At 59.5% G+C, this 57552-nt stretch carries 52 protein-coding genes, 1 tRNA gene and 1 pseudogene (1 of these 54 only partly in view); 29 read left to right on the top strand and 25 right to left on the bottom strand.

Annotation, left to right across the window (positions count from 1 at the left end):
- On the top strand, nt 1–172 hold a 172-nt coding region (locus tag BI292_RS11950; RefSeq protein ID WP_157831253.1), incomplete at its 5' end, for a helicase HerA-like domain-containing protein.
- Between the two features lie 105 nt (nt 173–277).
- Here BI292_RS11950 and BI292_RS11960 read toward each other — a convergent pair.
- Nucleotides 278–733 (bottom strand): DUF721 domain-containing protein, encoded by a 456-nt coding sequence (locus tag BI292_RS11960; RefSeq protein WP_092278773.1) that lies wholly within the window; start codon nt 731–733, stop codon nt 278–280.
- 307 nt (nt 734–1040) lie between these two features.
- On the opposite strand from BI292_RS11960, the gene secA reads away from it, so the two are divergent.
- From secA to BI292_RS11980, 4 genes are all read left to right on the top strand, one after another.
- The gene (gene secA / locus BI292_RS11965; protein ID WP_092278775.1) at nt 1041–3776 is read left to right on the top strand and encodes a preprotein translocase subunit SecA; all 2736 of its coding nucleotides are present in this window, start codon (nt 1041–1043) and stop codon (nt 3774–3776) included.
- A 120-nt stretch (nt 3777–3896) separates the two neighbouring features.
- Entirely contained in the window at nt 3897–5114 is a 1218-nt protein-coding gene (gene argJ, locus BI292_RS11970) for a bifunctional glutamate N-acetyltransferase/amino-acid acetyltransferase ArgJ (RefSeq protein ID WP_101208001.1), read from the top strand.
- 142 nt (nt 5115–5256) lie between these two features.
- A complete protein-coding gene (locus BI292_RS11975) occupies nt 5257–5889 on the top strand; it encodes a glutathione S-transferase family protein (protein WP_101208002.1) in 633 nt (210 codons plus the stop codon).
- Nucleotides 5886–6836, top strand: a complete 951-nt coding sequence (locus BI292_RS11980; RefSeq protein ID WP_101208003.1) for a Nudix family hydrolase — start codon at nt 5886–5888, stop codon at nt 6834–6836. The genes BI292_RS11975 and BI292_RS11980 overlap by 4 nt, the downstream gene beginning before the upstream one ends.
- 122 nt (nt 6837–6958) lie before the next feature.
- On the opposite strand, the gene BI292_RS11985 is transcribed toward BI292_RS11980, so the two are convergent.
- From BI292_RS11985 to BI292_RS11995, 3 genes are read right to left on the bottom strand one after another with little or no spacing between them, the layout of a single operon-like run.
- A complete protein-coding gene (locus tag BI292_RS11985) occupies nt 6959–7540 on the bottom strand; it encodes a cob(I)yrinic acid a,c-diamide adenosyltransferase (protein WP_101208004.1) in 582 nt (193 codons plus the stop codon).
- Between the two features lie 2 nt (nt 7541–7542).
- Nucleotides 7543–9579, bottom strand: coding sequence for a PAS domain-containing sensor histidine kinase (locus BI292_RS11990; RefSeq protein ID WP_092278785.1), 2037 nt, complete (start codon nt 9577–9579; stop codon nt 7543–7545).
- A 45-nt stretch (nt 9580–9624) separates the two neighbouring features.
- Nucleotides 9625–10542, bottom strand: coding sequence for a putative 2-dehydropantoate 2-reductase (locus tag BI292_RS11995; RefSeq protein ID WP_101208005.1), 918 nt, complete (start codon nt 10540–10542; stop codon nt 9625–9627).
- 150 nt (nt 10543–10692) lie between these two features.
- On the opposite strand from BI292_RS11995, the gene BI292_RS12000 reads away from it, so the two are divergent.
- Nucleotides 10693–11178, top strand: a complete 486-nt coding sequence (locus BI292_RS12000; protein ID WP_008029244.1) for a YajQ family cyclic di-GMP-binding protein — start codon at nt 10693–10695, stop codon at nt 11176–11178.
- A 139-nt stretch (nt 11179–11317) separates the two neighbouring features.
- Nucleotides 11318–12160 (top strand): mechanosensitive ion channel family protein, encoded by an 843-nt coding sequence (locus BI292_RS12005; protein WP_092278789.1) that lies wholly within the window; start codon nt 11318–11320, stop codon nt 12158–12160.
- Between the two features lie 257 nt (nt 12161–12417).
- Here the strand turns inward: BI292_RS12005 and BI292_RS12010 are convergent, their stop codons facing one another.
- Entirely contained in the window at nt 12418–13755 is a 1338-nt protein-coding gene (locus BI292_RS12010) for an OprD family porin (RefSeq protein WP_101208006.1), read from the bottom strand.
- Between the two features lie 870 nt (nt 13756–14625).
- Between BI292_RS12010 and BI292_RS12015 the strand changes: the two genes are divergently transcribed.
- Complete coding sequence (locus tag BI292_RS12015) at nt 14626–15063, top strand: HIT domain-containing protein (protein WP_101208025.1); 438 nt, start codon at nt 14626–14628, stop codon at nt 15061–15063.
- 3 nt (nt 15064–15066) lie between these two features.
- Entirely contained in the window at nt 15067–15273 is a 207-nt protein-coding gene (locus BI292_RS12020; RefSeq protein ID WP_092278793.1) for a SlyX family protein, read from the top strand.
- 112 nt (nt 15274–15385) lie between these two features.
- Here the strand turns inward: BI292_RS12020 and BI292_RS29345 are convergent, their stop codons facing one another.
- Nucleotides 15386–15988 (bottom strand): cold-shock protein, encoded by a 603-nt coding sequence (locus BI292_RS29345; protein ID WP_092278795.1) that lies wholly within the window; start codon nt 15986–15988, stop codon nt 15386–15388.
- Between the two features lie 310 nt (nt 15989–16298).
- Here BI292_RS29345 and BI292_RS12030 point away from each other — a divergent pair, with 310 nt between their 5' ends.
- The 19 genes from BI292_RS12030 to nadA all read left to right on the top strand — a co-directional run bounded on the left by BI292_RS12030 (nt 16299) and on the right by nadA (nt 31472).
- Nucleotides 16299–16769, top strand: coding sequence for a Dps family protein (locus BI292_RS12030; protein ID WP_092278797.1), 471 nt, complete (start codon nt 16299–16301; stop codon nt 16767–16769).
- A gap of 268 nt (nt 16770–17037) precedes the next feature.
- Nucleotides 17038–17352: a ribbon-helix-helix domain-containing protein gene (locus BI292_RS12035; RefSeq protein WP_092278799.1), complete on the top strand. Its 315-nt coding sequence runs from the start codon at nt 17038–17040 to the stop codon at nt 17350–17352.
- Nucleotides 17353–17502: 150 nt separating this feature from the next.
- A complete protein-coding gene (locus tag BI292_RS12040; protein WP_010457489.1) occupies nt 17503–17724 on the top strand; it encodes an FmdB family zinc ribbon protein in 222 nt (73 codons plus the stop codon).
- Nucleotides 17725–17830: 106 nt separating this feature from the next.
- A complete protein-coding gene (gene aspS, locus BI292_RS12045; protein WP_101208007.1) occupies nt 17831–19606 on the top strand; it encodes an aspartate--tRNA ligase in 1776 nt (591 codons plus the stop codon).
- Nucleotides 19607–19739: 133 nt separating this feature from the next.
- Complete coding sequence (locus BI292_RS12050; protein WP_092278803.1) at nt 19740–20486, top strand: YebC/PmpR family DNA-binding transcriptional regulator; 747 nt, start codon at nt 19740–19742, stop codon at nt 20484–20486.
- 156 nt (nt 20487–20642) lie between these two features.
- Nucleotides 20643–21167 carry a crossover junction endodeoxyribonuclease RuvC gene (gene ruvC, locus BI292_RS12055; RefSeq protein WP_054044997.1) on the top strand — a complete coding sequence of 175 codons (525 nt, stop codon included), beginning with the start codon at nt 20643–20645 and terminating at the stop codon, nt 21165–21167.
- Nucleotides 21168–21281: 114 nt separating this feature from the next.
- Nucleotides 21282–21899, top strand: coding sequence for a Holliday junction branch migration protein RuvA (gene ruvA, locus BI292_RS12060; RefSeq protein WP_092278805.1), 618 nt, complete (start codon nt 21282–21284; stop codon nt 21897–21899).
- Nucleotides 21900–22961 (top strand): Holliday junction branch migration DNA helicase RuvB, encoded by a 1062-nt coding sequence (gene ruvB, locus BI292_RS12065; protein WP_054044994.1) that lies wholly within the window; start codon nt 21900–21902, stop codon nt 22959–22961.
- A 138-nt stretch (nt 22962–23099) separates the two neighbouring features.
- Complete coding sequence (gene ybgC / locus BI292_RS12070) at nt 23100–23567, top strand: tol-pal system-associated acyl-CoA thioesterase (protein WP_092278807.1); 468 nt, start codon at nt 23100–23102, stop codon at nt 23565–23567.
- Nucleotides 23557–24252 carry a protein TolQ gene (gene tolQ, locus BI292_RS12075; RefSeq protein ID WP_092278810.1) on the top strand — a complete coding sequence of 232 codons (696 nt, stop codon included), beginning with the start codon at nt 23557–23559 and terminating at the stop codon, nt 24250–24252. Before ybgC ends, tolQ begins: the two co-directional genes overlap by 11 nt.
- Before the next feature lie 23 nt (nt 24253–24275).
- Nucleotides 24276–24728, top strand: a complete 453-nt coding sequence (tolR, locus tag BI292_RS12080; RefSeq protein ID WP_163914819.1) for a protein TolR — start codon at nt 24276–24278, stop codon at nt 24726–24728.
- Entirely contained in the window at nt 24728–25807 is a 1080-nt protein-coding gene (gene tolA, locus BI292_RS12085; RefSeq protein WP_092278812.1) for a cell envelope integrity protein TolA, read from the top strand. Before tolR ends, tolA begins: the two co-directional genes overlap by 1 nt.
- A 17-nt stretch (nt 25808–25824) precedes the next feature.
- Entirely contained in the window at nt 25825–27105 is a 1281-nt protein-coding gene (gene tolB, locus BI292_RS12090; RefSeq protein ID WP_178076574.1) for a Tol-Pal system beta propeller repeat protein TolB, read from the top strand.
- A gap of 55 nt (nt 27106–27160) precedes the next feature.
- The gene (pal, locus tag BI292_RS12095) at nt 27161–27658 is read left to right on the top strand and encodes a peptidoglycan-associated lipoprotein Pal (RefSeq protein WP_003178634.1); all 498 of its coding nucleotides are present in this window, start codon (nt 27161–27163) and stop codon (nt 27656–27658) included.
- 6 nt (nt 27659–27664) lie between these two features.
- Nucleotides 27665–28507 (top strand): tol-pal system protein YbgF, encoded by an 843-nt coding sequence (ybgF, locus tag BI292_RS12100; protein WP_092278816.1) that lies wholly within the window; start codon nt 27665–27667, stop codon nt 28505–28507.
- A gap of 166 nt (nt 28508–28673) precedes the next feature.
- Nucleotides 28674–29321, top strand: a complete 648-nt coding sequence (gene queE, locus BI292_RS12105; RefSeq protein WP_092278818.1) for a 7-carboxy-7-deazaguanine synthase QueE — start codon at nt 28674–28676, stop codon at nt 29319–29321.
- A gap of 1 nt (nt 29322) precedes the next feature.
- A complete protein-coding gene (gene queC, locus BI292_RS12110) occupies nt 29323–30015 on the top strand; it encodes a 7-cyano-7-deazaguanine synthase QueC (RefSeq protein WP_092278820.1) in 693 nt (230 codons plus the stop codon).
- A 63-nt stretch (nt 30016–30078) separates the two neighbouring features.
- Nucleotides 30079–30154, top strand: a tRNA-Lys gene (locus tag BI292_RS12115).
- 259 nt (nt 30155–30413) lie between these two features.
- Nucleotides 30414–31472: a quinolinate synthase NadA gene (gene nadA, locus BI292_RS12120; RefSeq protein ID WP_092278822.1), complete on the top strand. Its 1059-nt coding sequence runs from the start codon at nt 30414–30416 to the stop codon at nt 31470–31472.
- A 137-nt stretch (nt 31473–31609) separates the two neighbouring features.
- Here the strand turns inward: nadA and BI292_RS12125 are convergent, their stop codons facing one another.
- The 12 genes from BI292_RS12125 to arcD (BI292_RS12180) all read right to left on the bottom strand — a co-directional run bounded on the left by BI292_RS12125 (nt 31610) and on the right by arcD (BI292_RS12180) (nt 46829).
- Entirely contained in the window at nt 31610–32098 is a 489-nt protein-coding gene (locus BI292_RS12125) for an RDD family protein (RefSeq protein ID WP_092278824.1), read from the bottom strand.
- Nucleotides 32099–32194: 96 nt separating this feature from the next.
- Complete coding sequence (locus BI292_RS12130; RefSeq protein ID WP_003175786.1) at nt 32195–32407, bottom strand: cold-shock protein; 213 nt, start codon at nt 32405–32407, stop codon at nt 32195–32197.
- A gap of 393 nt (nt 32408–32800) precedes the next feature.
- On the bottom strand, nt 32801–33925 hold the full coding sequence (gene gcvT / locus BI292_RS12135) for a glycine cleavage system aminomethyltransferase GcvT (protein WP_101208008.1): 1125 nt from the start codon (nt 33923–33925) through the stop codon (nt 32801–32803).
- A 42-nt stretch (nt 33926–33967) separates the two neighbouring features.
- Nucleotides 33968–35344 carry an L-serine ammonia-lyase gene (locus tag BI292_RS12140; protein WP_101208009.1) on the bottom strand — a complete coding sequence of 459 codons (1377 nt, stop codon included), beginning with the start codon at nt 35342–35344 and terminating at the stop codon, nt 33968–33970.
- A gap of 181 nt (nt 35345–35525) precedes the next feature.
- Nucleotides 35526–38375, bottom strand: coding sequence for an aminomethyl-transferring glycine dehydrogenase (gcvP, locus tag BI292_RS12145; RefSeq protein WP_101208010.1), 2850 nt, complete (start codon nt 38373–38375; stop codon nt 35526–35528).
- Nucleotides 38376–38384: 9 nt separating this feature from the next.
- Complete coding sequence (gene gcvH / locus BI292_RS12150) at nt 38385–38768, bottom strand: glycine cleavage system protein GcvH (RefSeq protein WP_101208011.1); 384 nt, start codon at nt 38766–38768, stop codon at nt 38385–38387.
- 625 nt (nt 38769–39393) lie between these two features.
- Nucleotides 39394–40902 (bottom strand): sigma-54-dependent transcriptional regulator, encoded by a 1509-nt coding sequence (locus tag BI292_RS12155; protein WP_101208012.1) that lies wholly within the window; start codon nt 40900–40902, stop codon nt 39394–39396.
- Between the two features lie 690 nt (nt 40903–41592).
- A complete protein-coding gene (locus BI292_RS12160; protein WP_101208013.1) occupies nt 41593–41955 on the bottom strand; it encodes a DUF5064 family protein in 363 nt (120 codons plus the stop codon).
- A gap of 12 nt (nt 41956–41967) precedes the next feature.
- Nucleotides 41968–42897 carry a carbamate kinase gene (gene arcC, locus BI292_RS12165; RefSeq protein ID WP_101208014.1) on the bottom strand — a complete coding sequence of 310 codons (930 nt, stop codon included), beginning with the start codon at nt 42895–42897 and terminating at the stop codon, nt 41968–41970.
- A gap of 142 nt (nt 42898–43039) precedes the next feature.
- Nucleotides 43040–44050 (bottom strand): ornithine carbamoyltransferase, encoded by a 1011-nt coding sequence (locus BI292_RS12170; protein WP_101208015.1) that lies wholly within the window; start codon nt 44048–44050, stop codon nt 43040–43042.
- 69 nt (nt 44051–44119) lie between these two features.
- A complete protein-coding gene (gene arcA, locus BI292_RS12175) occupies nt 44120–45376 on the bottom strand; it encodes an arginine deiminase (RefSeq protein WP_092278843.1) in 1257 nt (418 codons plus the stop codon).
- A gap of 25 nt (nt 45377–45401) precedes the next feature.
- On the bottom strand, nt 45402–46829 hold the full coding sequence (gene arcD / locus BI292_RS12180) for an arginine-ornithine antiporter (RefSeq protein WP_092278845.1): 1428 nt from the start codon (nt 46827–46829) through the stop codon (nt 45402–45404).
- A gap of 452 nt (nt 46830–47281) precedes the next feature.
- Here arcD (BI292_RS12180) and arcD (BI292_RS12185) point away from each other — a divergent pair, with 452 nt between their 5' ends.
- Nucleotides 47282–48709, top strand: coding sequence for an arginine-ornithine antiporter (gene arcD, locus BI292_RS12185; RefSeq protein ID WP_092278847.1), 1428 nt, complete (start codon nt 47282–47284; stop codon nt 48707–48709).
- A gap of 126 nt (nt 48710–48835) precedes the next feature.
- Here the strand turns inward: arcD (BI292_RS12185) and BI292_RS12190 are convergent, their stop codons facing one another.
- The 7 genes and pseudogenes from BI292_RS12190 to BI292_RS12215 all read right to left on the bottom strand — a co-directional run.
- Nucleotides 48836–50167 (bottom strand): CoA transferase, encoded by a 1332-nt coding sequence (locus BI292_RS12190; RefSeq protein WP_101208016.1) that lies wholly within the window; start codon nt 50165–50167, stop codon nt 48836–48838.
- A 208-nt stretch (nt 50168–50375) separates the two neighbouring features.
- The gene (locus BI292_RS29480; RefSeq protein ID WP_371918729.1) at nt 50376–51131 is read right to left on the bottom strand and encodes a methyl-accepting chemotaxis protein; all 756 of its coding nucleotides are present in this window, start codon (nt 51129–51131) and stop codon (nt 50376–50378) included.
- A gap of 150 nt (nt 51132–51281) precedes the next feature.
- Nucleotides 51282–52514, bottom strand: a pseudogene (locus BI292_RS29485) (chemotaxis protein); the annotation flags it as partial.
- Nucleotides 52515–52828: 314 nt separating this feature from the next.
- Nucleotides 52829–53230, bottom strand: a complete 402-nt coding sequence (locus tag BI292_RS12200) for a YbaN family protein (protein WP_101208018.1) — start codon at nt 53228–53230, stop codon at nt 52829–52831.
- 122 nt (nt 53231–53352) lie between these two features.
- Entirely contained in the window at nt 53353–53955 is a 603-nt protein-coding gene (locus BI292_RS12205) for a biliverdin-producing heme oxygenase (RefSeq protein ID WP_101208019.1), read from the bottom strand.
- A gap of 181 nt (nt 53956–54136) precedes the next feature.
- Nucleotides 54137–56701, bottom strand: a complete 2565-nt coding sequence (locus BI292_RS12210) for a TonB-dependent receptor (RefSeq protein WP_101208020.1) — start codon at nt 56699–56701, stop codon at nt 54137–54139.
- A 122-nt stretch (nt 56702–56823) separates the two neighbouring features.
- Nucleotides 56824–57552, bottom strand: the 3' portion of a protein-coding gene (locus tag BI292_RS12215; protein WP_101208021.1) for a FecR domain-containing protein. Its footprint extends 237 nt past the window's final position; 729 of the gene's 966 nt are visible here — the last part of the coding sequence; the start codon falls outside the window, past its right edge; it ends in the stop codon at nt 56824–56826.

A 57552-nucleotide genomic window follows, 5' to 3' on the forward strand; every position in this document is an offset into this window, starting at 1 on the left:
GGATAAACCCGCTGCCGAGGAGCCGAGCTTCACCGACAAGGCCGGGGAGTTTCTGGGCACAGCGGCGGGGCAGGCGTTGAAATCGGCGATGCGCCAGGCGGCTAATCAGATTGGTCGACAGTTGGTGCGCGGGTTGATGGGGTCGTTGCTCGGTGGCAGCAAACGCCGTTGAATACCTGAATGGCCATAATCAATGTAGGAGCGAGGCTCGCCCGCGAAGCTTTTGGCGCCCTCAAGGACCTCTTCGCGGGCAAGCCTCGCTCCTACAGGATGTGTGTCAATCCTTGGGTTTGGCGTGCGCCGCCAGGCGCTCCAGCGCTGCCCGCAAATTCGGATCGCTGATCCCGTCGGCCGTCGCCTGAATGGTCGCACCCGCATCGCTGGATAAACTGATCGTGTGCCCGGCCGCGCCTTGCTGCACGGTCGGCGGCTGAACCTTGAATAGAATCCGCGTCAGGCTGGCGAACTCATCAAACAACTGCAATTGCCGTTGCAGGCGTTTTTGCTGGTAACGCAAGCGCGTCGCCCAGTGACCGTCGGTGACAATCAACAGCAAGCTGCCTTCGCGCCACGACGCCACATGGCAGTGCTCGCGTGCGGCAGGCTGCAACTGGCTTTCCACCAGACGTTGTAAATGACCCAGGCGTTGAGCGTGGCCGAAGATGGCTTTCAGCGGTTTGGCTTCGCGAAGCAGAACGGCGGGTGCTCTGGCCGTGAGGGGGCGAAATGCCATGATCAGACACCTGAAGTAACAGAGCGGCCATGGTAGCAGAAAGCATTCGATCAGCCTGACCCATTGCTTTGCGCGCGCTTTACCCATTAAATCAACAAGTAACTTCTGCCGTGAATGGCTTGAAGTTCAGCAAAAAGCCCTTATTTTAAGTGAGCCCCGTAACAGCGCAGTGCATGCATCGTGGAACAACGCCACTTTCCTCACCTTCGTTTCCGGGTAGAATGCTCGTTCGCATGCGGCCATGAGGGCTGCTCGGGCGACTCACGGGGCCGCCCTCCATCCCTTTAGTGTGGAAGATCCTGCCGATATGTTTGCGCCTTTGTTAAAGAAACTTTTTGGAAGCAAGAACGAGCGTGAAGTCAAACGCATGCTCAAGACGGTGCAACTCGTCAATGCCTTCGAAGAGCAAATGGTGGCCCTTTCGGACGATCAGTTGCGTGCCAAGACAGACGAGTTCAAGGCCCGCATCGCCAAAGGGGAAACCCTCGACAAGCTGTTGCCAGAAGCCTTTGCGGTCGCCCGTGAAGCCGGTAAACGTGTCATGGGTATGCGTCACTTTGACGTCCAGTTGATCGGCGGCATGACCTTGCATGAAGGCATGATCGCGGAAATGCGTACCGGTGAAGGCAAGACCCTGGTGGCAACGCTGGGTGTTTACCTCAACGCGCTGTCCGGCAAGGGCGTTCACGTAGTAACCGTGAACGACTACCTGGCTCGTCGTGACGCCAACTGGATGCGTCCGCTCTACGAATTCCTCGGTCTGTCGGTCGGTGTGGTCACGCCATTCCAGCCGCCGGAAGAGAAGCGCCTGGCTTACGCCGCGGACATCACCTACGGCACCAACAACGAATTCGGTTTCGACTACCTGCGCGACAACATGGCGTTCAGCATGGAAGAAAAATTCCAGCGCGAACTCAATTTTGCCGTGATCGACGAAGTCGACTCGATTCTCATCGACGAAGCCCGTACACCGCTGATCATCTCCGGTCAGGCTGAAGACAGCTCCAAGATGTACGTCGAGATCAACAAACTGATCCCGCAACTGGAACTGCACGTCGAAGAAGTTGAAGGCGAAGTCACCAAGGCTGGCCACTACACCGTTGACGAGAAGACCCGTCAGGTCGAACTCAACGAAGCCGGTCACCAGTTCATCGAAGACATGCTCACCCGCGTCGGCATGCTTGCCGAGGGCGAGAGCCTGTACTCGGCGCACAACCTGGGCCTGCTGACTCACGTGTATGCCGGTCTGCGTGCGCACAAACTGTTCCATCGCAACATCGAATACATCGTGCAGGACGGTCAGGTTGTCCTGGTCGACGAACACACCGGCCGTACCATGCCGGGTCGTCGTCTGTCCGAGGGCCTGCACCAGGCCATCGAAGCCAAGGAAAACCTGAATATTCAGGCCGAAAGCCAGACCCTGGCGTCGACCACGTTCCAGAACTACTTCCGTCTGTACAACAAGCTGTCCGGCATGACCGGTACTGCCGACACCGAAGCGTTCGAATTCCACCAGATCTACGGTCTGTCGGTAATGGTTATCCCGCCGAACAAGCCGCTGGCGCGTAAAGACTACAACGACCTGGTGTTCCTCACCGCCGACGAGAAGTACGCGGCGATTGTTGCCGACATCAAGGAGTGCATGACCCAGGGCCGTCCGGTGCTGGTGGGTACTGCAACCATCGAAACTTCGGAACACATGTCGCGCCTGCTTGAGAAAGAAGGCATCGAACACAAGGTTCTGAACGCCAAGTTCCACGAAAAAGAAGCCGAAATCATTGCCCAGGCCGGTCGCCCAGGCGCATTGACCATCGCCACCAACATGGCTGGTCGCGGTACCGACATTCTGTTGGGCGGTAACTGGGAAGTGGAAGTGGCTTCGCTCGAAGACCCGACCCCTGAGCAGATTGCCCAGATCAAGGCCGATTGGCAGAAGCGTCACCAGCAAGTGCTGGAATCCGGCGGTCTGCAGGTAATCGCTTCCGAGCGTCACGAATCGCGCCGTATCGACAACCAGTTGCGTGGTCGTGCCGGTCGTCAGGGTGACGCGGGTTCCAGCCGCTTCTACCTGTCGCTGGAAGACAGCCTGATGCGCATCTTCGCCTCTGATCGGGTGAAGAACTTCATGAAGGCCCTGGGCATGCAGTCCGGCGAAGCGATCGAGCACCGCATGGTGACCAACGCCATCGAAAAGGCTCAGCGCAAGGTTGAAGGGCGCAACTTCGACATTCGTAAACAATTGCTCGAGTTCGATGACGTCAACAACGAACAACGTAAAGTGATTTATCACATGCGTAACAGTTTGTTGGCCGCTGACAACATTGGCGAAACCATCGCCGATTTCCGTCAGGACGTGCTCAACGCAACGGTCAGCGCGCACATTCCACCGCAATCGCTGCCAGAGCAGTGGGACGTGGCCGGTCTGGAAGCCGCGTTGCAGAGCGACTTCGGCGTGGCGTTGCCGATCCAGCAATGGCTCGACGAAGACGATCACCTGTACGAAGAAACCCTGCGCGAGAAGCTCATGACCGAGCTGCTGGCGGCGTACAACGAGAAAGAAGAAGCGGCAAGCGCCGAAGCGCTGCGCACCTTCGAGAAGCAAATCGTCCTGCGCGTTCTTGATGATTTGTGGAAAGACCACCTGTCGACCATGGATCACCTGCGTCACGGCATCCACTTGCGTGGTTATGCGCAGAAGAACCCGAAGCAAGAGTACAAGCGCGAGTCGTACACGCTGTTCTCCGAGCTGCTGGATTCGATCAAGCGCGACTCGATCCGTGTGTTGTCGCACGTTCAGGTGCGCCGCGAAGATCCGGAAGCCGAAGAGCAACGTCTGCGTGAAGAAGCCGAGGCACTGGCGGCGCGCATGCAATTCCAGCACGACGAACCGCCGGGTCTCGAGCAACCGGAACTGCTCGGTGAAGAGGTCGATGTCGCCCTCGCCACCGCGCCGGTGCGCAACGATCAGAAGCTGGGCCGTAACGAACTGTGCTACTGCGGTTCGGGCAAGAAATTCAAGCATTGCCACGGGCAGATCCAGTAAAACCCGTTTCAATCGCTGAATACCCCGCGCCGCGACCGGCATCAGCCGTCGCGGCGTTTTGCCATTTGAACGCCGACGCTGCGGCGCCGGTGCTGACATCATTTATTAAGGAGCGCATTCATGGCTGTTGGTCTTGGTCCTTTGCCAACGTTGCACCCGGTTGCCGGTTTTGAACTCGGTATTGCCTCGGCCGGCATCAAGCGCCCTGGGCGCAAGGATGTCGTGGTCATGCGCTGCGCCGAAGGTTCGACCGTTGCGGGCGTGTTCACCCTGAACGCGTTTTGCGCCGCGCCAGTGATTCTGGCCAAACAACGCGTGCAAGGCCCGGTGCGTTACCTGCTGACCAACACCGGCAATGCCAACGCTGGCACCGGCGAACCTGGCCTCGCCGCCGCCGCACGCACTTGCGCGAAACTGGCTGAACTGACTGGCGTCGACGCCAGCCTGGTGCTGCCGTATTCCACCGGCGTGATCGGCGAGCCACTGCCGGTCGAGAAAATCGAAGGCGCACTGCAAGCCGCGCTTGATGATCTGTCGGTAAACAATTGGGCAGCCGCCGCCACCGGCATCATGACCACCGACACCTTGCCGAAAGGCGCCAGCCGCCAGTTCGAACATGACGGCGTGACCATCACCGTCACCGGCATCAGCAAGGGCGCGGGGATGATCCGCCCGAACATGGCAACCATGCTCGGCTACATCGCCACTGACGCCAAAGTCTCCCGTGATGTGCTGCAAAACCTGATGCTGGACGGCGCCAACAAGTCGTTCAACCGCATCACCATCGACGGCGACACCTCGACCAACGACTGCTGCATGCTGATCGCCACCGGTCAGGCTGCGCTGCCGGAAATCACTGCGGCCAGCGGCGAACTGTTCGCCAAGCTCAAACAAGCGGTGTTCGAAGTGTGCATGGACGTGGCCCAGGCCATCGTGCGTGACGGCGAAGGCGCGACCAAGTTTGTCACCGTCGAAGTCAATGGCGGCGGCAATCACCAGGAATGTCTCGACGTCGGTTACACCGTGGCGCACTCGCCGCTGATCAAAACCGCGCTGTTCGCCTCTGACCCGAACTGGGGGCGCATCCTCGCCGCCGTCGGCCGTGCCGGTGTGCCGAACCTCGACGTGAGCAAGATCGATGTGTTCCTCGGTGACGTGTGCATTGCCAGCCGTGGCGCGCGCGCCGAGACCTACACCGAAGCCCAGGGCTCGGCGGTGATGCAGCAGGAAGAAATCACCATTCGGATCGAGCTGGGTCGCGGCGATTGCAGCGAAACCATCTGGACCACCGACCTGTCCCACGAATACGTGAAGATCAACGCCGAATACCGAACGTAAGACCGCGGCGCCTCATTCGCGGGCAAGCCTCGCTCCTACAGGTAGGACATCGCCCTTGTAGGAGCGAGGCTTGCCCGCGAAGAGGCCCGACCAGACGCCAAAGATTCCGGCCCTGAATTCCTCAACAAAAAAGGTCCCGAACATGAGCCTGCACCTGATCATCGGCGACAAACTTTATTCCTCCTGGTCCCTGCGCGGTGCCTTGGCGCTCGACCTGACCGGCGCTGCGTACACCGAAGAACTGATCAAACTCAATCAGCCCGACACCCGCGAACGTGTGCTCAAGCATTCGCCGACCGGCAAAGTGCCGCTGCTGAAAACCGCCCACGGCTTGATCGCCGATTCGCTGGCCATCGCCGAATACCTCGCTGAACAATTCCCCGAGGCCAACCTCTGGCCCAAAGACACCGCCGCGCGCGCCCAGGCCCGTTCGGCCTGTGCGCAAATGCACAGCGGATTTTTTGCGATGCGCAGCAATATGCCGTTCGACTTGAGTCGCGACCAGGCACTGCCATCGACGCCGCCAGAGGTTGCAGCGGAAATCCAGCGCATGCTGGCGCTGTGGGCAGAATGTCGCGCGGTGGCGAGTGAAACCGGGCCGTTCCTGTTTGGCCCTGCCTCGCTGGCCGATGCGTTTTTCGCGCCGATTGCCGTGCGTCTGCGCACTTACCGGGTGAAGTTGCCGGCGGCGGACGAGGCTTATGTTGAAACCATTTACCAATGGCCGTTTTTCAAGGCCTGGCAGAAAGCCGGTCTTGCGGAGGTAACGCAGTGAAACGAGTTCACGTCGCCGCCGCCGTCATCCGTGACAGCGCTGGCAAGATTTTGATTGCACGCCGTGCCGATACCCAGCATCAGGGCGGTTTGTGGGAATTCCCCGGTGGCAAAGTCGAGGCTGACGAGTCGGTCGAAACCGCTCTGGCCCGCGAGCTGCAGGAAGAGTTGGGCATTGTCGTCAGCGCCGCACGGCCGCTGATCAAGGTTCAACACGACTACCCGGACAAGCAGGTGTTGCTGGATGTCTGGGAAGTCTCGGCGTTTAGCGGTGAGCCGCATGGCGTTGAAGGCCAGCCGTTGGAGTGGGTCGCCCAGCGCGATTTGCTCAATTACGAATTTCCTGCGGCCAACCAGCCGATCGTCGCCGCCGCGCGGTTGCCGGCCGAGTACCTGATTACCCCGGAAGACCTGGAAACCCCGGCGCTGCTGCGCGGCATCCAGAAAGCCATTGCCAGCGGCATCAAGCTGATCCAACTGCGCGCGCCGAACGGCTACGACCCGAAATATCGCGATTTGGCGGTGGACGCGGCGGGGCTGTGTGCCGGCAAAGCGCAGTTGATGATCAAGGGACCGTTCGAATGGCTGGGCGATTTCCCGTCCGCCGGTTGGCACATCACCGCCGCGCAATTGCGCAAATATGCGCAGAAGGGCCGCCCGCTGCCGGCGTCGCGCTGGTTGGCGGCGTCCTGCCATGACGCAGAAGAACTGGCGCTGGCCGAGCAAATGGGCGTGGACTTCGTGACGTTGTCGCCGGTGCAACCGACCCAGACTCACCCGGATGCGCAGCCGTTGGGTTGGGAACAGGCTGCAAGCCTGATCGCCGGTTTCAGCAAACCGGTGTTCTTGTTGGGTGGCGTTGGCCCGGCGGACCGGCAGCAAGCCTGGAAAGCAGGGGCACAGGGTGTGGCGGGGATTCGCGCGTTCTGGCCCGATTCTTTGGTCTAGCGGCTGGCCTCTTCGCGGGCAAGCCTCGCTCCTACAGGATTTGTGTCGTTCACAACATCCGCGAACAGCATAAACCGTGTAGGAGCGAGGCTTGCCCGCGAAGGCGTCCTCGAAGGCGCCGACTACACCTGAGGCTTCGCCGCCGGTTGCCACAATATCTCGGCGATTCCCTGGCGCTTGGCAATCAGCCGTGCCGCCACAAACAGCAAATCCGACAAGCGATTGATATACGCCAGCCCAACCCCGGTCAGCGGCTCTACCGCATTCAAATGCTGACACCGGCGCTCGGCACTGCGCGCCAGGCTTCGGCACACATGCGCTTGCGCAATCAACGCCGAACCGCCCGGCAGAATGAAATTCTCCAGCGGCCCCAGCTCTTCGTTCCACAGATCAATCGCCGCTTCCAGGCGCTCGATTTCCGCGTCGTTCAACGCCTGGTAAACCGGCATCGCCAGTTCGCCACCGAGGTCGAACAAGCGATGCTGACACGGCGCCAACACCTCGATCACTTCATTCAAACCCGGATACACGGCGCTTTCCGCCGCCAACCCGGCCAGCAACACGCCGACCTGACTGTTCAACGTATCGACCTCGCCAATCGCCTCGATGCGCGGGTGATCCTTGGGCACGCGGCGGCCATCGCCCAGGCCGGTCTCGCCTTTGTCGCCGGTGCGGGTGTAAATCTTCGACAAGCGAAAGCCCATGGTTACCTCGGTAGCTGATTGAGTTCTTGAGAGACCAGCGGGGTGCCCGCCAACGGCAGGCGCAAAGTGAAACAAGTGCCCTGGCCGAGGGTCGATTGCACTTCCATCTGACCTTTGTGGTTGTTGGTGATGATGAAATACGAAACGGACAAACCGAGCCCGGTGCCCTGGCCGATTTCCTTGGTGGTGAAAAACGGCTCGAAGGTGCGTTTGCGCACGTTCTCGCTCATGCCGATGCCGTTGTCCTCGACCTGAATCTCGGCCCACGGCGGATTGAGTTTGGTCCGCAGAATGATCCGCCCCGGCTCGCTGTCGTCTTCACGCTGGTGAATCGCCTGCGCGGCGTTCTTCAACAGATTGAGCAGCACTTGTTCCAGTTCGTTGGCAGTGCCGGGCACCGGGCCGAGCGCGGGGTCGAACTGGCGAATGATCGCCTGGCCCTTGAAGTCAAAACCGATCGCCAGATCAAAGTCGTTACCGGCGATTTCCACGGCTTGGTCGATCAGCGCCGGCAAGTCGCACGGGGCCATTTGCCGCGTGCTGCGACGGCTGAAACTGAGCATGTGCGTGACGATCTTTGCCGCCCGCGCGCCGGCCTGCTGGATGCCATCGAGCAATTGCGGGACTTCCCGCGCTTGCAGGTATTGATTGACGGTTTCCAGCTCAATGCCGACCTGTTCCGCTTGTTCGAGGTTTTTCGGCAGCTCCGGCGACAGGCGTCGGCGGATGTTCTGCACGTTGTGCAGGATCGCGCCCAGCGGGTTGTTGATTTCGTGGGCCATGCCCGCGGCGAGGCCACCGACCGAAAGCATTTTTTCCGATTGCACCATCATTTCTTCCAGCGACAGGCGCTGGGTGATGTCATCGATGCGGATCACCACGCCACGCCCGGCGCCGCCCATCAGCGGATAGAACGTCAGCGCGTAATGCTTGGCTTCATCGTCCTTGATCCAGGTCACGCGCTCGATTTTCGCCACGGTGTGCTGTTCGACGGTTTGCTTGAGTTGCGGCAAAAACGGCTTGAGCGGTTCGAACGCGAGGAAGATCGGCTGGTTCAGCGCTTCGTCCAGACGCGTGCCGGACAGGGCGCTGGCCTCCTGATTCCACTGTGTGACGTAGAGCTGCTCATCGAGGGCGATCAGCGCCGAAGGCATCGAGTCGATGATGCTGTTGAGGTAGTTCTGGAAACCGGTGAGTTTCTTCTCGATCTTGCTCCGCACCTGCACTTCCAGTTCCAGTTTGCGGTTGGTGTGGCGGGTTTCTTCCGCCAGACCTTGTGCCTGATCGTAAGCCTCTTGCGACTCATCGCGGGCGCGCTTGAGCTGCTGCTCGCGCGCCTCGATCCGCGACAGCATGGTGTTGAACGCCTCGGCGAGGCTGCCGATTTCGTCGTGGTTGCCGCGAGAGGCGCGCAGCGCATAGTTCTCTTCGCGGGTGACTTGGCGCGAGAGCTCTTCGAGTTGATGAATCGGCCGGGTGATCAGGCGTTTGATCTGCCGCGCAATCACCAGCCACAGCAACACACTGAAGATCAGGATGCCGAGGCTCGCGGTCAGGGTGCCGGTGTAAAACGCCATCGGCAATTCGCTGCTGGCCACCAACAGCAAATGCCCCGGCTGAGTACCGGGGCGGGGCAGGGTGATGATCTGGTTGCTGCGAAACTCCGTGGATTGCCAGGCTTCGATGTGCCGATAGCGCTCCGGCAACTTCAGTTTGTCGCCGTGCTGCAACTGCGCGAGACGCTCGCCGTTACCGTCGTACAGTGCTGCGGCGCGCAACGGTGAATAACTGTTGAGTTCCTTGAGCAGGCGGTCGGCGCTTTGCGGCGACTGCAACGCTTCGGACACCAGACTCGGATTCGACACCAGCCGGCCGATGGTTTGCAGGGCCTGCGGCGCCATGCTTTCCTGGGAAATGTAATACGCGGCGCTGATAAACGTCAGGTTGGCGACCAGCAGCACGGTGATCAACAGCACCAGCAAAGCGGCCAGCAATTTCTGGCCGACGGGAAGGTTTTCGAGGCGCTGGCGCAATGGCATCAGGTTCGTCGCTGAAAGGGAACAAGTCGCCAGCGTAGCCGCTGCTCAGTCGCTGGGCAATCCAAGGCTGTGCAGATGCGTGACCAGGCGCTGCTGCAATTGATTGAGGTGCGGCAGGTTCAACTGATGCCGCGCCGCGACTTTGCACACATGGCCCAACAGATAGCTGATTTCAGTGCGGCGCTGATTGGCGACATCCTGATACATCGACGAGTAATTGGCGGCGGTGGCCTGGATCACCCGTTCCACTTCCTGCTGCAAGTCCTCGGCAGCAGCGGGCTGGCCGCAGCGCTCGAGCAGCTCGGTCAGCTCGACGCAGAGCGTGGCGACTTCGCAATGATGGTCCTGCAACCCACCGTTGCGGCAACCGTGCAGCACCGTCAGCGGATTGATCGCGCAATTGAGCGCAAGTTTGCGCCACAGCCGCGTGAGGATTTCGGTGCTCCATTCGTGGGGAATGCCGGCGGCGTTCAAATCGTCCAGCCAGATCGGCGCCACCGGATGCCCGGCATCGCCGAGCCAGGTGTAACCGTGGCCGGCGAACACCACGCGCCAATCGCCATCGCGAAACGCGCCTTCGGTGCTCGACGCGCTGATGCAGCGTGCTTGCGGCACGCGCGCCGCCACGGCGTCCTGACTGCCGAGGCCGTTCTGCAACAGGATCAGTTCGGCGCCCTCCGTCAGGCGCGACGCCAGTTGCGCCACGGCGTGCTCGGCGTCGTAGGCTTTGCAGGCGACCAGCAAGCGGCTGATCGGCGCGTCGCTGTCAGGTGTTTCAGCGGGCACGGCGTAAGTGTTCGCGCTGCCGTTCTCGACCAGGGTCAAGCCGCCCGCCGCGTGATATGCGTTTAAACGATTTTCGTCTCGCACAATCAAACGCACCGCAACCCCCGCGCGCGCCAGGCGGGTGGCCCATAACGTGCCGAGGCTGCCGGCGCCGAGAACATGCCAGGTGGTCGACATCAGCTTTTTGCTCGGTTTGAGGCACGCATGAGAGGCTCGCAGTATCGGTTGGAAAAGACCCGTTATAATGAGCCCGATTTTAACCGCAAGCCAAGCGCGCTCCATCGTGATCGAGCGCGCCTTTTTTTACCGGATTATTGGAGAAATTACATGCCGTCGTTCGACGTGGTATCCGAACTGGACAAACACGAAGTCACCAACGCGGTCGAGAACGCCGTCAAGGAACTCGATCGTCGTTATGACCTGAAAGGCAAGGGCACTTTCGAGTTCAAGGAAAAGGAGCTGACCGTCAACCTGACCGCTGAAGCCGATTTCCAGCTCGAAGCGATGATCGAAATCCTCAAGCTGGCGCTGGTCAAGCGCAAGATCGACGTGCAGTGCCTTGAGGTCAAGGATGCTTATGCGTCGGGCAAGTTGATGAAGCAGGAAGCCGTGCTCAAGGAAGGCATCGACAAGGAGCTGGCGAAGAAAATCGTCGCTCACGTCAAGGACGCCAAGCTCAAGGTCCAGGCCGCCATTCAGGGCGAGCAAGTGCGGATCACCGGCAAGAAGCGCGACGATTTGCAGGAAGCCATCGCGGCCCTGCGCGCCAAGACGTTCGACATGCCGCTGCAGTTCAACAACTTCCGCGACTGACCCTCGCAACACACAATCCTGTGGCAGTGAGCCTGCTCGCGATGAGGTCGTGGCATTCGACACCTGTGTTGAATGACTCAGCGCCATCGCGCGCAGGCTCGCTGCCATAGCAGGATTGTGCTGACCCCGGAGAAAGTAGATGGATTTGAATACTGAAGTGGACCATTTGGTAAAGGCCTCGCAGGCCTGGATCCCGATGATCATGGAATACGGCAGCCGTGTGCTGCTGGCGGTGATCACCCTGGCCATCGGCTGGTGGCTGATCAACAAAGTCACGCAAAAACTCGGCGGCCTGCTGGCCCTGCGTAACGCCGACCTGGCGCTGCAAGGTTTCATCAGCAGCCTGGCCAACATCATTCTCAAAGTGCTGCTGATTGTCAGCGTCGCATCGATGATCGGCGTCGAGACCACCTCGTTCGTTGCCGCCATCGGTGCCGCAGGTCTGGCAATCGGCCTGGCATTGCAGGGCAGCCTGGCGAACTTCGCGGGCGGCGTGCTGATTCTGTTGTTCCGTCCGTTCCGCATCGGTGACTGGATCGAAGCCCAAGGCGTGTCCGGCACGGTCGACAGCATTCAGATCTTCCACACAGTGCTGCGCACCGGCGACAACAAAACCATCATCGTGCCAAACGGCAATCTGTCGAACGGCATCATCACCAACACCAATCGTCAGCCAACCCGCAAAGTTGTGTTCGATGTCGGCGTGGACTACGAAGCGGACTTGCAGAAAGCCCGTCAAGTGCTGCTCGACCTGGCCAACGATGAGCGCGTGATGACCGACCCGGCACCGCAAGCCGTTATCTCGACGTTGGGTGACAGCTCAATCACTGTTTCGCTGCGTGTGTGGGTGAAGACTGCGGATTACTGGGATGTGATGTTCATGTTCAACGAACAGGCGCGTGACCGTCTGAAAAGTGCCGGCATTGATATTCCGTTTCCGCAGCGAGTTATTCGCGTGGTTCAGGAAGCACCAGTGCAATAAGTCTGTTGAATTTGGCCAGCAGCTTTTTTAGTTGGCCGTTCAGTCAACTTAAAAGCGGCAGCCCAAGAGTCGGTAAGGCTCTTGGGTTTTTTTATGTCTGCACTTCCGGAAAGATAGCTGGCTAATGTTATTAGTTGAAGTTAGTTAGCTTGCTTTCGAAGTTGCGTTGTAACGCGCATAAAAAAACCGCCCACCTGAAACAGGTGAGCGGTTTTTGTCAGAGCAGAGCTCTACAGTACGACCGTTTTACATCCTGATTACAGGATGGTCAGCGGGTACTCAATGATCAGGCGGGTGTCGTAGTTGTCAGAAGCGTAGCCGCTGTACGCGCCGTTCGAGCGGTAGTTGGCGAAACGCAGACGCATCGACAGGTCTTTTGCCGGACCGTCCTGGAATACGTACTTGGACTCAACGTTCCACTCGTTTTCCTTGCCTTCACCCAGACCGTTGGTCTTGATGTTGTCACCCATTACGTAACGGGTCATGAAGCTCAGGCCAGGAACGCCGTAAGTTTTCATGTTCAGGTCGTAGCGAGCCTGCCAGGAGCGCTCGTCGCGGCCCACGAAGTCGGAGATCTGAATGGAGTTGGCTACGAAGATCGTGCCGTTACCGTCAACGCCGTAGTAGTAGCCGTTGTCACCGCTGGAGCGCTGGTGAGCGACGGTGAACTTGTGTGCGCCGAGGCTGTAAGCAGCTGCCAGGGACCACAGTTTGTTGTCTACGCCGGTGGTGCCGTCGCCGATTGCGTCGACCAGGTCGCCGCGCTTCTCGCCTTTGGTGTTGTACCCGTTGAAGTCGAAGTTCAGCGACTGATCTTCGTTGATCGGCAGGGTGTAGTTCAGGTTGATGTACTGCTTCTTGAAGTAGTCATCAGCGTCGGAAGCCGCTACTGCACCGGTGAAGTTATCGGTGAAGGCGTAGCTGGCGCCGAAGATATTGATGTTGGTCAGGCCTTTGCCGCCAAAACCGTTTTCATCGGAGAGACCGCCGATGCTGTCACGACCCATGCCGGTTTGCTTGCTCAGGGAGGTGAAGCGACCTGCGCTCAGTTCCAGGTTCTTGATCTCTTTGGAGGTGATCAGAGTACCGGTCGCGACTTCTGGCAGCAGACGGCTGTCATCGGTAGCAAATACTGGGCTGGCAACGAATTGCTGGCCGTATTTCAGAGTTGTGTCGGAGAGGCGGAACTTCACTGCTGCGCCGGACTTGGACTGAGTCTTTTCCGGGTTGCCCTCGCTGTCGTTAGCGAACAGGCCGTTACCGCGACGCCCCGAACCACCGTCCAGTTTCGCCGAACCCATCACCATTGCATCCAGGCCTACGCCGATGGTGCCTTGGGTGAAACCGGACTCGTAAGTGATCAGCTCGCTGATACCAGTGTCCTGACGATAGCCGCTTTCAAAGGTGCCATCACCTTTGGCGATGTTACCGGCACCGTTCTTGAAATCACGGTTCATGTACTGGATACGGGTCTTGGCTTTCAGACTTTGGTCTTCGATAAAGCCTTTGGACTCGTCCTGGGAGGACGCGATTGCGAACTGCGAGGTGCCTGCTGAAACAGCCAGTGCGATTATGCTCCACTTCATCACGCGCATCGTGATTTGCTCCTTTGGTTTTTAGAAGAGTACTGCCGTCCCACCTGTTTTATTATCTGGGCGGCTCTTTCTTTTTGTGTCGGCGCAAACTTATATCACGCCGACAATGTTGGCGATACTTGCTCATCTATCCTTTCAGCTTCTTTACGACCCTGTCGCAAACAGCTGTGTAGATGTCGCAAATTTACAACCTCGACGCAAGCGGACAAACAACTTCGACGTTGTTTTTCAAAGCTTTGGCGTCGCTAAAAAGAGTCCCTGGCGCAACCTCTGAAACTCCATCGGGCAACCCTGCCGCTGTTTTTATTTGCCTGAACGCTGCCACTTCCAGTGGACGTTTCCAAGCGATATGGGAGTGAATGCAACAAGCGTGCTCAAACCTGGATTCTGTTGCTGTTTTTTTCAGAAATTGTGCTGGTCCCTGCAAAAACCTCATAAAACCGGGGGTTTCAAGTGCGTTTTGTTTGCGCTTGACGCCATGCGTGACCTGGTGTTGCTGCACCCTGAAAAATGCGCGACCACGAAAAACGTTACCGGTTCACCCCTGAAGTGAGTAATTGGCGGATCCCCGACCGCCTCAGCGTAGACGCGATGTGCGGTTTTGGTGCAGAAAATTTCAATCACTGTGTCGAATTCATACAGCTTGGCCACAGGCGCGAGGTGGGCGGGTGAGCGTTTGTCAGTCACTTCGGCTGTTTTCGCCGAGCGCCTGGTTCTGTAATGGTGCGTTCGCCGTAAAAATGTCTCATGGCGGGGCGCGGGTTCCGGCGGCAGGGCATTCGCGGGTATGCTGCCGTCCTGTCGCTTGGCGCGCGGCCTTGGAGCCGGGGCGCTAAGCTGAAACTGATGAACCAGGCGGGAGTGCGCGCAGTGTTCGCTTTAGATCCACAACTTCAACAAGACACTTTACCCATCGGTGATTTCCCTCTCTGCCGGCTGCTGCTGTCCAACGACGCGAATTACCCGTGGTTCATCCTGGTGCCGCGCCGCGAAGATATCAGCGAGTTGTTTCAATTGGATGTCGATGATCAGCAGCAGCTCTGGCAGGAAACCAACGCATTGGCGGAGATGCTCAAAGACCTGTTCGACGCCGACAAAATGAATGTCGCGACGCTGGGCAACGTGGTCAGCCAACTGCACATGCATGTGATTGTGCGCCAGCGCGACGATGCCGCGTGGCCGGCGCCGGTCTGGGGCAAGCACCCGGCCAAGCCGTACACCGCCGAGCAGGTCGCAGCGATTCGCGAGCGGCTGCGCTCGGTGCTTGCCGATCAAATCACCTGGTTGTCATCTGAAGGGAGCGTGTAAGCGATGAATCTCGAAGAGCGCGTCAACGATCTGGAGAGCCGTCTGGCGTTTCAGGACGACACCATTCAGTCATTGAACGATGTGCTGGTGGCGCAGCAGCGCGTGGTCGAACGCCTGCAACTGCAAATGTCGGCGTTGCTGCGCCGTCAGGAAGAAATGGCCGGGCAGTTCGAGTCCTCCGAAGAAGAGGCGCCACCGCCGCACTATTAATAAGGCAAGGGTCAAGAACGCAAGGGTTGAGAAGGCAAGAACGCCGGACAAACCCCGGGCAATAAAAAACCGCGAACAGCCAGGCTGTTCGCGGTTTTTTTATCGCTTGGGATCAGCGACGGGGCAGTGCGGCGATCACGTCTTCGGCTTGCAGGCCTTTGTCGCGGTTCATCACCGAAAACTCCACGCGCTGGCCTTCGACCAGAACGCGGTGGCCTTCGCCACGAATGGCGCGAAAGTGCACGAAAATATCATCGCCCGAATCGCGCGAGATAAAGCCGAAGCCTTTGGAGGTGTTGAACCACTTGACGGTGCCGGTATCGCGGTTGCTCATGTCATAGCTTGGCGAGGAGGCGGCCGGTGACGATTTGTAGAAGCTGATGGCCAAGTGCAGAAACACGGCAACCAGGGTAACAACGAGGCTGAACAGCACCGCAGGTTGACCGGCAATAACCGGCATCGGAGCGATCAGTGTCAGGGTTTGCAGCACCACAGCCAGGACCAGCAGAGCGCTGACGAGGTTTTGCAGTTGGTGGCGAGGACCTTTGTTCCAGTAAGGGATAACCGGCGCGAGGGTCAGGTTGAGCAGGCCGAAAAAGGCCAGGTAAAGTGCATCGGGTTGTTGCAGGTAAGGTACCGCTTCGGATTGCAGGCTAGGGATGAAGGACAGCAGCAAAGCTGCTGCGCCCATTAGCAGGTGGACGATTTTCAACATTTTGATTGACTCACGTTAAGACGGATCACAAGGAAGAGCTGACAAGGCACGGTTCGCTTCAGAACAATAAGAGGCGGTGGACACGTACCCGCTATCAGCCTATGCGCCGGCCCCCGGAAAAATAAGGGAATGACGACACGCTGCCTATTTAACAGCAAAGCCTGCGGCTACTCAAATCAGGCAGTCGGGCGGCGACCCTTGGGCGATTTGTCGCAGGCTGGGCAATTATCCGGGGCTGCATGGCGTGGACAGCCTTGCTACAGTGGTCCTGCACTTGTCGGACGAATTTCATCACCTTTAGGGGATAAGCATGGCAATCGATATCGGTATCAGTGAAGAGGATCGCAAGTCCATCGTCGACGGGCTGTCGCGTCTGCTGTCGGACACCTACGTGTTGTACCTGAAAACCCACAACTTCCACTGGAACGTCACCGGGCCGATGTTCCGGACCCTGCACCTGATGTTCGAAGAGCAATACAACGAGCTGGCGCTGGCAGTCGATTCGATCGCCGAGCGTATTCGTGCGCTGGGCTTCCCGGCGCCTGGCGCCTATTCGGTGTACGCGCGGCTTTCTTCTATTAAAGAAGAAGAGGGCGTGCCGAGCGCCGAAGACATGATCAAGCAACTGGTCGACGGGCAAGAGGCGGTCACCCGCACCGCGCGCGGGATCTTCCCGCTGCTGGACAAAGTCAGTGACGAGCCCACGGCCGACCTGCTGACCCAGCGTATGCAAGTCCACGAAAAAACCGCGTGGATGCTCCGTTCGCTGCTGGATCACTAAGTGCGAAGGTGCGCGGATGACGCCAGCGGCGTTGTTCGTGCACCGCGGTTCTTGTAGCCGGAATCTCTATTCGGCTGCGGAAAGTCGCCGTGCAGCTGTAGGAAACTGTCCGGCCTAGGACCGTGTCCAGGATCCTCCCTCATTTGTTGGCTTATCCTACGTCGATGGTCATAAAGTCATCTGGCTATAACTTTGCGCCTGCGTTTTTATAAGGATTCAGGAGAACTGATCTGATGAAAACCACGGATGGCAAAGGAGTGTCAGCGCTATGGTTTATGGACAAAGTGAGCGCGAATGGAGGTTTGTCGCGCAACCGGCGATAAAGATTGACCCGTTTGTCAGTGAATTTGATATGGGCTTGGCCCGGCCGTTATCGCGGTCGGTGCGCTTGAACGGTTTTGCGACCTGCCTGCGGCTCGAGCAGGTCTATTGGGACATTCTGGGCGAAATGGCCACCCTCAACGGCTGCTCGGTGAGTACCTTGTTGTCGCACGTGGACCGCGAGGTGCATTTGCGTCACGGCGGGGTGAAGAATTTCACCGGGCTGGTGCGCGTGGTCTGCGTCGTCCACAGCTTGAAGTGAAGTGTGGATAAGCCGGTTTGAGGTTGAAACGGGCGCAGTGTCGGTCTGTGCAGTCTTACGGCTGCACAGGCCGCATTTAATCGATATAATCCCGCTCTTTGCCGCAAAACCCTGCGTTTGCGGTAGCAATCTGATCACCGAGACAACCCCATGCCGATGTACGACTATCAATGTGCTTCCTGTGGTCATCAGTTGGAAGCCATTCAAAAGATCAGCGCAGCACCGCTGGTCGACTGCCCTGCGTGCCAGGCACCAGAGCTGAAGAAGATGCTGTCCATGCCGGGTTTCCGCCTCAGCGGCACCGGTTGGTACGAAACCGACTTCAAGACCGGTTCGAAGAAAAACCTGGCCGGCGGCGACAAGGCTGACTAGGTTTGCAACCTGTTGAACGACACGCGTGAGCTCTTGCATCATCTGGCAACTGCCGTGAGCACGACCTCCAACCGAATTTCGAATTACGAGAAGTGAAACCACTACCATGATGCGCAGCCATTATTGCGGCCAACTGAACGAAGCCCTGGAAGGCCAGGAAATTACCCTTTGCGGATGGGTTCACCGTCGCCGTGACCACGGTGGGGTGATTTTCCTCGATATCCGTGATCGTGACGGTCTGGCCCAAGTGGTGTTCGACCCGGATCGCGCTGAAACCTTCGCCGCCGCCGACCGCGTGCGCAGCGAGTACGTAGTCAAGGTCACCGGCAAGGTGCGTCTGCGTCCGGCCGGTGCGACCAACGCCAACATGGCGTCGGGCATGATCGAAGTGCTGGGCTACGAACTGGAAGTGCTGAACGAAGCGGAAACCCCGCCGTTCCCGCTCAACGAGTTCTCCGACGTTGGCGAAGAAACCCGCCTGCGTTATCGCTTCCTCGACCTGCGTCGCCCGGAAATGCTCGAGAAGCTGCGTCTGCGTTCGCGCATGACCACCAGCATCCGTCGCTTCCTCGACGAAAACGGCTTCCTCGACGTCGAGACGCCGATCCTGACTCGCGCAACTCCGGAAGGCGCCCGCGATTACCTGGTGCCGAGCCGCACCCACGCCGGTTCGTTCTTTGCATTGCCGCAATCGCCACAGCTGTTCAAGCAACTGCTGATGGTTGCCGGCTTCGACCGCTACTACCAGATTGCCAAGTGCTTCCGTGACGAAGACCTGCGCGCTGACCGTCAGCCGGAATTCACCCAGATCGACATCGAGACCAGTTTCCTCGATGAAAAAGAGATCATGGCCATCACCGAAAAAATGATCCGCAACCTGTTCAAGGAAGTGCTGGATCTGGAATTCGGCGAATTCCCGCACATGACCTTCGAAGAAGCCATGCGCCGTTACGGTTCCGACAAGCCAGACCTGCGTAACCCGCTGGAACTGGTAGACGTTGCCGACCAGCTCAAAGAAGTCGATTTCAAAGTCTTCAGCGGCCCGGCCAACGATCCGAAGTGCCGGATTGCCGCACTGCGCGTTCCAGGCGCTGCGAGCATGCCGCGCAAGCAGATCGACGACTACACCAAGTTCGTCGGCATCTACGGTGCCAAGGGCCTGGCGTACATCAAGGTCAACGAGCGCGCCAAAGGCGTCGAAGGCCTGCAGTCGCCGATCGTCAAGAACATTCCTGAAGCCAACCTCAATGTGATCCTCGATCGCGTTGGCGCGGTTGACGGCGACATCGTGTTCTTCGGTGCCGACAAAGCCAAGATCGTCAGCGAGGCCCTGGGCGCACTGCGGATCAAGGTCGGCAACGACCTGAACCTGCTGACCTGCAAATGGGCGCCGATGTGGGTTGTCGACTTCCCGATGTTCGAAGAGAACGACGACGGCAGCTTCACTGCCTTGCACCACCCGTTCACCGCACCGAAGTGCACGCCGCAGGAACTGGAAGCCAACCCGGCGACCGCACTGTCCCGCGCCTACGACATGGTTCTGAACGGCACCGAGCTGGGTGGCGGTTCGATCCGTATCCACCGCAAGGAAATGCAGCAGACCGTGTTCCGTCTGTTGGGTATCAATGAAGCGGAACAGGAAGAGAAATTCGGCTTCCTGCTCGACGCCCTGAAATACGGCGCGCCGCCGCACGGTGGCCTGGCTTTCGGCCTCGACCGTCTGGTGATGCTGATGACCGGCGCGCAGTCGATCCGTGAAGTGATCGCGTTCCCGAAAACCCAGAGCGCGGCTGACGTCATGACTCAGGCACCGGGCGCTGTCGACGCCAAGGCATTGCGCGAATTGCACATTCGTTTGCGCGAAACGCCTAAGGCTGAATAAGCCCGGGCTGAGTAAGGCTGACCCTGAAGGCGCATCCTCATGGGATGCGCCTTTTCTTTAGGTCGAGATTTTTTCTTGCTGGCCGGCGCTGATGCGCGGCGGGCAATGTTTCAAAGAGAATTCGGAGCGAGTTATGGCGGGTCATTCGAAGTGGGCGAACATCAAGCACCGCAAAGAACGTCAGGATGCCAAGAAGGGCAAGATTTTCACCAAGTGGATTCGTGAACTGACGGTTGCGGCCCGTCAGGGTGGCGGCGATCCGGGCTCCAACCCGCGTCTGCGTCTGGCGCTGGATAAAGCCCTCGGCGCCAACATGAGCCGCGACATCATTGATCGCGCGGTCGCGCGCGGTGCCGGCGCTGCCGATACCGACGACATGGTCGAACTGACCTACGAAGGCTACGGCCCGGGCGGCGTGGCAGTGATGGTCGAATGCATGACCGACAACCGCAATCGCACCGCAGCGGCCGTGCGCCATGCGTTCAGCAAATGTGGCGGCAACCTTGGCACCGACGGCTCGGTGGCTTATCTGTTCGAACGCAAAGGGCAGATTTCCTTCGCGCCGGGCATCGATGAAGACGCGCTGATGGAAGCTGCGATGGAAGCCGACGCCGACGACGTGGTCACCCACGAAGACGGTTCGATTGAGGTGTTTACCTCGTTCGCCGGTTTCTATTCGGTGCGTAACGCGCTGGAAGCAGCGGGTTTCAAAGGTGACGACGCGGAAATCGTGATGCTGCCGACCACCAGTGCCGAACTGGATCTGGAAGGCGCGGAGAAAGTGCTCAAGCTGATCGACATGCTTGAAGACCTGGATGACGTGCAGAACGTTTATTCCAATGCCGATATCCCGGAATCGGTTGCCGCGCAACTGGGTTGAGGGCGAGTAAGATCCCCTGTGGGAGCGAGCCTGCTCGCGAGCGCGGATTTCAGGCAGCATCGTTGCTGAATATGAAACCGCTTTCGCGAGCAAGCTCGCTCCCACATTTGTTATTCGTGTAGTGAATACCGTGCTTTTACTGAACCCGCAGGCGTTATGACTTTAATCCTTGGTATCGACCCCGGTTCGCGCATTACCGGTTACGGCGTGGTACGCGATACCGGGCGCGGCTGTGTTTACGTGGCGTCGGGGTGCATTCGCACCGGTTCCGGCGAGCTGCATGAACGCCTGCAAATCGTCTATCGCGGCGTGCGCGAAGTGATCCAGACCTATGGCCCGACAACCATGGGCATCGAAAAAGTCTTCATGGCGCGCAACGCCGACTCTGCGCTGAAACTTGGTCAGGCGCGCGGCGCGGCCATTGTTGCTGGCGCCGAAGAAAGCCTGGAAATCGCCGAGTACACCGCGACCCAGGTCAAGCAAGCGGTCACCGGCACCGGCGCGGCGAATAAAGAGCAGGTGCAAATGATGGTCATGCACATGCTCAAACTCACCAGCAAACCGCAAATCGATGCCTCGGATGCGCTGGCGATCGCGATTTGTCACGCGCACACCCGTTCCAGTCTGCTGCCGCATGGCCTCGGGACTGCACGCAGTCGTGGCGGGCGCCTGCGTCTCTGATAGCATCAGCAATCATTTTTACGGGATGAGGGTTTTGCGCCTGTGTCGTCGGCGCCAAACCCTGGTCCTGTCAGTCGCCAGCACCTGGCTGGCCAACGCTCAAGGATCTGAAACGTGATTGGACGCTTGCGCGGCACCCTGGCTGAGAAACAGCCGCCGCACCTGATTCTGGATGTAAACGGCCTCGGGTATGAGTTGGAAGTGCCCATGACCACGCTGTATCGCTTGCCGTCGGTCGGTGAACCGCTGACGTTGCACACCCATTTAGTCGTACGCGAGGACGCGCAGTTACTCTATGGCTTCTACGGCAAGCGTGAGCGAGACTTTTTTCGCGAGTTGATCCGTCTCAATGGTGTAGGGCCGAAATTGGCCTTGGCGCTGATGTCGAGCCTGGAAGTCGATGAGCTGGTACGTTGCGTGCAGTCCCAGGACACCTCGGCGTTGACCAAGGTGCCGGGTGTCGGCAAGAAGACTGCCGAGCGTTTGCTGGTCGAACTCAAGGACCGCTTCAAGGCCTGGGAAACCGTGCCGGCGATGTTTGCACTGGTGCCGAACCAGCCGGGAGGGCCGGATGCGCCAGCCCCGGCGGTCACCGCCGAGAGTGATGCGATCAGCGCGCTGGTCTCCCTGGGCTACAAGCCGCAGGAAGCCAGCAAGGCGATTACCTCGATCAAGGAGAAAGGTTTGAGCAGTGAAGATCTGATTCGCCGTGCCCTGAAGGGAATGATTTAAGTGATTGAAGCTGATCGTCTGATTGCCGCCACGCCGGGCCCTCGTGATCGCGAGGAAGTCCAGGACCGGGCGATTCGTCCCCTCAGCCTGGCCGAATACATTGGCCAGCCCACCGTTCGCGAGCAAATGGAGTTGTTCATCCAGGCCGCTCGCGGGCGCAGTGAATCGCTGGACCACACGCTGATCTTCGGCCCGCCGGGCTTGGGTAAAACCACGCTGGCCAACATCATCGCCCAGGAAATGGGCGTGTCGATCAAAAGCACCTCGGGGCCGGTCCTTGAGCGCCCGGGCGATCTCGCCGCGCTGCTGACCAATCTTGAGCCGCATGACGTGTTGTTCATCGATGAAATCCATCGGTTGTCGCCGATCGTCGAAGAAGTGCTGTACCCGGCGATGGAAGATTTCCAGCTCGACATCATGATCGGCGAAGGGCCGGCCGCGCGTTCGATCAAACTGGATTTGCCGCCGTTCACTCTGGTCGGCGCGACCACCCGCGCGGGCATGCTGACCAACCCGTTGCGCGACCGTTTTGGTATCGTCCAGCGCCTGGAGTTCTACAGCACCGCCGACCTGGCGACGATTGTCAGCCGTTCGGCGAGCATTCTCGGGCTGCCGCTGGACCCGGAGGGCGCCTTCGAAATCGCCCGTCGCGCCCGCGGCACGCCGCGAATCGCCAACCGCTTGCTGCGTCGCGTGCGCGATTTCGCCGAAGTGCGCGCCAAGGGCCACATCACCAAACCCATCGCCGACCTCGCGTTGAATTTGCTGGATGTCGATGAGCGCGGTTTCGATCATCAGGACCGGCGTTTGCTGCTGACCATGATCGAGAAGTTTGACGGCGGCCCGGTCGGCGTCGACAGTCTGGCCGCGGCGATCAGCGAAGAGCGTCACACCATTGAAGATGTGCTGGAGCCGTACCTGATTCAGCAGGGCTATATCATGCGCACTCCGCGGGGGCGGGTGGTCACTCGACACGCGTATCTGCACTTCGGTTTAAACATCCCGTCACGATTGGGCGAGATGCCCGTGGTAGACGAGTTCCTCGATGCAGTAGACGATTAATCACCTTTGCGGGCTGATCGATTGAGCGTTTGTGTGGTCCTAGGGGCTCACATGACGAATCTTTCGCTGGAAAGCTGCATAAACAATGAAAAACAGTTGCCTGGCTGGATTGGCAACCTGAGGAGTAAGCACTAGAGTATGCGCGCGCAAAACGGGCTTGAGCCTTCCGCATTTCGTTGTCGCGTTTATTACGAGGACACCGATGCGGGCGGCATCGTGTATTACGTTAATTACCTCAAGTTTATGGAACGGGCTCGAACCGAGCGGCTCCGGGAACTGGGCTTTGCCCAATCCCAGCTGGCAGGGGAGGACCTGTTGTTCGTCGTGCATTCCAGCGAAGCGCGATATCACGCGCCGGCGCGACTGGATGACGAACTGACGGTAAGCGCTGAAGTAATCGAATTGAACCGTGCCAGCCTGCGCTTTAAACAGCAGGTCAGGCGGGCTACGGATAATGTGCTGCTCTGCGAAGGGCAGTTTTTGGTGGCCTGTGTGCGCACTGACAGTTTGAAACCCCGGGCCATTCCCGAAGCTCTACGTGCGGCCTTTGCCGACGTGAGCGGCGCGGGTAAACACTCAAAGCAGGAGATAAAGCGTGGAAGCTAACGTCGTCGACCATTCCTCCATGTGGAGCCTGGTCAGCAATGCCAGCGTCGTGGTGCAGTTGGTAATGCTGATTCTGGTAGCCGCATCGGTGACCTCATGGATCATGATCTTTCAGCGCAGCAACTTGCTGCGCGCCGGTCGACGTGCCCTGGAGAGCTTTGAAGAGCGCTTCTGGTCGGGTATCGACCTGTCCAAACTCTACCGTCAGGCCGGCAGCAACCCTGACCCGGATTCGGGCGTCGAGCAGATCTTCCGTGCCGGTTTCAAGGAATTCTCCCGTCTGCGCCAGCAGCCAGGCGTTGACCCGGAAGCGGTCATGGAAGGCGTGGCCCGTGCCATGCGCGTGGCGATTTCCCGCGAAGAAGAAAAGCTCGAACAGAGCCTGCCATTCCTCGCCACCGTCGGTTCCGTCAGCCCGTATATCGGTCTGTTCGGTACGGTCTGGGGGATCATGAACTCCTTCCGTGGTCTGGCCACTGCCCAACAGGCGACCCTGGCCACCGTAGCTCCAGGTATTGCCGAAGCACTGATCGCCACCGCGATCGGCCTGTTCGCGGCCATCCCGGCCGTTATCGCTTACAACCGTTTTGCTGCACGCAGCGAAACCTTGCTGGGCCGTTACTACACCTTCGCCGACGAATTCCAGGCGATCCTGCACCGCAAAGTGCACACCAGCGAAGAATAAGCAGGTAATTTCCAATGGCTTTAATCGCTCGAGCTCGCAAAAAGCGCAAGCCGGTTGCCGAGATGAACGTGGTGCCTTACATCGACGTGATGCTGGTACTGCTGGTCATCTTCATGGTGACCGCGCCGATGCTCAATCAGGGCGTGAAAGTTGATCTGCCCAAGGTTTCCAGCGAAGCCTTGCCGCAGGACAACAACACTCAGGTCCTGACCATTTCGATCAAGTCTGACAAGACCTATTACTGGAACCTTGGCAGCGAAGTCGACACCGAAAAGCAGCAGGACAAGGCGATGACCTTGCCGCAGATGACCAGCGCGGTGACCAAAATCATCAGCGCCGGCAACGACAACGGCAAGCGCACCCAAGTCTTCATTCGTGGCGACAAGACCGTCGACTACGGTTCGGTCATGGGCGCCATGGGCGGGTTGCAGAAAGCCGGCGTCGGTAATGTTGGCCTGATTACCGAGGCGCCCTGATGCAGCAACAACGAGAGCCAACAGCCTCGGAAAGCTACTTCTGGCCTAGTGTCTGGGCGATTGGCTTGCACGTGCTGGTTTTCGGCATGCTGTTTGTCAGTTTCGCCATGACGCCTGAGTTGCCGCCGGCCAAGCCGATTGTTCAGGCGACCCTGTACCAGCTGAAATCGAAAAGTCGGGCGACCACCCAGACCAATCAGAAGATTGCGGGTGAAGCGCAGAAGTCTGCTGCGCGCCAGACCGAAGTCGAACAGATGGAACAGAAAAAGGTCGAGCAGGAAGCGGTGAAGGCTGCGGAACAAAAGAAAGAAGAAGCGGCTCAAAAAGCCGAGGAAGCCAAGAAGGCCGACGAGTCGAAGAAGTCCGAGGAAGCTAAAAAGGCTGATGAAGCCAAGAAAGCCGACGAAGCGAAGAAGACCGCCGAAGCCAAAAAGGCTGAAGAGAAACAATTGGCTGATATAGCCAAGAAGAAATCTGAAGAAGAAGCCAAAAAGGCTGCTGAAGAAGAGGCCAAGAAAGCGGCCGCTGAAGAAGCGAAGAAAAAGATTGTCGAGGACGCGAAAAAGAAAGCCGCGGACGACGCCAAGAAGAAATCCGAAGCTGAAGAGGCGAAGAAGAAAGTCGCCGACGAAGCGAAGAAGAAAGCTGCTGCCGATGCTGCGAAGAAGAAAGCGCAGGATGCGGCACGTAAATCTACCGAGGATAAAAAGGCTCAGGCCCTGGCAGATTTGCTTTCCGACACGCCGCAGCGTCAGCAGGCCTTGGCGGATGAGCAGGGTGACGAAGTCGCCGGCAGTTTCGATGATCTGATTCGTGCTCGGGCAGCGGAAGGGTGGGCTCGTCCTCCTTCGGCACGCAAAGGCATGACAGTTGTGTTGCAGATCGGCATGTTGCCGGACGGCACGGTGACTTCGGTCAGCGTGGTCAAGTCCAGCGGTGATGGCCCGTTTGACGCTTCTACTGTAGCGGCGGTCAAAAATATTGGACGTTTGACAGAAATGCAGGGAATGAAGCCGAGCGATTTCGCTCCGTATCGTTCATTCAAGATGACATTCACACCTGAGGATCTAGCCTTGTGAGAAACCTTCTTCGAGGAATGCTGGTCGTTATCTGCTGCATGGCAGGGTTAGCGACGGCAGACGAAAAAAACATTCTGGTCACCAGCGGCAGTGATCGGGCTACTCCGATTGCGGTAGTTCCGTTCGGTTACCAGGGCGGCACCGTTCTCCCGGACGACATGGCCGAAATCATTGGTAACGACTTGCGCAACTCGGGCTACTACTCGCCGATCGCCAAGCAGCAGATGATCAGCCAGCCGAGCCAGGCCAGCGAAATCATTTTCCGTGACTGGAAGGCGATCAGCGCCCAGTACATCATGGTCGGCAGCATTGTTCCGGCGGGCGGTCGTCTGCAGGTGCAATACGCACTGTTCAACGTCGCTACCGAACAGCAAGTGATGACCGGCAGCGTGTCGGGCAGCGTTGATCAACTGCGCGACATGGCGCACTACATCGCTGACCAGTCGTTCGAAAAACTCACCGGTATCAAAGGTGCGTTCTCGACGCGTCTGCTGTACGTGACAGCTGAGCGTTTCTCCGAGAAGAACACGCGTTACACGCTGCAACGTTCGGACTACGACGGTGCCCGCGCCGTGACCCTGCTGCAATCGCGCGAGCCAATCCTGTCGCCGCGTTTCGCACCGGATGGCAAGCGCATCGCTTATGTTTCGTTTGAACAGCGCCGTCCGCGCATCTTCATGCAGAACATCGACACCGGCCGCCGTGAGCAGATCACCAACTTCGAAGGCCTGAACGGTGCTCCAGCGTGGTCGCCGGATGGCAATCGCCTGGCATTCGTATTGTCCAAGGATGGCAACCCGGATATCTACGTGATGAACCTCGGTTCGCGCCAGATCACCCGTGTGACCAACGGCCCTGGCATCAATACTGAACCGTTCTGGGGCAAGGATGGTTCGACCATCTACTTCACCTCCGACCGTGGCGGCAAACCGCAAATCTACAAAACCAGCGCAGGCGGTGGTGGTGCAGAACGCGTTACTTTCATCGGTAACTACAACGCAAACCCGAAACTTTCGGCCGATGAAAAGACCCTGGTGATGATTCACCGCCAGGATGGCTTCACTAATTTCAAGGTTGCGGCCCAGGATTTGCAGCGCGGAAGCGTAAAAATCCTAACTGATAGCACTCTGGACGAGTCGCCTACTGTTGCGCCCAACGGCACCATGGTAATCTACGCCACCCGCCAGCAGGGCCGGGGAGTCTTGATGCTCGTGTCCATTAATGGACGCGTAAGGCTCCCGCTTCCTACCGCACAAGGCGAAGTCAGAGAACCATCCTGGTCCCCTTACCTGAACTGACGCGGCGCTACAAAAAGATTTGCTTAACACACTGGGGTTCATTAGGAGTTTCACGATGGAAATGCTGAAGTTTGGTAAATTTGCTGCGCTGGCTCTGGCCATGGCTGTAGCTGTAGGTTGCTCGTCCAAAGGCGGCGACAATGCCGGTGAAGGCGCTGTTGATCCAAACGCTGGTTACGGCGCTAACACTGGTGCAGTTGACGGCTCCCTGAGCGAAGAAGCTGCTCTGCGCGCTATCACCACTTTCTACTTCGAATACGACAGTTCGGACCTGAAGCCAGAAGCCATGCGCGCTCTGGACGTTCACGCCAAAGACCTGAAAGCAAACGGCGCTCGCGTTGTTCTGGAAGGCAACACCGACGAACGTGGTACTCGTGAGTACAACATGGCACTGGGCGAGCGTCGTGCGAAAGCCGTTCAGCGCTACCTGGTACTGCAAGGTGTTTCCCCAGCTCAGCTGGAACTGGTTTCCTACGGCGAAGAGCGTCCAGTTGCTACCGGCAACGACGAGCAGTCCTGGGCTCAAAACCGTCGCGTCGAACTGCGTAAGTAATTCGTCATGCGAACGTGCCGTCGTGCTGTAACTGTTTTGGCTCTCAGTCTCGCACCGCTTGCGGTGTGGGCTGCGGTTCCTGTGGTCGATGACAACAACTCCGGTAATAGCGGAAGTAGTTATCCGCCTGCGGGTTACGGTACGAACGGCGCCTATGCCGGGGGAGGGGTTTCGGCCCCTGTCTCGGCACAGGGCGAGCTGTTCAACCAACTGCAATCAATGCAGGAGCAGATCTCACGCCAACAAGGTGTGATCGAAGTTCTGCAAAATGATGTATCGCGCATGAAGCAGGAAAACCTGGAGCGATACCAGGATCTTGATCGGCGCATAGGAACCGGCGTTGCACCAGCCGCGACTCCTGATAATTCTTCCACCAGTGGCACGTTGAATGCCCCTGGTGCAGCAGCCGCTGCAGGCGCAAGTGCAGGAGCGGGTGCCGCTCAGGCACCGGCCGCCAGCAGTGAACCGGGTGATCCGGCGAAGGAAAAACTGTATTACGATGCAGCCTTCGACCTGATCAAAGCCAAGGATTTCGACAAGGCCAGCCAGGCTTTCGCCGCTTTCCTGCGCAAATACCCGAACAGCCAGTACGCGGGCAACGCTCAGTACTGGTTGGGCGAAGTCAATTTGGCCAAAGGTGATCTGCAAGGTGCAGGTCAGGCATTTGCCAAGGTTTCGCAGCTGTACCCAAAGCACGCCAAAGTGCCTGATTCGCTGTACAAGCTCGCTGATGTAGAGCGCCGCCTCGGTCATAACGACAAGGTAAAAGGCATTCTGCAACAGGTGGTGGCCCAATACCCGGGCACGTCCGCCGCTCAGTTGGCGCAACGCGATCTGCAACGCATGTAAGCCTGCTTGAGCTGAATTGAAGAAACCCGCGCTTGTCGCGGGTTTTTTCGTTAGAATTCACGCCCTTTTTCTGAAACACGCTTTTTGGGATTCGCGCGTTGGCGGGGTTCCTTGAAGAGCCTGACGGAGGCGGACAGCCTGTTTAGCTGTTACGCCCGTGGCGACTATGCAAGACACATTGAGAATCACCGAAGTTTTCTACTCTTTGCAGGGGGAAACGCGGACTGCCGGGCTGCCCACTGTTTTTGTGCGTCTGACCGGTTGCCCACTGCGTTGCCAATACTGCGACAGCGCTTATGCGTTCACTGGCGGAACCATCCGCACGCTCGACGACATCCTCGAGCAAGTGGCCGGTTATCGTCCGCGCTACGTCTGTGTCACCGGCGGCGAGCCGTTGGCGCAACCCAATGCCATCCCGTTACTCAAGCAGTTGTGCGACGCTGGTTACGAAGTGTCACTGGAAACCAGTGGCTCTATCGACATCTCGGCGGTAGATTCGCGCGTCAGTCGCGTCGTCGACCTGAAAACGCCAGGATCGAAAGAAGCGCATCGCAACCGCTACGAGAACATCGACCTGCTGACGCCCAACGACCAGGTGAAATTCGTCATCTGCTCGCGGGAAGACTACGACTGGTCCGTGTCCAAGTTGATCCAGTACGGTCTGGAGCGACGTGCCGGCGAAGTGCTGTTTTCCCCAAGTCACCACGACTTGAATGCACGGGAGCTGGCTGACTGGGTGGTGGCGGACAACCTGCCAGTGCGTCTGCAATTGCAGCTGCATAAATATCTTTGGAATGACGAGCCGGGGCGCTGAGATGACCGAACAATTGAACACGACTGAAAAACGCGCAGTAATCCTGCTGTCCGGTGGCCTCGACTCGGCAACGGTCGTCGCCATGGCCCGCGCAGAAGGCTACAGCTGCTACACCATGAGCTTCGATTACGGCCAACGCTCCCACGCCGAATTGCACGCCGCTGCACGCGTCGCACGCGACCTCGGCGTGGTCGAGCACAAGGTTATTGGCCTGAACCTCGACGGTATGGGCGGTTCTGCTTTGACCGACACTAGCATCGACGTGCCGGAAGAGGCGGGTGAAGGCATCCCAGTGACTTACGTGCCAGCGCGCAACACGGTGTTCCTGTCTCTGGCGCTGGGCTGGGCCGAAGTGCTCGGCGCGCGTGACATCTTTATTGGTGTCAACGCCGTGGATTATTCCGGTTATCCGGATTGCCGTCCCGAGTTCATCGAATCGTTCGAACGCATGGCCAATCTGGCGACCAAGGCTGGCGTCGAGGGCAACGGCTTCCGCATCCAGGCGCCGCTGCAGAACCTGAGCAAGGCACAGATCGTCCAGGCTGGCGTGAAGCTCGGCGTTGATTACGGGCTGACGGTTTCCTGCTATCAGGCCGACGATAAAGGCTACGCCTGCGGTAAATGCGACAGCTGCCGCCTGCGCTCCGAAGGCTTCGCCGCCGCCGGAATCAGCGACCCAACCCCTTATTTTTGATTTATTTCAAATTAGGTGTTGAATAGTCCTTAAAAATCAGTATTATACGCGCCACCACACAGCGGGTCGTTAGCTCAGTTGGTAGAGCAGTTGGCTTTTAACCAATTGGTCGTAGGTTCGAATCCCACACGACCCACCATTTTTGTAGCAGTTTTAAAAGTCTGGAAGGCCCACGCAAGTGAGGATTTCCGGATTTTTTTTTGCCTGCGATTTGCCTCCGCCCAACGGCGCACGACACAAGTCAGAATCATCTTTTGCATCTACGGGATATTCTGTAGCCTTGCCCGGCTCCAACGCTGTGCCTGATGAATACTCACTCTCCCGGCGGTACCCATTTGTGGTCCGGAGCCGGGTGTATACTCGACTTTCGCGCGAAAGCGCCCGCAGGTCTTGCGAACATGACGCAAATTTCTGAACGCCTACTGGTTCAAGCTCACCTCGACGCCAAGCAGCCCAAGCCGCTGACGAGCGAGGAAGAGGCCTATTACCGTTCTGCCATCGCTGCCGAGCTCAAGGCTCAGGACGCGGTGCTGGTGGCCCACTTCTATTGTGATCCGGTGATTCAGGCCCTGGCCGAAGAAACCGGCGGCTGCGTCTCCGACTCCCTCGAAATGGCGCGCTTCGGCAATGCCCATCCGGCCAAGACTGTAGTGGTCGCCGGCGTGAAGTTCATGGGCGAAACGGCGAAGATCCTCAACCCTGAAAAACGCGTGCTGATGCCGACACTGGAAGCGACTTGTTCGCTGGACCTCGGTTGCCCGGTGGACGAGTTCTCCGCGTTCTGCGACCAACACCCGGAGCGCACGGTGGTGGTCTATGCCAACACCTCGGCGGCGGTCAAGGCTCGAGCGGATTGGGTGGTGACTTCGAGCTGTGCGCTGGAGATCGTCGAAAGCCTGATGGACAACGGCGAGACCATCATCTGGGGCCCGGACAAGCACCTGGGCACGTACATCCAGCGCAAGACCGGCGCGGACATGCTGCTATGGGACGGTGCCTGCATCGTTCATGAAGAGTTCAAGTCCAAGCAGCTCGAAGACATGAAGGCGCTATACCCGGACGCCGCGATTCTGGTGCACCCGGAGTCACCGACCGCGGTGATCGAGCTGGCGGACGCCGTCGGCTCTACCAGTCAGTTGATTGCCGCCGCGCAAAGCCTGCCGAACAAGACGCTGATCGTTGCTACCGACCGCGGCATTTTCTACAAGATGCAGCAGCTGTGCCCGGACAAGGTCTTCATCGAAGCGCCAACGGCCGGCAACGGCGCCGCATGCCGCAGTTGCGCGCATTGCCCGTGGATGGCGATGAACACGCTTGAGCGCACGCTGAAGAGCTTGAAGGAAGGGACGAACGAGATCTTTGTCGATCCGGCACTGATTCCGCAGGCGATCCGACCGTTGAAGCGCATGCTCGACTTCACCCAGGCGGCGCGGATGAAGCTGGCCGGTAACGCCTGAGGCTTATCAGGCAAACACAAAAACCTGTAGGAGTGAGCCTGCTCGCGATAGTGGCGCATCAGTCGACATGGATGTCGACGATCACACAGCTATCGCGAGCAGGCTCACTCCTACATTTGGTTTTCGCTGAGGCTGAGTTATTTGGTCTTCTTCGGAATCCGCACCAGCTGCGTATTCGAATACATGTCGTGCCAGCTGCGCTTTTGCTTATCAAACAGCGGCCAGATAAACCCCAGCCCTACGCACAACCACGACGCAATCGACACCACAAAGCGCAACAACGCCTGCCACAGGCTGATGGACGAGCCATCCGCGTTCTGTACGCGAATGCACCACACCTGCATGCCCAAGGTCTGGCCAGACCAGGTCCAGAACTTGGCGAAGAACCCGAACAGCACAAACAACAGCACGGTCGACAGCAACGGATCGCCATCCAGCGCCCCGGCCTCGGTCAGTGCGCGCATGCGGTCTTCGCCGATGATTGCCATCTGAATCATCTTGTACACGCCGCTGGTGACGATCAGCAGGGCGGTGCACAACAGGAAGTCGTAGAACATCGCTGCCAGGCGACGGCCCAAAGTGGCGGCGGGGAAGTCGCCCTGGGGTTTGAGCAGGTGTTTCGACATGGCAGCCTCGGGGCGAAAAAAGAAGGCCATTTTACGGATTTACGCGCACAAAAAAGCCCCTGATGTCAGCATCAGGGGCTTTTTCGTAACAGAAGGTTAGGCTTCGGCTTGTACTTCGTCAGCCTGCATGCCTTTCTGGCCTTGCACTGCAACGAAAGTCACTTTCTGGCCTTCTTTCAGGCTCTTGAAGCCGTTGCCCTGAATGGCGCGGAAATGCACGAACAGATCCGGACCGCTTTCAGGAGTGATAAAACCAAAACCTTTCTCGTCGTTAAACCACTTGACGGTACCGCTCTGACGTTGGGACATTTCTTATTTCCTTTGACGCAATAATTAATGACAGTCTCCTTCTCATGAAAGAGTACTGGGGCTGGTTGCAGGAGAGTAAGAAGACGTCGAACGGGATGTAGCTAACTTGTAGGCTACTGCCCAGGTCACGATTCCAAGCGACCCATGCAAACACAGTGGAGAGACTCTACGCCAACTAGCCAATAAAAAACAAGCCCCCGCGAGAGGCCCGGTTTTGCTCGGCTTGGTGGCTGTTAGCGATGTCGCTAGTGCAGGCTTAGACGATTGAGTGTTTCAATTGTTTTCGTTCGTTATAAGCCAAGTTCGTAATCGAAAACTTGCACTGTTTTATGGCGGTTGCGTTACACATTAGTGCACTGTTAACGCAACCGCGTTACTTATAGAAACAGTCAATCAACCACGGTAGTAGCGTTGTGCAACAAATGGCATTTTGCTTACAAGCAAAGGCACCTTTTTCCCACGCACTATCGCCCAGACCGGCGTATCCAACGCGATGTACGCACTGTCCACGTAACCCATCGCCAATGGCGCGCCCAGTGTCGGGCCGAATCCACCGCTGCAAACGCTGCCAATGATCTCGCCTGCTTCATTGACGATTTCCGCGCCTTCGCGCACCGGCGTGCGTTCTTGTGGCAGCAGGCCGACGCGTTTGCGACTGACCCCGCCCTGTTGCTGCGCGAAGATGTTCTCCGCGCCCGGGAAACCGCCCGCCCGCGCGCCATCGGCACGTCGTGGTTTGGAGATAGCCCACAACAGGCTGGCTTCGATCGGCGTGGTTTCGCTGTTCATGTCGTGGCCGTACAGACACAGGCCGGCTTCCAGACGCAATGAGTCGCGCGCTCCAAGGCCAATCGCCGCCACTTCCGGCTCGGCCATCAAGGCGCGGGCGAGGGCTTCGGCATTCGCGGCCGGTACGGAGATTTCGAAACCGTCTTCGCCGGTGTAGCCCGAACGGCTGACAAAGCACTCAACGCCCAGCAGCTCGACGCGGGCGAACTGCATGAAGGTCATTTTCGCCACGTCTGGCGCCAGCCGCGCGAGTACGGTCACAGCGGCCGGACCTTGTAACGCGAGCAACGCGCGTTCTTCGAACAGCGGTTCGATGGTGCACTGATCGCTGAGGTGCTGACGCAAGTGCGCGAGGTCTTGATCCTTGCACGCCGCATTCACCACCAGAATCAATTCGTCGTTGCCGAGGTTGGCGACCATCAAGTCGTCGAGGATGCCGCCCGTCTCGTTGGTGAACATCGCGTAACGCTGCATGCCCACCGGCAGGTCGATGATGTCCACCGGCACCAGGGTTTCCAGAGCCTTGGCGGCATTCGCGCCGGTCAGGCGGATCTGGCCCATGTGCGAAACATCAAACAACCCGGCCTGCTCACGGGTGTGCTGATGTTCTTTCATCACGCCCAGCGGGTATTGCACTGGCATGTCGTAGCCAGCGAACGGCACCATGCGCGCGCCGAGTTCGAGGTGCAATGCGTGCAACGGGGTTTTCAGCAATTGTTCGGTGGACATATTCAGCTCCTGAAAAAGTCTGCAAAGGCCAATGCGCGCGCATCAGCACTCAATAATGTTGACCGCCAAACCGCCACGGGCGGTTTCCTTGTATTTGCTTTTCATGTCGGCGCCGGTCTGGCGCATGGTGCGGATGACCTTGTCCAGCGAGACAAAATGCTGGCCGTCGCCGCGCAACGCCATGCGCACCGCGTTGATGGCTTTCACCGAGCCCATCGCATTGCGCTCGATGCACGGCACTTGCACCAGTCCGCCAATCGGGTCGCAGGTCAGACCGAGGTTGTGTTCCATGCCGATTTCGGCAGCGTTTTCCACCTGCGAGACGCTGCCGCCGAGGACTTCGCACAAGGCCCCGGCGGCCATCGAGCAAGCGACGCCGACCTCACCCTGACAACCCACTTCGGCGCCGGAGATCGAGGCGTTCTCTTTATAAAGAATGCCGATTGCCGCCGCCGTCAGCAGAAAACGCACGACGCCGTCTTCATTGGCGCCGGGGATGAAGCGCATGTAGTAATGCAAAACTGCCGGGACAATGCCGGCCGCACCGTTAGTGGGCGCGGTGACCACGCGTCCGCCGTTGGCGTTTTCTTCGTTGACCGCCAGCGCGTAAAGGTTAACCCAGTCGAGCACCGACAGCGGGTCGCGCAGCGCAGATTCCGGGTTCTTGCACAGTTGCCGATGCAGCGCTGCGGCGCGCCGTTTGACCTTGAGGCCGCCGGGCAGGATGCCTTCGTTGCGACAACCGGCGGCGACGCAATCCTGCATCACTTGCCAGATGTTCAGCAGCCCGGCGCGGGTTTCCGCTTCCGGACGCCAGGCACTTTCATTGGTCATCATTACTTGGCTGATCGACAAGCCGTAAGTGGCGCAATGCCCAAGCAAGTCCTTGGCGCTCTTGAATGGAAAAGTCAGCGGCGTGGCGTCCTCGACGATGCGGTCGGCGCCGGCGGCGTCTTCATCGACGACAAACCCGCCGCCAACGGAATAGTACTCGCGGCTGCGAATCTGCAGGCCCGCGGCATCGAACGCGCGAAAGATCATGCCGTTGGGGTGATAGGCCAACGGTTTGCGGATCATCGCCAGGTGCAGTTTTTCATTGAATTCGATGGAATGCTCACCGAGCAGGTTCAAGCGACCGCTGCTGCGAATCTCTTGCAGACGCTCAGCGACGGTTTCGGTGTTCACGGTGTCCGGGTGTTCGCCTTCGAGGCCGAGCAACACGGCTTTGTCGCTGCCGTGGCCCTTGCCGGTCGCGCCGAGCGAACCGTAGAGCTCGACTTTGACGCAGGCGGTTGCCGCCAGCAGTTGTTCACGGCGCAAACCTTCGACAAAACGCGCAGCCGCCCGCATCGGGCCGACGGTGTGCGAGCTGGAAGGGCCGATGCCAATCTTGAACAGGTCGAACACGCTTAACGACATGAGTGGTTCTCCGGTTTCTTGTTATAGGCGCAACGCAAACCTGTAGGAGCAAAGCTTGCTCGCGATGAACGATGACGCGGTTCATCAGATAGACCGTGTAGCGGCTATCGCGAGCAAGCTTTGCTCCTACAGGGGTATGCGGTGTTCTTGAATGGGGCGAGTAAACCCGCCCCTTATACGTTTAAGCGTAGCTTTCGATCGACGGGCAGGCGCACACGAGGTTGCGGTCGCCGAACACGTTGTCGACGCGACCGACCGGTGGCCAGTATTTGCCTTCGATCAACGAAGCCACTGGGTACACCGCTTGCTCGCGGCTGTACGGGTGGGTCCACTCGCCAACGATTTCCGCTGCGGTGTGCGGCGCGTTTTTCAGCGGATTGTCTTCCTTGTCCAGCGTGCCGTTTTCCACCGCGCGAATCTCTTCGCGGATGCGGATCATCGCGTCGCAGAAGCGGTCCAGTTCTTCCTTGGATTCGCTTTCGGTCGGTTCGATCATCAACGTGCCGGCGACCGGGAACGACATGGTCGGCGCGTGGAAACCGAAGTCGATCAGGCGTTTGGCGACGTCATCGACGCTGATGCCGCTGCTGTCCTTCAATGGGCGCAAATCGAGGATGCATTCGTGCGCGACCAGGCCGTTGCTGCCGGTGTAGAGCACTGGGTAATGTTCTTCGAGGCGACGGGAAATGTAGTTGGCATTGAGGATCGCCAATTGCGAAGCGCGCTTCAGACCGGCGCCGCCCATCATCCGAATGTACATCCAGGTGATCGGCAAAATGCTTGCGCTGCCGAACGGTGCCGCGCACACCGCGCCTTCCTTGCGAGCCATTTGCGCGTGGCCCGGCAGGAATGGCGTCAGGTGCGATTTCACGCCAATCGGGCCAACGCCCGGGCCGCCACCGCCGTGCGGGATGCAGAAGGTTTTGTGCAGGTTCAAGTGGCTCACGTCGCCGCCGAACTTGCCCGGTGCGCAGAGGCCGACCATCGCGTTCATGTTGGCGCCGTCGATGTAAACCTGGCCGCCGTGGTCATGAATGATGCCGCAGATTTCGCGGATGCCTTCTTCGAACACGCCGTGGGTCGACGGGTATGTGATCATCAGCGCCGCGAGGTGTTCGCGGTGCTCGATGGCTTTGGCGCGCAGGTCTTCGATGTCGACGTTGCCACGGGCATCGCACGCGGTGACGACGACGCGCATGCCCGCCATGTTGGCGGTCGCCGGGTTGGTGCCGTGGGCGGACGAAGGGATCAGGCAGATGTCGCGACGCTCATCGCCACGGCTCTGGTGATAAGCGCGAATCGCCAGCAAACCAGCGTATTCACCTTGCGAACCGGCGTTCGGTTGCAGCGAAATCGCGTCGTAACCGGTCGCGGCGCAAAGCATCGCTTCCAGCTCATCGGTCAGTTGCTGATAACCGGCGCTTTGCTCGGCCGGGGCGAACGGGTGCAGGGCGCCGAACTCGGCCCAGGTCACCGGGATCATTTCGCTGGCGGCGTTGAGTTTCATCGTGCAGGAACCCAGCGGAATCATCGTGCGATCCAGCGCCAGGTCCTTGTCGGCGAGCTTGCGCAGGTAGCGCATCAGCTCGGTTTCCGAGTGATAACGGTTGAACACCGGGTGGCTGAGAATCGGCGATTGACGCACCAGCTCGGCCGGAATCGTGCTCTGCACGGAAGCGGCGAGGGCGGCGAAGTCCGGCAGCGCTTTGCCGTCGGCCAGCAGCGCCCACAAGGTTTCGACGTCGGCTTGTGCCGTGGTTTCGTCGAGGGACAGGCCCAGACGATCAGCATCGACCACACGCAGGTTGATCTGCTGGGCGCGCGCCTTGTCGTGCAGCTTGGCGGTGTTGGCGCCAGTGTTGAGGGTCAGCGTGTCGAAGAAGTTGGCTTGCTCGACGTTCAGACCCAATGCGTCCAGGCCTTTGGCCAGAATCGCGGTCAGGTGGTGCACGCGGTTGGCGATTTGCGTCAGGCCTTTCGGGCCGTGGTAGACGGCGTACATGCTGGCGATGTTGGCCAACAATACCTGCGCGGTGCAGATGTTCGACGTGGCTTTCTCGCGGCGGATATGTTGCTCGCGCGTCTGCATCGCCAGGCGCAACGCCGGTTTGCCGAAACGGTCGACGGAGACGCCGACCAGACGGCCCGGCATGTCGCGTTTGAACGCATCTTTAGTGGAGAAGTAAGCGGCGTGGGGGCCACCGAAACCGAGCGGCACGCCGAAACGTTGCGCGCTGCCGATGGCCACGTCAGCGCCGAATTCGCCCGGCGGGGTCAGCACGGTCAGGGCCAGCAGGTCGGCGGCGACCGCGACCAACGCGTTGGCGGCGTGGAAGCGTTCGGTCAGTTCGCGGTAATCGAACACGTCACCGTTGCTCGCCGGGTATTGCAGCAGCGCGCCGAAGAACGGCGTCACGTCAGTCAGTTCGCGTTCGTCGCCGACCACAACGTCAATGCCCAATGGCTCGGCACGGGTGCGCAATACGTCGAGGGTTTGCGGGTGGCAATGCGCGGAAGCGAAGAAGGCGTGGCTGCCCTTGTTCTTGCTCAGGCGTTTGCAGAAGGTCATGGCTTCGGCAGCCGCGGTGGCTTCGTCAAGCAAAGAGGCGTTGGCGATCGGCAGACCGGTGAGGTCGCTGATCAGCGTCTGGAAGTTCAGCAACGCTTCGAGACGGCCCTGGGAAATCTCTGGTTGGTACGGCGTGTACGCGGTGTACCAGGCCGGGTTTTCCAGCAGGTTGCGCAGGATCGGCGACGGCGTGTGCGTGCCGTAGTAGCCCTGGCCAATGAAGGTCTTGAACAGCTGGTTTTTGCCGGCGATGGATTTGATCAGCGCCAGCGCATCGGCTTCGCTCAGGCCATCTTCGAGGCCGAGGACGCTGGTGCCCTTGATGCTTTCCGGGATGACGCTGGCGCTCAGGGCTTCCAGCGAGTCGAAACCGAGGCTGTTGAGCATGGCTTGCTCATCGCCGGAACGCGGGCCGATGTGGCGCGCGATGAATTCGTTGGCGGTGCTCAGATTAATAGTCATGGCGGCTCCTCAGGCTTCGGCGTTGGCTTTGATCAGACGGTCGTAGGCGTCCTGATCCAGCAGTTTGGCGACTGCCGCAGGGTCTTTTGGCTGGAAACGGAAGAACCAGCCTTCGCCCAGCGGATCTTCGTTGACCAGTTCCGGGCTGCTGTCGAGCGCCGGGTTGACTTCGAGCACCTCGCCATCCAGCGGCATGTATACGCCGCTGGCGGCTTTGACCGATTCCACGGTGGCGGCTTCGGCGCCTTGCTCGTAGGACTGCAGCTCCGGCAGTTGTACGAAAACCACGTCGCCCAAGGCGTTCTGCGCGAAAGCGGTGATGCCGACAGTAACGCTGCCGTCAGCTTCGGTGCGCAGCCATTCGTGATCTTCAGTAAAACGCAACTCGCTCATGGAAACTCCTAAAGGGGCCAGACTCGTCTGGTGGACGCGATTGAATGCTTGGGCGGGGAAAGCCCTTATTTATGAGTGGTAACTAAGCAAAATCGCGGCCAATGTTGTTTTCTACATAGGAATCAATGGTTTGGAGGATTGTGGGCATTGCTGGAATGGCAGGCGTGTAGCGATATCGCTACAGAACAAGAGAGGGAAAAAAGCTTATGCGGATCAAAGCCTTGCACAGCAGTGATCAGGGGAGGGTGTATCGATATCGTTCCGCTGTAGCGCTTTCAGTACAGGTGGAAGTCGCTTTTGAACAGCTTTTGGCCCAGACACAGCCCCTGTAGGAGCCGAGCTTGCTCGCGATGGGGCCATGTCAGTCAACATTGATTTTGGAGGACAGACCGCTATCGCGAGCAGGCTCACTCCTACACGGATCCTCGGTGTTCAGCAGATTTGTGGCCAACCCCGCTCATTGTAGGAGTGAGCCTGCTCGCGATTGCAGTGTGTCAGCCAGCACGGATTTGAAGGACAGACCGCTATCGCGAGCAAGCTCGCTCCCACAGGGATCTTCGGTGTTCAGCAGATTTGTGGCCAACCCCGCTCAATGTGGGAGCCGAGCTTGCTCGCGATGGCGGCCTTACGGCTTATTGGGAATCCCGTACTTGCGCAGGCGATGGGCAATCGCGGTGTGGGAGGTTTGCAGGCGGCTGGCCAGTTGGCGGGTCGAGGGGTAGCTGACGTAGAGTTTTTCCAGCAGGGTTTTCTCGAACTCTTCCATCGCCTGTTCCAGGCTGTCGACTTCGCTGTCACTCTGGCGCGCAACCGAGGTGCCGGCGATGTCCAGATCACCGATATCCACCAGGCTGCTTTCGCAAATCGCCGCCGCGCGGAAGATCACGTTCTGCAATTGCCGGACATTACCCGGCCAGCGATTGCCGAGCAGCGCCGGATAGGTCCCCGGCGCCAGACGACACACCGGGCGCTGGATTTGCGCGCAGGCCTGCTGCATGAAATAGCGCGCCAGCAGCAGAATGTCCTGGCCACGTTCGCGCAGCGGCGGGACTTCGACGTTGAGCACGTTGAGGCGGTAGAACAAATCTTCGCGGAACGTGCCTTCGCTGACCATTTTTTCCAGGTCGCGGTGGGTCGCGCTGAGGATCCGCACGTTGACCTTGACCTCACGATCACCGCCGACCCGGCGGAAACTGCCGTCGTTCAAAAAGCGCAGCAACTTCGCTTGCAGGTACGGCGACATTTCGCCGATTTCATCGAGAAACACCGTGCCCTGGTTCGCCAGTTCCATCAGCCCCGGTTTGCCACCGCGTTGCGCGCCAGTGAAAGCGCCGGGCGCATAGCCGAACAGCTCGCTTTCGGCGAGGTTCTCCGGCAACGCCGCGCAGTTCAGCGCGAGGAACGGCGCACTGTGCCGGGCACTGATGGCGTGACAGGCGCGCGCCACCAGTTCTTTGCCGGTGCCGGTTTCACCCTGGATCAACAGCGGCGCATCAAGCGCTGCCACGCGTTGGGCGCGGGCCTTCAAGGTGCGAATGGCCGGGGACTCGCCGAGCAATGCGTCGAAACCTTCGGCGTGATCGTGGTGCAGCGCCGACAGACGTTCGCCGATGCGATTCGGTTGATACAGCGTCAGCAGCGCCCCGGCGTCGGTGATTGGCGTGGCGTCGAGCAGCAGAGTCTGGCCGTTGACGGTGATTTCGCGCAGCGGCAGGCGGAAGCCGTTTTCCAGCAAGGTGTCGAGCAACGCCGGGTCGGCAAACAGTTCGGCGATGCTTTCGCCGGCCGGTTCGCGACCGTACAACGCGATCAACGCCGGGTTGGCCAGCAGCACTTTACCGGCGCTGTCCAGAGCCAGCACCGGGTCGGTCATGGCCGCGAGCAACGCGTCGAGTTGCAAGTGCCGGCGCTGGCCGGGAAGGATGTCGACCACCGTCATGGCCTGCACGCCGTGGACGCTGAGCAACGCATCGCGCAGCTCTTCGAGCACTTCGGGGCTCAGAGTCGGGGCGTCGATGTAGACGTTGGGCGGGACCATTTCCACCGCATCCAGATTGAGATTGCGCCCACCGAGCAGGGCCAGGACTTCCTGGGTAATGCCGACGCGGTCGATGAAGCTGACGTGGATACGCATGGGGCGGTTTTTGATTCTGGAGTGCGGAGGGTGGCAAGTATGCCTTGGTGGAGGGCTGGGGTGAAATCTTGAGATTTGAGGTGGAGTTGAAAACCACCCCTCACCCCAGTCCTCTCCCCAAAGGGGAGAGGGGAGAGGGGGCCGATCTCTGTTGCTTTCAAGGCCTGAGTTCGACTCGGGCTTTCAGGTCGATGTCGCTCGAATATGCAACTCGGGCAGTCCCCTCATCCCTTTGGAGGTGGAGTTGAAAGCCACCCCTCACCCCAGCCCTCTCCCCAAAGGGGAGAGGGGGCCGATCTCTGTTGCTTTCAAGGCCTGAGTTCGACTCGGACTTTCAGGTCGATGTCGCTCGAATATGCAACTCGGGCAGTCCCCTCATGCCTTTGGAGGTGGAGTTGAAACCACCCCTCACCCCAGCCCTCTCCCCAAAGGGGAGAGGGGAGAGGGGGCCGATCTCCGTTGCTTTCAAGGCCTGAGTTCGACTCGGACTTTCAGGTCGATGCAGCTCGAACATGCAACTCGGTCAGTCCGCTATCCCCCTTGGGGAGAGGGGGAAAGGGGGCCGATCTCTGTTGCTTTCAAGGCCTGAGTTCGACTCGGGCTTTCAGGTCGATGTCGCTCGAATATGCAACTCGGTCAGTCCCCTCTCCCCCCTGGGGAGAGGGTTAGGGTGAGGGGTGGCCTCTGGATTCACTCCAAGTGTTCAGGCTTCACCGGATCGCCCGATTTCATGTCCAGTTGCACCCGCACATCTTCAAACATCGCGTCGTAATGCTTGTGCACCGAACCGATGCTGCTATGGGTTTTCGGAATACCGTATTTCTCGACGATTTTCGTCACGTTGCTGGCGAAGTTGTAGGCCTGATCCTTGGGCAAAAAGAACGACTCGTTAAAATCCTTGCCTTGAGCGCTGCCATGCAAGGTGAACTGCATGCCTTTGCCATCCTGCGGATCTTCCGACACCTCGTAGTCGAGGCACAGGTTGTAGCTGACGTCGTCGTCATTCAGCGCGTGGCGCTCGAAGTGCAGGTGACCGGGTTCGAACGTGGCCATTGGCGTCTCTCCTTACAAATAAGTAATACCAGGCGTCGCCGTGCTGATGCGCGTGCCGGCCTTGCCCTGGACGATTGCTTCGATGTCGGAGAGTGAACCGATGACCGCAACTTTGCCAGTATTGCGCGCGAACTCGCACGCCGCCTGGACCTTCGGCCCCATGGAACCGGCGGCGAAGCCGAGTTTCTCCATTGCGTCGGGGTGCGCTTGGGCGATGGCTTTTTGCGTTGGTTTGCCGAAATCGATAAACGCCGCGCTGACATCAGTGGCGATCACCAGCAGATCGCTTTCCAGCTGTTCGGCGAGCAGCGCCGAGCACAGATCCTTGTCGATCACCGCTTCCACGCCTTCGAGTTTGCCGTCGGCGCCGTACATGGTTGGAATGCCGCCACCGCCGGCGCAGATGACGATGCTGCCCTTGTCCAGCAGCCACTTGATCGGACGGATTTCGAAGATGCGTTTTGGCCGTGGACTGGCCACGACACGGCGATATTTGTCACCGTCCGGGGCAATCGCCCAGCCTTTTTCCGCGGCGAGCTTCTCCGCTTCAGCCTTGGCATAGACCGGGCCGATCGGTTTGCTCGGATTGTGGAACGCCGGGTCGTTGGCATCGACTTCGACTTGCGTCAGCAGCGTGGCGAACGGCACTTCGAAGTCCAGCAGATTGCCCAGTTCCTGCTCGATGATGTAACCGATCATGCCTTCGGTTTCGGCGCCAAGCACGTCCAGCGGATACGGCGAAACCGAGGTGTAGGCCGCCGCTTGCAGCGACAACAGGCCGACTTGCGGGCCATTGCCGTGAGCGATGACCAGTTGGTTGCCGGGGTAGATTTTGGCGATCTGTTCGGTGGCCACGCGAATGTTCGCGCGTTGATTGTCCGCCGTCATGGGTTCACCACGACGGAGCAGGGCGTTACCGCCCAGGGCGACGACGATACGCATAATGCAGTCCTTTCAGAGTTCGATGATCCCCTGTAGGAGTGAGGCTTGCCCGCGAAGCTTTTCAGCGGTCTTGATGGCCTCTTCGCGGGCAAGCCTCGCTCCTACAGGTTCAGTGGCGGCTCACAAAAATGTGTTCAGCCTTTTAGATATCCGCCAACGCCGAGACCAGAATCGCCTTGATTGTGTGCATGCGGTTTTCCGCTTGCTCGAAGGCGATGTTGGCTGGCGATTCGAAGACTTCTTCGGTCACTTCGACGCCATTGGCCAAGTGCGGATAACGCGCGGCGATGTCTTTGCCGACCTTGGTTTCGCTGTTATGGAACGCCGGCAGGCAGTGCATGAACTTCACGCGCGGGTTGCCCGAAGCTTTCATCATTTGCGTGTTGACCTGGTACGGCAGCAATTGCTCGATGCGCTCGTCCCACGCTTCCACCGGTTCGCCCATCGACACCCAGATATCGGTGTGAATGAAGTCGACGCCTTTGACCGCTTCTTTCGGGTCTTCGGTGATGGTGATGCGCGCGCCGCTTTCTTCGGCGAAGGCTTTGCACTGGTCGATGAAATCCTGATGCGGCCACAGCGCTTTCGGCGCGCCGATGCGCACGTCCATGCCGAGTTTGGCGCCGATCATCAGCAACGAATTGCCCATGTTGTAACGCGCATCACCCAGGTAGGCGTAGCTGATGTCGTGCAGCGGTTTGTCGCTGTTTTCGCGCATGGTCAGCACGTCGGCGATCATTTGCGTCGGGTGGAATTCAGCGGTCAGGCCGTTGAATACCGGGACCCCGGCGAACTTCGCCAGCTCTTCGACGATTTCCTGTGCGAAGCCACGGTACTCGATGGCATCGAACATCCGGCCGAGGACGCGGGCGGTGTCCTTCATGCTTTCCTTGTGACCGATCTGCGACGACACCGGGTCGATGTAGGTGACGTGCGCGCCCTGGTCGTGGGCCGCGACTTCAAACGCGCAACGGGTGCGGGTCGAGGTTTTTTCGAAGATCAGCGCAATGTTCTTGCCTTGCAGGTGCGGACGCTCGGTGCCGGTGTACTTGGCGCGCTTGAGGTCGCGGGACAGGTCGATCAGGTAGTTGAGCTCGCGAGTGGTGTGGTGCATCAAGCTCAGCAGGCTGCGGTTGCGCATGTTAAAAGCCATTTTGGATCTCCTTGGGTTTCGGTTATCCGCCGGCTCCGCGCCTCATGGGCGCGCAGCAGGGCACAGTAATTAATAATCGATCGGGTCACGAATGATCGGGCAGGTCATGCAATGGCCGCCGCCACGACCGCGACCGAGTTCGCCGGCGCTGATAGTGATGACTTCGACGCCAGCCTTGCGCAGCAAGGTGTTGGTGTAGGTGTTGCGGTCATAACCGATGACCACGCCCGGTTCCAGCGCCACCACGTTGTTGCCGTCATCCCACTGTTCGCGCTCGGCGGCGAAACTGTTGCCGCCGGTTTCGACGACGCGCAACGCCTTGAGATTGAGCGCCGCGGCGACGGTGTCGAGGAAGTTGCTTTCTTCGCGGCGAATGTCGATGCCGCCCGGTTTGCTGTCGTCAGGGCGCAGAGTGAACGCAACGATCTGGCTGACCACTTCGGGGAAAATCGTCACCAGGTCGCGGTCGCAGAAGCTGAACACGGTGTCCAGGTGCATCGCCGCGCGAGACTTCGGCAGACCGGCGACGATCACCCGTTCCACAGCGTTGTGCTTGAACAGGTTCAGCGCCAATTGGCCGATGGCCTGGCGCGACGAACGTTCGCCCATGCCGATCAACACCACGCCGTTGCCGATCGGCATCACGTCGCCGCCCTCAAGCGTGGCATTGCCGTGTTCCTGATCCGGGTCGCCGTACCAGACCTGGAAGTCGGCGTTGGTGAATTCCGGGTGGAATTTGTAGATGGCGCTGGCCAGCAGGGTTTCCTGACGGCGCGCTGGCCAGTACATCGGGTTCAGCGTGACGCCGCCGAAGATCCAGCAAGTGGTGTCGCGGGTGAATTGGGTGTTGGGCAGCGGCGGCAGAATGAAGCTCGAGTGGCCGAGGAAATCGCGGAACATCTCGATGGTTTTGCCGCCGAAGCTGTCCGGCAGGTCATCCGCCGACACGCCGCCAATCAGGAACTCTGCAATCTTGCGCGGTTCGAGGCTGCGCAGCCATGAGCTGACTTCGTTGACCAGGCCCAGGCCCACCGAATTGGCGGTGATCTTGCGTTGCAGAATCCAGTCCAGCGCTTCCGGGATCGCGACGATGTCGGTCAGCAGGTTGTGCATTTCCAGCACATCGACATTGCGTTCGCGCATTTTCGTGACGAAGTCGAAATGGTCACGTTTGGCCTGGGCGACCCACAACACGTCGTCGAACAGCAGCTCGTCGCAGTTGTTCGGGGTCAGCCGCTGGTGGGCCAGGCCTGGGGAGCAAACCATGACTTTGCGCAGTTTGCCGGCCTCGGAATGGACGCCGTACTTGATTTTTTCCGTGGTCATTCAGTGATCCTCCAGATTTAAACGGTTACAGAGTCAGGAAGCCGTCATACAGCCCGTAGGCCGCCACAAGGGCGCCAACCACGACGGCAGCGAAAATCAGCTTCTCGACATTGGTGAAGACCGGTTTGCCCACTTCCATTTTTGCCTTGGCGAACAAGATCGCGCCGGGGGCGTAGAGCAGGGCGGACAACAGCAGGTATTTGATCCCGCCGGCGTACAGCAGCCATACCGCATAGACCACCGCAATGGCGCCGATGATCAAATCCTTGCGGCGCTCGGCGAGGGCGTTTTCGTAAGTCTCGCCGCGCACCGCCAGCAGCAGCGCATAGGCCGCCGACCACAGGTACGGGACCAGAATCATCGAGGTCGCGAGGTAGATCAGCGACAGGTAAGTGCTGGCGGAAAACAGCGTGATGATCAGGAACACCTGGACCATCGCGTTGGTCAGCCACAAGGCGTTGACCGGCACGTGGTTGGCGTTTTCCTTGCGCAGGAACGCCGGCATGGTGTGGTCCTTGGCGGCGGCGAACATGATCTCTGCACACAGCAACACCCACGACAGCAATGCGCCAAGCAACGAGATGATCAGGCCGACGCTGATCAGCACCGCGCCCCAGTGACCGACCACGTGTTCCAGCACTGCAGCCATCGACGGGTTCTGCAATTTGGCCAGTTCCGGTTGGGTCATGATCCCCAGCGACAGCACGTTGACCAGCATCAGGAACAACAGCACGGTGATGAAACCGATGACCGTGGCTTTGCCGACGTCACTGCGTTTTTCCGCACGGGCCGAGAAAATGCTCGCGCCTTCGATGCCGATGAACACCCACACGGTGACCAGCATCATGTTGCGCACTTGGTTCATCACGCTGCCGAGGCTGGTGTTTTGCGTGCCCCAGATGTCCGCGGTGAAGATCTCGAGTTTGAACGCGAACACCGCGATCAACACAAACAGCAGCAGCGGCACCACTTTGGCGACCGTGGTCACGAGGTTAATGAACGCCGCTTCCTTGATCCCGCGCAGCACCAGAAAGTGCACCGCCCACAGCAGCACCGACGCGCCGATCACCGCGGCAACGGTGTTGCCCTCGCCGAATATTGGAAAGAAGTAACCGAGGGTGCTGAACAGCAACACGAAATAACCGACGTTGCCCAGCCACGCGCTGATCCAGTAGCCCCACGCGGAGGAGAAACCCATGTAATCGCCGAAACCGGCCTTGGCGTAAGCGTAGACGCCGCCATCCAGCGTCGGCTTGCGGTTGGCCAGGGTCTGGAACACGAAGGCGAGGGTCAACATGCCGACCGCCGTGATAGCCCAACCGATCAGCACCGCGCCGACGTCGGCACTGGCGGCCATGTTTTGCGGCAAAGAGAAGATCCCGCCGCCAATCATTGAGCCAACAACCAGCGCAACCAGTGCGCCAAGTCGAAGTTTTCCGGGGGTATCAGACATTAAATGACTCCAATGCAGGAGAAGCGAGGACAACAGAGTAAATCTGTTTAATGTTCGATCAGCTGACTTGGATCAGTGCATCAGCACATTGCGTGATTAATTAAAGACTTGTGAACTAATCGCGATCATAACGGTATCACTGGAAATCCGCGTTCCAGAGCCTTCGACCCGTCAGCTGCGGCTGATGCGTTGCGCATCGAGCCTTTAAACTAGTCGGTATTTCCAGTTTGGCAAGTTTTGCCGGATATAATCCGCGCGGATTGAATTATCAGAATTAATCCCCATAACTGCGCTACGACCGGTGGCGCTAGATTGATCGGTTATAAATAAAAGACGTTAGTTTTGACTAATAAATAAGGGCTTAAACGTTTTATTTATTTAATTAATGTCATTCATTTGTGCTGGGGGCCACGCCCTCACGCAGTATTAGTGAAGAAAGGAAAAAGTCAGGAATGTCGCAACCGACGCAAAAGCTGCGCCTGAGTGCGTTGATCGCCCTGGTGGTGGGGTCGATGATTGGCGGCGGGATTTTTTCCCTGCCGCAGAACATGGCGGCACGGGCCGATGCCGGGGCGATTCTGATCGGTTGGGCGATCACCGCGGTCGGCATGCTGACCCTGGCGTTCGTGTTCCAGACCTTGGCCAATCGCAAGCCTGAACTCGATTCCGGGGTCTACGCCTACGCCAAGGCTGGGTTCGGCGACTACATGGGTTTCTCCTCGGCGTGGGGTTACTGGATCAGTGCCTGGCTGGGCAATGTCGGTTATTTCGTCTTGCTGTTCAGCACGCTCGGGTATTTCTTTCCGGTGTTCGGCCAGGGCAATACGCCGGTCGCCATTGGCTGCGCCTCGGTGCTGCTGTGGGCCGTGCATTTTCTGGTGCTGCGCGGGATCAAAGAAGCGGCGTTGATCAATCAGCTGACCACCATCGCCAAGATTGTGCCGCTGGTGATGTTCATCGTGATTGCCGCTGTGGCGTTCAAGGCTGACATCTTTACCCGTGACATCTGGGGCCGCAGCAACCCGAGTTTCGGCGGGGTGATGGACCAGGTGCGCAACATGATGCTGGTCACCGTGTTCGTGTTTATCGGTATCGAAGGCGCCAGTGTCTACTCGGCGCGCGCGGAAAAGCGCAGCGATGTCGGGCGGGCAACGGTGATTGGCTTTGTCGGGGTGTTGGCGCTGCTGGTGCTGGTCAATGTGTTGTCGCTGGGGATCATGAGTCAGCCGGAATTGGCGACGCTGCAAAACCCGTCGCTGGCGGCGGTGCTGGAACATATCGTCGGCCCGTGGGGCGCGTTGCTGATCAGCATTGGCCTGGCGGTGTCGCTGCTGGGGGCGTTGCTGTCGTGGGCGCTGCTCTGTGCGGAAATCCTTTTCGCCACGGCCAGGGACAACACCATGCCGGCGTTCCTGAAAAAGGAAAACGCCAACCGCGTGCCGGTCAATGCGTTGTGGATGACCAACGTGATGATCCAGATTTTTCTGCTGATCACGCTGTTTTCGGCGGGGACTTACACCAGTCTGATTTACCTCGCGTCGTCGATGATTCTCGCGCCGTATTTGTGGTCGGCGGCGTATGCGCTGCTGTTGAGCGGGCGTGGCGAAACCTACGCAAATGCCTCGAAGGCGCGGGGCAAGGATTTGCTGATCAGCGCCATCGCGGTGATTTATGCGGTGTGGTTGTTGTATGCCGGCGGGATGAAATATCTGCTGCTGTCGGCGCTGCTGTACGCGCCGGGGGTAATCCTGTTCGCCAAGGCAAAACGCGAACAGGGCCAGCCGTTGTTTACCCATGTCGAGAAGGGCATTTTCACCTGCGTCGTCAGCGGCGCGGGGCTTGCGGCTTATGGGTTGTATAGCGGGATGTTGTCGTTGTGATCCGGTATTTGTAACGGCTCGTCCGGCCTCTTCGCGAGCAAGCTCGCTGCCACAGGTAAGCGCATTCCTTCAGGGAAAACTCGCTTCACTGTAGGAGCGAGCCTGCTCGCGAAAGCGATTTCGCCGTTACCACCATTGCGCGCGGTGTGAGCCGAGTTCCGTTGCCGGAATCGCCCATTGCAGCGGTGTGCCGGTGATTTTCAGCGGTACCTGCAAGCGATGCGCCGGTCCCCAAGGCGTCTGTTCAACCAGCAAACCCTGATCGCGGTCATCCTCGGCGCGCAATGGCTGATCCGTCCCGGCGCCGTGCTCGATCAGCAGCTTTGCCGTGCGCGCCAGCGACAACCGCGCCGAGCCTCCTTGTCCCAATAATTTGAGCGCTGCGGCGGCCATCAAGTAGCCGGTGGCATGATCCAGTGCCTGCACCGGCAGCGGCGTTGGTTTATCGGCGTTGCTCCATTGCTGACCCGCCGCAGCAATGCCGCTGCTCATCTGCACCAGACTGTCGAAACCCCGACGATTCTGCCACGGGCCGCCCCAGCCGTAGGCGTTCAGGCACACATCGATCAGGCCCGGCGCCAGTCGCTGGCGTTCAGCGGCGCCAAAGCCCAAACGTTCCAAAGCATCGGCGCGGTAGCCGTGGAGCAAGATATCGGCGTCCTGAAGCAGATTCGCAAACACTGCGCGATCAGCCGTGTTGTGCAAATCCAGACGCGCGCACCGTTTGCCGAGAGTGACTTCCGGGACCACGCCCGGCTCGTTCCAGGTCGGCGGGTCGATGCGCAACACGTCGGCGCCGAGTCCGGCGAGAAAGCGACTGGCGACGGGGCCGGCGAGCACTCGGGTCAAATCCAATACCTTAAGCCCGGCCAGCGGCCGAGCGACCGAGCCTTGCCAGGGTTTGACGCGATGACGGTGGTTTTCACTGAACTGAATCAACGGCTCGGCGTTTACCGCGATGCCTTGTGGGTGCGCCTGCCATTGCGCCCAAGTGCGCATTTCGGCGGCGCAACCCGCGGCCTCGACCACGGCATGTTCGAGATCGGTGCTGGCCCATTTCGCCACGGCAGTCGCCATCGCGGCGCGGTCGCTGCAGGCGCCGAGCACACGTTCCGCCGCCGCGCGGTGATGCGGGGCGTTGGTGTGCAGGCGAATCCAGCCGTCCTTGGTCGCGTAATCGCCGGCAATCGGGTCCCACAAGGGCGGCACGTTCCAGCCGACCGGGCGGATCGAAGTGGCAAACCAGAACGAGGCGAGGCGCCGGTCGACTTCCAGCGTCGGCGTGCGTGCGGTGTGTTGCTGCAGTAATTCGCCGAGGGCCTGGCCAGCGGCGGCAATGCTCGCGCATGCGAGGTCGGTCACGGCAAACGCCGAGGGCAGGGCGCCGCTCGAGGTGAAAGGGATCGGGGTGTGCGGCAAGCCGAGTGCGGCTTGAATGGACGTGAGTAAATCAGTCATCGAAGGCCCTCCGGAACGAGAGGGCGATCATAGAACAAAAAAAACTGCCGCCGGATGAAATCCCCGCAGGCGCGAGGCTTTGTGGCGAGGGGGCTTGCCCCCGTTTCGGCCGTGAACCTGTCGTAAATTCTGGGAGCGCTTCGCACTCCAACGGGGGCAAGCCCCCTCGCCACAAGTGCTCGTTCCCACGGGGATGGGTGCTGGATCGTTAAACGCGGAACTGGTCCATCAGTTTCATCTGGTGGGTGGCCAGTGCGTTCAGTTGGCTGCTGATCTGCGCCGATTCGGTGGCTTGGCCGGTCAGGGTTTCGGTGACGGTACGGATCGCCGAAACGTTGCGGTTGACCTCTTCGGCCACCGCGCTTTGCTGTTCGGCGGCGCTGGCGATTTGCAGGTTCATGTCGCTGATCACTGTCACTGCGTCGCTGATCTTGCCCAGCGCTTGCACCGCCTGCTGGATTTGCCCGGCGTTGCTGTGCGCCTGGGTCTGGCTCGAATGCATGGTCGCGACCACGCCACGGGTGGCGGTCTGGATGCGCTCGATGACCACGCGAATTTCTTCCACCGAATCCTGCGTACGCTTGGCGAGGTTGCGCACCTCATCGGCGACCACCGCAAAACCACGCCCACTTTCACCGGCCCGCGCCGCTTCAATCGCCGCGTTCAGGGCGAGCAGATTGGTCTGCTCGGCGATGCTGCGAATCACTTCCAGCACCGAGCCGATCTGCTCGCTGTTCACCGCCAGCGCCTCGACTTCGGTCACCGCTTTGCTGACTTCGTCGGCCAGTTGATTGATGTTGTGGGTGCTGCGCTCGATGATCTGCATGCCATCGCGGGCCGATTGGTCGGCGCCTTTGGCTGCATTCGCCGCGTTCGAGGCGCTGTTGGCGACGTCGTGCGCGGTGGCGCTCATTTCGTTGGATGCGGTGGCGACCTGATCGATTTCGCGGAACTGCACCTGCATGCCTTCGCTGGTCTGACGGGCAATTTCCGAAGACTGGTCGGCGGTGCCGCGCGCGTCGGTAATGCTCTGTTTGATCTGGGCGATGGTCGGTTGCAGCTTGTCGAGGAAGCGGTTGAACCAGCTCACCAGTTCGCCGAGTTCGTCCTTTTTGCTGTACTGCAAACGCTGGGTCAGGTCGCCGTCGCCGCTGGCAATCGCCTTGAGCATTTGCGCCACGCTGTTGATCGGCCGGGTCACGCCCGACGCGGTCAGCCAGATCAGCAGCAAGCCGACCAGGCCCGCCGCCGCCGCGACCAGCAGCGACTGAAGGGTGCCGGTTTCCTGCGCATCATCGAGCACTGCTTGCAGCTTCACCGAGTCGGCGAGCAACACTTGTTTCGGCAGGTCGATAACCACGCCCCAGGCTTTCGAATCGCTGATCGGGCTGACCGGGTACACCGCGCGGATCATGTCACCTTGTTCGATGATCTTCGGCGAACCGCTGCCGAGCAGTTGCAGGACTTCCTTGCCATCGGCGCCCAAGGTCTCACCGATGTTTTTGCCGACCTTGCTCGCGTCGACGCTGTAACCGGCGAGCACGCCGCTGCCGGAAACGATCAGCATGTGCCCGGCGTTGTTGAACAACTCACGCTGCGAATCCACCGCCGCCGCTTGCAACGCATCGAGCGCGATGTCGACGCCGACCACGCCGATGGCTTTGCCGTCCACCAGCAGCGGCACGGAAATCGTCGTCATCAACATTTCCTTGCCGCCGACGGTGTCGGCATAAGGGTCGAGCAAGCAGGTGCGTTTGTTGTCGCGAGGGCAGGTGTACCAGCTGTTGTACGGCGTGCCGCTGAGGCTGAGGGTGGTTTTGGTCATGTCGTCTTCGACCATGATCGTGTTCAGCCCGGCGCCACCGGCACGGCTCCAGTAACTGGCGAAGCGCCCGGCCTCGTTGGACTGGCGGGCGGCGTCGTTGGCGAATTCGCTGTCCTTGCCATCGAGGGCATTGGGCTCGAACGCCAGCCAGATACCGAGCACTTTACTGTTGCGCTCGAACGCGGTTTTCAGGCTCTGGTTCAACTCTTCGCGCAGCGCGCCGGGCTCCAGCGAACGCTTGGCGGCGAGGTTGCGCAGGTCCTTGATTTGGTCGGCCAGCGCCGTCACCACCAGCAGGTTTTCACCGAAGGTTTTCTGCACGCGCACGGCTTGCTCGGCGGCTTTGGCCTGCAGCAGGTTTTGCACGCTGGCGGTGAGCATTTTGCTGCTGGAGGCGCTGACGAGTTCGTCGTTGCGGTCGGTCTGGTAAATGTTCATGCCGACGATCAGCGCGACCACGCCGAGCAGGCACAGACCGGACAACAGAACGATTTTCAGGCGGATGGACAGTGAGTCGAACATAGGGCGAACTCGCGAATGGATGAGGTGTTGGCCTGGAGTCGGAAACGATCCGGCTCGCCAAGTCCATTCAGCGCCATTCCTCAACCATCGGCGTGGGGCGCAGTTGCATGAGGAAAAGCCGATGAGCGGTCAACGCAAAGGTTTGCGGGGGTTTTGTGGCGAATCGACTGCCGCCATCGCGAGCAAGCTCGCTCCCACAGGGATTTGTGCTGTGACGAAGATCCAGTGTGGGAGCGAGCTCCCTCTCAGGGATTTGTGCTGTGACGAAGATCCAGTGTGGGAGCGAGCTTGCTCGCGATGCGGGCACCGCGGTTTCAGGAAGCTTGCGCTACCGACTCTGGCCGCGACCAGATCCACAGATTGCCCAGACTCATCCCGGCAATCGCCAGGTAGATCGGCCAGCCGTGATCGAGCATCACCAGCATCAACCCCGCGCACAGCAACATGCTGACGGTGGCGCTGACTTTGGCTCGGCGCGCGATGATCTTGCCGTTGCGCCAGTTGCACAGGATCGGCCCGAACAACCGATGGTTTTCCAGCCAGGCACTCAGGCGCGGCGAACTCTTGGTCGCGGCCCAGGCAGCGAGCAGGATGAACTCGGTGGTCGGCAGGCCCGGCACGACAATCGCAATCAGGCCGATACCGAGGCTGACGTAGGCCAGCAGGCCAAAAAGGATGCGCGCGAGTCTGGAAGAGGCGAGGTGTTTGCGGGTCATAAGGTCGACATTTATACCCTGTAGGAGCATGGCTTGCCCGCGAAGAAAGCGGCGCGGTGGTACAGACAGACCGCGTTATCGTTCTTCGCGGGCAAGCCTTGCTCCTACAGGGGTGTGTGTAATCAGGCGAGTTCCGGGGTGTAGGCCTGTTCCAGCAGCACGGTGAAGCGGTTGAAGGCATCGACGGCCGCTTGCTCGATTTCGGCTTCTTCCTGCGCGCTGAACTCCAGCGAATCAAGGGTTTTGACGAAGCTTTTCCAACCTTCCGCGCGACCACCCGCCGGCTCACCGAGGTGACGCGCGCCAAAGGTTTCGCTCAACCCCAGACCCACCGCGCGCTTGATCAAAAACGCGGCACCGAGCTTCGAACCTTCGGAAACAAACAACCAGCCCAGCGCCGCCGCTTTGCCTGGATTTTTCACTGCGCCCGCCACCGGCGCCGGCACCTCGGTGTCCAGGTCGGCGAGGTCAGCTTTGGCTGCTTCGGCGCGGCAACGCGCTGGCAAGTCCGGGACGATCGCGGTCAGCTCGGCGTCGTTGTACAGCGCCACCAGTTCCGACTGGAACAAATACTGCGCGACCACAAAACGGGCGAAATTGGCCTGGGTTTCAAACGGTGCGTGCGCCTTGACCAGCGCATCCAGTTTGGTGTGCGGCGCGTTGGTGATCTGGTTCAAACGTTGCGAACGCAGAGCCGGGCGTTGAGCAGTGTCGTGGGAGGTCATCGAGTAATCCTTGAGAAAAAATGCCGCTTGCGAGAAAAGCGCCGCGTGCGAAATAAACAACCACTGGGTAACGAGACGAATCGGAAGACGTCCGAGCGTAAAAAAACCTCACTGCGACGCATTAACAAATGTTTCGCAGCGAGACTTTCTGGTTCAAATATTCAGGCTGGGACGCTCAGCCTCAGATATCCCAGACCAGATTGATCGCGAAGTTGCGGCCCGGCTGGGTCAGGCGATCCAGATTGGCCGGTTGCGTAACCGAGGCTTCGCCGACGCTGTCGTAACCGCGCACGTCATCCCACTGCCAGTATTTCTTGTTGGTCAGGTTGTACAGGCCGGCGTTGAGCGTCACGTCGTCGGTGACTTTGTAGAAACCCGCCAGGTCGAGCACGCCATAACCCGGGGTCTTGAACTGCGTGCTGGTGCCGTCCGGAGTCTTGAAACTGCTGCTGTCGACGCGGTCCTTGCGTTTGACCAAGGTCCAGCTCAGCAGCGCGCCGTAGTTGTCCTGGTCATAACCGAGGCCGAATACGCCGGTCAGCGGGTTGACGCTGTTCAGCGGTTCGCCGCTGTCGTCGTTGCGGCCATACAAATAGGCCAGCGAGCCTTGGCTGTAGAGGCCGGTCGGCGCGCCGAGGGTGTCGAGGTTCAGACGGCCCTTGAGTTCGACGCCCTTGATGGTCGCGTGCTTGATGTTGCTGGTCTGGAACGTGGTTTCGGAGTAGCCGGGAGTGATCGCGTTCTCGTCGATGAAGTCGCGGTACTTGTTGTAGAACACCGCCACGTCGAAGGTGCCGGCGTCGAACTGACCGCGCAGGCCGGTTTCGTAGCTCTTGCTCTTCTCCGGCTCCAGGTCCGGATTCGGCGCCACCTGATAGCCGCCGGAAAGGTTTTCGAAGCGTCCGTACAAGGCTTTGGCGGTCGGCGTGCGGAAGCCTTCAGCGTATTGGCCGTACCAGGTGTAGTGGTCGTTGAAGCTGTAAGTGGTGCCGAACTTCGGCGACAGACGATGCCAGGTCTTGGTTTTGTCGCTGACCACGCCGTTGCCGCTCTGGTCGGCAGTCGCCAGGAACTCATCGGTGATGTGCGGCTTGAGCTGCGTGTAGTCGTAGCGCGCGCCGGGCAGGAAGGTCCAGTTGCCCCAACTGATCTGATCCTGCGCGAACAGGCTGTAGCTGTTGATTGTCGGGTCCGGGAAATCGCTGGCCGGGGCCGGGTTGTCGGCGGCGCTCGGTGCACCAATTACCCGGCACGCGCCGGCCACGCTCAGGCAGGTGCCGCTGCCGGTGCGCAGGCCGGTGACTTTGTCCTGCTTGATGGTGGTGCCGTAAGTCACCGTGTGATCGGTGCTGGCAATCGCGAAGGATTTGTCGGCCTGGGCGTCGAACACCCATTGGCGATCCTTGTAGGTGGTGTCGCGTTGACGCAAAACCGTGCGCGATGGCGCGTAGATTTCTTCGGTGCTCTGGTCGGTCTTGGCGATCTGATAGTTCAGCGACCACTTGATGTTATCGGCCAGCGCGCTGTCGAGTCCGAAACTGTGCTCGATGCCGAAACGTTCGCGGCTGACCGTGTCGTTACCGCTGCGCGACTTGTAGAAACCGAAACCGCGTCCGGCGTTGAACGGCCCGCCAACCGCGCTCAGTTGATTGGTGTCGCGGTCATCCTTGTACTTTTCGTAGGTCAGGCCCAGGCGCGCGTCGTCGGCGTAATTCCAGCCGAGTTTGGCCAGCACGTTGGTGGTGCGCACGTCCTCGGGGTTGGCCTCGGTGCGGTTGAGGCCGCTGCCGCCGTGTTCGCCGAAGGAATCGGTTTCGTGGCCATTGCGCTGGCTCAGGTGCAGCAAACCGTCGAAATCGCCGGTGCGGCCGGCGACCGTGCCGGAAGTCAGCCAGCTCTCATCCGCCGAGCTGTAGCCGGTTTTCAGGCGCGCGCCGACGTCTTTGCCGGGTTTGATGATGTCGTCCGGGTCCAGCGTGTAATAGCTGACGGCGCCGCCGATGGCGTTGCTGCCGTACAGCACCGAGGCCGGGCCACGGAGAATTTCCACGCGTTTGACGATTTCCGGGTCGACGTAATTGCGGTTGGTTTGCGCGTACGGGCCGTTGAAGAAGCTGTCTGGCACTTGCACGCCGTCGACTTGCGTCAGCACACGGTCGCCGTCGATGCCACGAATGTTGTAACCGGTCAGGCCGGAGCGCTGGCCGGCGCCGCCGACCGAGACCCCGGGCTCGTAGCGCACCAGATCCTTGATGCTGTTGACGTTGTTACGGTCGAGTTCGTCGCGGGTTTGCACGCTGACGGTGGCGGGCACGCTGTCGATGCTTTGTTCCTGACGCGTGGCGCTGATCGTCACTTGTTGCAGATTGAGCGCGCCGCTGCTGCTGCGTTTTTCCAGCACGATGTTGTTGGTGCCGAGTTTGCGATAGCTCAAGTTGGTCCCCACCAACAAGCGCTCGAGGGCTTTGTCCGCTGGCAACGAACCGCGCACGCCCGGCGAGGCAACGCCTTCAGCCAGTTCGGCGGGCAGGCCGACTTGCCAACCGGTGACGCCGGTAAAGGCATTCAGCGCCGACACCAGCGATTGCTGTGGAATGGCGAACGAGTAATCGCCGATGTTGCGGCTCGGCTGCTCGGCGGCAGTCGCCGCCATCAGTGGCGCAGCGCCGGCCATCAGGATGGCGGCGGTCAGCAGCGACAGCACACGCGAGGGTGAAGAGGATTGGCGGGTATGGCGAGAGGACATCGATAGCGCTCCGTGTCGCACGAATCTTTATAGGTGCAGATTGGCATCGATAGATGCGAATCAATTGCATTGGCTATAACGAGACGAACGAGCAACGGCTATCGAGTAAAAATAATTCTCATTTAGTTCAAGATCACCAGCGCCGGGAATTCCTGCAGGCGCGCCGAGGTGATGTGAGCGAGGGAGCGGACCACGTCCAGCGGCTGGTCGAGACGGTAATTGCCGGTGACGGCGACGTCGGCGAGCTGCTCATTGTTGTTGATGATCCAGCCCGGATAGTAGCGACGCAGTTCGGCCAGCACTTGGCTGAACGGGCAATTCTCGAACACCAGACGCCCGTCGACCCAGGCCAGGTCAGTCGCCGCATCGAGTTTGGCCGGGCGGTCAAAACCGTTGGGGCCGATGCGGATGCTTTCGCCAGCGCTCAGCCGTACCCGTGCATCGTCACGGGTCGCGCGCAAATCGACATCGCCGCGTTGCACCCGCACCTGCGCCACGCCGTCGAGGTAACGCACGGCAAAATCGGTGTCACGCACGCTGGCTTTGACCGGCCCGGCATCGATTTCCAGCGCCTGGTCACGGTTGGCCGGCACTTCGAAAAACGCTTCGCCCTGATACAGACGCGCGACGCGCTGCTGATCGTTGATGGTGCTGGAGAACGCCGAATTGGTGTTGAGCAAGACTTTCGAGCCGTCCTCCAATTGCAGGCGCTGGCGTTCGCCGACCACGGTCAGGTGATCGGCCTGCAGGCGCATGGGCAAGTTGCTGAAACTGAACAATCCGAGGATCAACACCGCAGCAGTGGCCAGCGGTTTCCAGTGCGGGCGCAGGCGCGCCAGCACGCTGACTTT

Source organism: Pseudomonas sp. 43NM1 (assembly GCF_002836905.1).
GTDB lineage: Bacteria > Pseudomonadota > Gammaproteobacteria > Pseudomonadales > Pseudomonadaceae > Aquipseudomonas > Aquipseudomonas prosekii.

What these genes read in the sequence shown, in the direction of transcription:
- arcD (WP_092278847.1), top strand. Translation starts at nt 47,282, where the DNA reads ATGTCGCAACCGACGCAAAAGCTGCGCCTGAGTGCGTTGATCGCCCTG.
- BI292_RS12040 (WP_010457489.1), top strand. Translation starts at nt 17,503, where the DNA reads ATGCCGATGTACGACTATCAATGTGCTTCCTGTGGTCATCAGTTGGAA.
- BI292_RS12005 (WP_092278789.1), top strand. Translation starts at nt 11,318, where the DNA reads ATGGATTTGAATACTGAAGTGGACCATTTGGTAAAGGCCTCGCAGGCC.
- gcvP (WP_101208010.1), bottom strand. Translation starts at nt 38,375, where the DNA reads ATGACTATTAATCTGAGCACCGCCAACGAATTCATCGCGCGCCACATC.
- BI292_RS11985 (WP_101208004.1), bottom strand. Translation starts at nt 7,540, where the DNA reads ATGGGCTTTCGCTTGTCGAAGATTTACACCCGCACCGGCGACAAAGGC.
- arcA (WP_092278843.1), bottom strand. Translation starts at nt 45,376, where the DNA reads ATGACCACGGAAAAAATCAAGTACGGCGTCCATTCCGAGGCCGGCAAA.
- ruvC (WP_054044997.1), top strand. Translation starts at nt 20,643, where the DNA reads ATGACTTTAATCCTTGGTATCGACCCCGGTTCGCGCATTACCGGTTAC.
- BI292_RS11975 (WP_101208002.1), top strand. Translation starts at nt 5,257, where the DNA reads ATGAGCCTGCACCTGATCATCGGCGACAAACTTTATTCCTCCTGGTCC.
- arcC (WP_101208014.1), bottom strand. Translation starts at nt 42,897, where the DNA reads ATGCGTATCGTCGTCGCCCTGGGCGGTAACGCCCTGCTCCGTCGTGGT.
- queE (WP_092278818.1), top strand. Translation starts at nt 28,674, where the DNA reads ATGCAAGACACATTGAGAATCACCGAAGTTTTCTACTCTTTGCAGGGG.
- BI292_RS12155 (WP_101208012.1), bottom strand. Translation starts at nt 40,902, where the DNA reads ATGCGTATCCACGTCAGCTTCATCGACCGCGTCGGCATTACCCAGGAA.
- secA (WP_092278775.1), top strand. Translation starts at nt 1,041, where the DNA reads ATGTTTGCGCCTTTGTTAAAGAAACTTTTTGGAAGCAAGAACGAGCGT.
- BI292_RS12160 (WP_101208013.1), bottom strand. Translation starts at nt 41,955, where the DNA reads ATGGCCACGTTCGAACCCGGTCACCTGCACTTCGAGCGCCACGCGCTG.
- BI292_RS12050 (WP_092278803.1), top strand. Translation starts at nt 19,740, where the DNA reads ATGGCGGGTCATTCGAAGTGGGCGAACATCAAGCACCGCAAAGAACGT.
- BI292_RS29345 (WP_092278795.1), bottom strand. Translation starts at nt 15,988, where the DNA reads ATGTTGAAAATCGTCCACCTGCTAATGGGCGCAGCAGCTTTGCTGCTG.
- BI292_RS12190 (WP_101208016.1), bottom strand. Translation starts at nt 50,167, where the DNA reads ATGACTGATTTACTCACGTCCATTCAAGCCGCACTCGGCTTGCCGCAC.
- BI292_RS12140 (WP_101208009.1), bottom strand. Translation starts at nt 35,344, where the DNA reads ATGTCGTTAAGCGTGTTCGACCTGTTCAAGATTGGCATCGGCCCTTCC.
- queC (WP_092278820.1), top strand. Translation starts at nt 29,323, where the DNA reads ATGACCGAACAATTGAACACGACTGAAAAACGCGCAGTAATCCTGCTG.
- arcD (WP_092278845.1), bottom strand. Translation starts at nt 46,829, where the DNA reads ATGTCTGATACCCCCGGAAAACTTCGACTTGGCGCACTGGTTGCGCTG.
- ybgF (WP_092278816.1), top strand. Translation starts at nt 27,665, where the DNA reads ATGCGAACGTGCCGTCGTGCTGTAACTGTTTTGGCTCTCAGTCTCGCA.
- tolB (WP_178076574.1), top strand. Translation starts at nt 25,825, where the DNA reads ATGCTGGTCGTTATCTGCTGCATGGCAGGGTTAGCGACGGCAGACGAA.
- BI292_RS12200 (WP_101208018.1), bottom strand. Translation starts at nt 53,230, where the DNA reads ATGACCCGCAAACACCTCGCCTCTTCCAGACTCGCGCGCATCCTTTTT.
- BI292_RS12210 (WP_101208020.1), bottom strand. Translation starts at nt 56,701, where the DNA reads ATGTCCTCTCGCCATACCCGCCAATCCTCTTCACCCTCGCGTGTGCTG.
- BI292_RS12130 (WP_003175786.1), bottom strand. Translation starts at nt 32,407, where the DNA reads ATGTCCCAACGTCAGAGCGGTACCGTCAAGTGGTTTAACGACGAGAAA.
- BI292_RS12035 (WP_092278799.1), top strand. Translation starts at nt 17,038, where the DNA reads ATGGTTTATGGACAAAGTGAGCGCGAATGGAGGTTTGTCGCGCAACCG.
- BI292_RS12010 (WP_101208006.1), bottom strand. Translation starts at nt 13,755, where the DNA reads ATGCGCGTGATGAAGTGGAGCATAATCGCACTGGCTGTTTCAGCAGGC.
- BI292_RS12205 (WP_101208019.1), bottom strand. Translation starts at nt 53,955, where the DNA reads ATGACCTCCCACGACACTGCTCAACGCCCGGCTCTGCGTTCGCAACGT.
- BI292_RS11960 (WP_092278773.1), bottom strand. Translation starts at nt 733, where the DNA reads ATGGCATTTCGCCCCCTCACGGCCAGAGCACCCGCCGTTCTGCTTCGC.
- ybgC (WP_092278807.1), top strand. Translation starts at nt 23,100, where the DNA reads ATGCGCGCGCAAAACGGGCTTGAGCCTTCCGCATTTCGTTGTCGCGTT.
- pal (WP_003178634.1), top strand. Translation starts at nt 27,161, where the DNA reads ATGGAAATGCTGAAGTTTGGTAAATTTGCTGCGCTGGCTCTGGCCATG.
- tolA (WP_092278812.1), top strand. Translation starts at nt 24,728, where the DNA reads ATGCAGCAACAACGAGAGCCAACAGCCTCGGAAAGCTACTTCTGGCCT.
- nadA (WP_092278822.1), top strand. Translation starts at nt 30,414, where the DNA reads ATGACGCAAATTTCTGAACGCCTACTGGTTCAAGCTCACCTCGACGCC.
- BI292_RS12125 (WP_092278824.1), bottom strand. Translation starts at nt 32,098, where the DNA reads ATGTCGAAACACCTGCTCAAACCCCAGGGCGACTTCCCCGCCGCCACT.
- BI292_RS11990 (WP_092278785.1), bottom strand. Translation starts at nt 9,579, where the DNA reads ATGCCATTGCGCCAGCGCCTCGAAAACCTTCCCGTCGGCCAGAAATTG.
- gcvH (WP_101208011.1), bottom strand. Translation starts at nt 38,768, where the DNA reads ATGAGCGAGTTGCGTTTTACTGAAGATCACGAATGGCTGCGCACCGAA.
- argJ (WP_101208001.1), top strand. Translation starts at nt 3,897, where the DNA reads ATGGCTGTTGGTCTTGGTCCTTTGCCAACGTTGCACCCGGTTGCCGGT.
- BI292_RS11995 (WP_101208005.1), bottom strand. Translation starts at nt 10,542, where the DNA reads ATGTCGACCACCTGGCATGTTCTCGGCGCCGGCAGCCTCGGCACGTTA.
- aspS (WP_101208007.1), top strand. Translation starts at nt 17,831, where the DNA reads ATGATGCGCAGCCATTATTGCGGCCAACTGAACGAAGCCCTGGAAGGC.
- BI292_RS12170 (WP_101208015.1), bottom strand. Translation starts at nt 44,050, where the DNA reads ATGGCTTTTAACATGCGCAACCGCAGCCTGCTGAGCTTGATGCACCAC.
- gcvT (WP_101208008.1), bottom strand. Translation starts at nt 33,925, where the DNA reads ATGTCCACCGAACAATTGCTGAAAACCCCGTTGCACGCATTGCACCTC.
- BI292_RS12020 (WP_092278793.1), top strand. Translation starts at nt 15,067, where the DNA reads ATGAATCTCGAAGAGCGCGTCAACGATCTGGAGAGCCGTCTGGCGTTT.
- BI292_RS12030 (WP_092278797.1), top strand. Translation starts at nt 16,299, where the DNA reads ATGGCAATCGATATCGGTATCAGTGAAGAGGATCGCAAGTCCATCGTC.
- BI292_RS29480 (WP_371918729.1), bottom strand. Translation starts at nt 51,131, where the DNA reads ATGCAGGTGCAGTTCCGCGAAATCGATCAGGTCGCCACCGCATCCAAC.
- BI292_RS12000 (WP_008029244.1), top strand. Translation starts at nt 10,693, where the DNA reads ATGCCGTCGTTCGACGTGGTATCCGAACTGGACAAACACGAAGTCACC.